Raw genomic sequence first — 56282 nt, 5'->3', positions numbered from 1 at the left:
CAGCACCAGCCCTACTGCCAGGGTCAGGATCGGCCCGCGCAGGCGCCAGAACTCGCGCTTGGGCATGCGCCAGCCATCGGAAAACAACAGCGGCGGCAAGAACAGGAAGAGAAACAGCTCCGGGTCCAGGGCCACGTGCAACCCTAGGGTCGGCCAGGCCAGCAAGGCGCCGGCGGCAATCTGCACCAGGGGCAGCGGCAGTGGAATCACCCGTCCGACAAGACGCGAGAGGCTCACCAGCATCAGCAGGATGAGGACGGTATAGGCGGTTTGCATAAAGCGGGCTTCCCGATCTGAAACTTCAAAGCAGACACACAACGGCGGCAGGAATTCACCGCAGAAGTGCCATATTAGCCGCTTAAGCTGCGTTTACGCCGCTGCACAAAAGTCGCAACGGCGCCCGGGCGTGGAAACACAATGCGACAAAGCCCCGCAGCAGCCGACGCCGAATCGGCGCGGTCGTGGCATAATCCGTGACCTTTCATCTCCAGCATCTCCAAAGGGGGCAATTCCTTGACCGCTTCAAGCAAAACGTTGCACCTTTTCGGCATCAAAGCCTGTGACACCATGAAAAAGGCGCGCACCTGGCTCGATGAACACGCTGTCAGCTATGACTTCCATGATTACAAAACCTCCGGCATTGACCGTGAGCACCTGAATCAGTGGTGCGACGAGCACGGCTGGCAGGTGGTGTTGAACCGCGCGGGCACGACCTTTCGCAAACTCGATGACGAAAGCAAAGCCGATCTCGACCAGGCGAAAGCCGTTGAACTGATGCTCGCGCAACCTTCGATGATCAAGCGCCCGGTGCTCGATCTCGGAGACAAGACCCTGATTGGCTTCAAGCCAGACCTTTACGCAGCGGCGCTCAAGTAAGCCTGCTCAATCAATTTCGCAAGAGGTAACTGCATGTCCACTACCCTGTTCAGCCTGGCATTCGGTGTCGGCACCCAGAACCGTCAAGGCGCTTGGCTGGAAGTGTTTTACGCATCGCCCCTGCTCCAGCCCGCGGCTGAAATCGTCGCTGCCGTAGCGCCGATCCTCGGCTACAGCGAAGGCAACCAGGCCATCACGTTCACCACCGCCCAGGCCGCGCAAATGGCCGACGCACTGAAAAGCATCGACGCCACCCAGGCCGCCCTGCTGACCCGCCTGGCCGAAAGCCACAAACCGCTGGTAGCGACCCTGCTGGCCGAAGATGCCCAGCTGACCTCCACTCCAGAGGCCTACCTGAAGCTGCACCTGCTGTCCCACCGCCTGGTCAAGCCGCACGGCCTGAGCCTGGCCGGCGTGTTCCCGCTGCTGCCGAACGTGGCCTGGACCAGCCAGGGCGCCATCGACCTCGGCGAGCTGGCCGAGCGTCAACTGGAAGCCCGCCTGCGCGGCGAGCTGCTGGAAGTGTTCTCGGTGGACAAATTCCCGAAAATGACCGACTACGTGGTGCCGAGCGGCGTGCGTATCGCTGACAGTGCGCGGATCCGCCTAGGCGCCTACATCGGCGAAGGCACCACCGTGATGCACGAAGGTTTCGTCAACTTCAACGCCGGCACCGAAGGCCCGGGCATGATCGAAGGCCGGGTTTCCGCAGGCGTGTTCGTCGGCAAGGGGTCGGACCTGGGCGGCGGCTGCTCCACCATGGGCACCCTGTCGGGTGGCGGCAACATCGTGATCAAGGTCGGCGAAGGTTGCCTGATCGGCGCCAACGCCGGTATCGGCATCCCGCTGGGCGACCGCAATACCGTGGAGTCGGGCCTGTACGTGACCGCCGGCACCAAGGTGGCGCTGCTGGACGAGAACAACCAACTGGTCAAAGTGCTCAAGGCCCGGGAACTGGCCGGCCAGCCGGACCTGCTGTTCCGTCGCAACTCGGAGACCGGCGCCGTGGAGTGCAAGACCCACAAGTCGGCCATCGAGCTGAACGAAGCGCTGCACGCTCACAACTAAGCAGCGATTCGGTTTCACTGGAACCGGCCAGGCGCTTATCATCGGCGCCCGGCCTGTTCAAACGAGTTCTGCCACCATGCTTGTAGCCTCCCCCTGGCGCGCCGACTTCCCGGCCATCGCCGCCCTGCATCGCCAGGACCAGACGTACCTGGACAACGCCGCCACCACGCAAAAACCCCAAGCAATGCTGGACGCCCTGGCGCACTACTATGCCAACGGCGCCGCCAACGTTCATCGTGCGCAACACCTGCCCGGCGCCCACGCCACCCAAGCGTTCGAAGACAGCCGCAGTAAGGTCGGCCAATGGCTGAATGCCGGTGACAGTGGGCAGATCGTCTTCACCCACGGCGCGACCTCCGCGCTGAATCTTCTGGCCTACGGCCTGGAGCACCAATTTTCCCCGGGCGATGAAATCGTCATCAGCGCCCTGGAGCACCACGCCAACCTGCTGCCCTGGCAGCAACTGGCCCAACGCCGCGGTCTCAAGCTGCTGGTCCTGCCCCTGGACCCGGACGGCCTGATCGACGTCGACGCGGCAAGCCGCTTGATCGGCCCGCGCACCCGTTTGCTGGCGGTGAGCCAGCTGTCCAACGTGCTTGGCGCCTGGCAACCCTTGACCCCACTGCTGGCCATGGCCAGGGCCCAGGGCGCACTGACGGTGATCGACGGCGCCCAGGGCGTGGTTCATGGCCGCCACGATGTGCAGGCCCTGGGCTGCGACTTCTATGTGTTCTCCAGCCATAAGCTGTACGGCCCGGATGGGGTCGGCGTGCTGTTTGGCCGTCATGCAGCACTCAAGGGCCTGCGCCACTGGCAGTTCGGCGGTGAAATGGTCCAGGACGCCGATTACCAGCACGCCAGCTTCCGCCCCGCCCCCCTGGGGTTCGAGGCCGGTACGCCGCCGATTGCCGGGGTCATCGGCCTGGGTGCCACCCTGGATTATCTCGCCGGCCTGGATCAGCAAGCACTGGCCGACCATGAAGCAGCGCTGCACGCCTACCTGCTGCACGGCTTGCAGGCGCGCAATGGCATCCGCCTGCTGGGCTCGCCGCAAGTGGCCCTGGTCAGTTTTGTCGTGGATGGGGTGCACAACGCCGACCTGGCGCACCTGCTGACCGAACAAGGCATTGCCGTACGCGCCGGGCATCACTGCGCCATGCCGCTGATGAAGAGCCTGGGGTTGGCCGGAGCGATTCGCGTGTCATTGGCGCTGTACAACGATTCCGAGGACCTGGAGCGTTTCTTCGAAGCCCTGGATCAGGCCCTGGAGCTGCTGCGATGAGCCTGCCGGCGGATGCCGTCGCCGCCCTGGAGATTTTCCAGGGGGCTGCCGGCTGGGAACAGCGGGCGCGCCTGCTGATGCAATGGGGCGAGCGCCTGCCGCCCCTGAGCGAGGCCGACCGGGTCGAGGTCAACCGGGTGCACGGCTGTGAAAGCCAGGTCTGGCTGGTGGCGGCCCTGGAAAACGGTCATTGGCAGTTTGCCGCGGCCAGCGACGCGCGGCTGATTCGCGGGCTGGTGGCCCTGCTCCTGGCGCGGGTCAATGGCCTGACGGCACAGCAGTTGCGGGAAGTGGACCTGGCCGACTGGTTCAACCAGTTGGGCCTGTCGCGCCAACTCTCGCCTTCACGCAGCAATGGCCTGAACGCCGTCTTGCAACGCATGAGCGAACTGGCCAGCGCCCCGTAGCTCCGTAGGAGCCAGCTTGCTGGCGAACAGGCTCATAAGCCTTGCACCCTCCTCGCGGCCCTCTTCGCTGGCAAGCCAGCTCCTACGGGGCGGCGGGTTTGCTGCGTTCCGACGGGCGGCGCACGCCGGCGACAATCTTGTCCACCGCCTTGGTCGCCGCCACCATGCCGAAGGTCGCGGTCACCATCATCACCGCGCCAAAGCCGCCGGCACAGTCGAGCTTGACGCCATCGCCGACAAAACTCTTCTGCAGGCAGATGCTGCCGTCCGGCTTCGGATAACGCAGCTGTTCGGTGGAAAACACGCAAGGCACGCTGTAGTGCCGGGTTACGGTGCGCGAGAAACCGTAGTCGCGGCGCAGGGTGGAACGCACCTTGGAGGCCAACGGGTCATTGAAGGTACGGTTCAGGTCGCAGACCTGGATCAGCGTCGGGTCGATCTGCCCCCCCGCGCCGCCGGTGGTGATGATCTGGATCTTGCGTCGCTTGCACCAGGCAATCAGCGCCGCCTTGGCATTGACGCTGTCGATGCAGTCGATCACGCAATCGATGTCTGGGGTGATGTACTCGGCCATGGTCTCGCGGGTGACGAAGTCCGCCACCGCGTGCACCTTGCAGCCCGGATTGATGCCCCGCAGGCGTTCGGCCATGACCTCGACCTTAGGCTTGCCCACAGTGCTGTCCAGCGCGTGCAACTGGCGGTTGCTGTTGCTGACGCAGACGTCATCGAGGTCGAACAGCGAGATCTCGCCCACCCCGCAACGGGCGATGGCTTCCGCCGCCCAGGAACCGACCCCGCCGACTCCGACGATCGCCACGTGGGCCGCCCGCAGCCGCTCCAGGCCTTCAATGCCATACAAACGGGCGACGCCGGCAAACCGTGGATCTTCTGTACTCATGACCATCACCTAAAAAACCGGCGCGCATTATAGGGCCTCAACGCGACAAGTTTTAACCTTGAAGCTACAAGTAAAGAACTTAAACCCGAATACAGTGCCCAAGGTCTGGCTTTCCTCTGTGCGCTGTACGCTCAGTTGAGGGCCGGTGTAGGATGCCCGCCGTTTGGCGCCTGCCAACCCTTCCCTCGTTCCACACCTTTTGGAACCCGAAATAGCTATGTCATCGCGTAAATTTGGACTCAACCTGGTGATAGTGCTGGCCATTGCCGCGCTGTTCACCGGTTTCTGGGCGCTGATCAATCGCCCGGTCTCGGCCCCCGACTGGCCGGAACAGATCTCCGGTTTTTCCTACTCGCCTTTCCAGCAGGGCCAGTTCCCGCAGAAAGACCAGTACCCGTCCGACGATGAAATGCGTCGCGACCTGGAGATCATGAGCAAGCTGACCGACAACATCCGTACCTATTCGGTGGACGGCAGCCTGGAAGATATCCCGAGGCTCGCGGAAGAGTTCGGCCTGCGCGTGACCCTGGGGATCTGGATCAGCCCGGACCTGGAGCGCAACGAGCGGGAAATCATGCGCGCCATCGAACTGGCCAATACCTCCCGCAGCGTCGTGCGGGTGGTGGTGGGTAACGAGGCGATCTTCCGCAAGGAAATCACCGCCGACCAACTGTCGGTGATTCTCGACCGGGTGCGGGCCGCGGTAAAAGTTCCGGTCACCACCTCGGAGCAATGGCACGTCTGGGAGGAAAACCCGGGGCTGGCCAAGCACGTCGACCTGATCGCCGCGCACATCCTGCCCTACTGGGAGTTCATCCCGGTGGACAAGGCCGAGCAGTTCGTCCTCGACCGCGCCCGGGACCTGAAGAAGATGTTCCCGAAAAAACCGCTGCTGCTGTCCGAGGTCGGCTGGCCGAGCAACGGCCGCATGCGCGGTGGCGCCGACGCCAGCCCGGCGGACCAGGCGATCTACCTGCGTACCCTGGTCAACAAGCTCAACCGCCAGGGCTACAACTACTTTGTCATCGAAGCCTTCGACCAGCCGTGGAAGGCCAGCGACGAAGGTTCGGTGGGCGCCTACTGGGGCGTGTTCAACGCCGCGCGCCAGCAGAAATTCAACTTCGAAGGCCCAGTGGTGGCCATCCCGCAATGGCGCGTGCTGGCCATCGGCTCGGTGGTGCTGGCGCTGCTGTCGCTGACCCTGCTGATGATCGACGGCTCGGCCCTGCGCCAGCGCGGCCGGACCTTCCTGACCTTTATCGCGTTCCTCTGCGGTTCGGTGCTGGTGTGGATCGGCTACGACTACAGCCAGCAATACAGCACCTGGTTCAGCCTGACGGTGGGCTTCCTCCTGGCCCTCGGCGCGCTGGGGGTGTTCATCGTGCTGCTGACCGAGGCCCATGAACTGGCCGAAGCCGTGTGGATCCACAAGCGCCGGCGCGAATTCCTGCCGGTGGAGGGCGACTCCAACTACCGGCCGAAAGTCTCGATCCACGTGCCCTGCTACAACGAGCCGCCGGAGATGGTCAAACAGACCCTCAATGCCCTGGCCAACCTCGATTACCCGGACTTCGAAGTCCTGATCATCGACAACAACACCAAGGACCCGGCGGTCTGGGAACCGGTGCAGGCCTATTGCGAGACCCTCGGCCCGCGCTTCAAGTTCTTCCACGTCGCGCCCCTGGCCGGCTTCAAGGGCGGTGCGCTGAACTATCTGTTGCCGCACACCGCCAAGGATGCCGAAGTGATCGCGGTGATCGACTCCGACTACTGCGTCGACCGCAACTGGCTCAAGCACATGGTGCCGCACTTCGCCGATCCGAAGATCGCCATCGTGCAGTCGCCCCAGGACTATCGCGACCAGAACGAAAGCACCTTCAAGAAGCTCTGCTACGCGGAATACAAAGGCTTCTTCCATATCGGCATGGTCACCCGCAACGACCGTGACGCGATCATCCAGCACGGCACCATGACCATGACCCGGCGCACAGTGCTCGAAGAGCTGGGCTGGGCAGACTGGTGCATCTGCGAAGACGCCGAGCTGGGCCTGCGGGTGTTCGAGAAAGGCCTGTCGGCGGCGTACCACCACGAAAGCTACGGCAAGGGCCTGATGCCCGACACCTTCATCGACTTCAAGAAGCAGCGTTTCCGCTGGGCCTATGGCGCGATCCAGATCATCAAGCGCCACACCGCCAGCCTGCTGCGCGGCAAGAACACCGAGCTGACCCGTGGCCAGCGCTACCACTTCCTCGCGGGCTGGCTGCCGTGGGTAGCGGACGGCATGAACATCTTCTTCACCGTCGGCGCCCTGCTGTGGTCGGCGGCGATGATCATCGTGCCGCAACGGGTCGACCCGCCGCTGCTGATCTTCGCCATCCCGCCGTTGGCGCTGTTCGTGTTCAAGGTGGGCAAGATCATCTTCCTCTACCGCCGTGCGGTGGGGGTCAACCTCAAGGACGCGTTCTGCGCGGCCCTGGCGGGCCTGGCCTTGTCCCACACCATCGCCAAGGCGGTGCTGTACGGCTTCTTCACCAGCAGCATTCCGTTCTTCCGCACCCCGAAGAACGCCGACAATCACGGCTTCTGGGTGGCGATCTCGGAAGCCCGGGAAGAGCTGTTCATCATGCTGCTGTTGTGGGGCGCGGCGCTGGGGATCTTCCTGGTGCAGGGCCTGCCGAGCAACGACATGCGCTTCTGGGTGACCATGCTCCTGGTGCAGTCTTTGCCTTACGTGGCAGCGCTGGTCATGGCCTTCCTTTCGTCGCTGCCAAAACCGGCGGAAGAAAGCCAGCCGGCTCCAACAGCCTAAATCGATCCAAAGCACTAAACGGCGGCCTCTGGCCGCCGTTTTGCTTTAAGATATCCGCCATTTTGCGCGCCTCGCCCAACCCTGCAGGAGCTGGCTTGCCAGCGAACCAAGCAACGCGGTGTATCGATTAAACCGCCCTCGCCGCCCCGCCGGCTCCTGCACAATGCCTTGCACCGGAGTTACCCATGACGGCCCATGCCGAGCTTTCGCCGACCCTGCAACTTGCCTGTGATCTGATCCGTCGCCCCTCGGTGACGCCGATCGACGCCGACTGCCAGAAGCTGATGATGCAGCGCCTGGGGGATGCCGGCTTCAAGCTGGAACCGATGCGCATCGAGGACGTGGACAACTTCTGGGCCAGCCATGGCCAGCATGAAGGCCCGGTGCTGTGTTTTGCCGGCCACACCGACGTGGTGCCTACCGGCCCGGTCCAGGCCTGGCAGAACGACCCGTTCGACGCTCTGATCGACGAGCACGGCATGCTCTGCGGCCGTGGCGCAGCGGACATGAAGGGCAGCCTGGCGGCCATGCTGGTGGCCGCTGAGCGTTTCGTCACCGACTACCCGGACCACAAGGGCTCGGTAGCCTTCCTCATCACCAGCGACGAAGAAGGCCCAGCGCACCATGGCACCAAGGCCGTGGTGGAGCGCCTGGCGGCACGCAAGGAGCGCCTGGACTGGTGCATCGTCGGTGAGCCTTCGAGCACCAGCCTGGTGGGCGACGTGGTCAAGAACGGCCGCCGCGGCTCCCTCGGCGCCAAGCTCACCGTGCGCGGGGTGCAGGGCCACGTGGCCTATCCGCACCTGGCGAAGAACCCGATCCACCTGGCGGCCGCGGCCCTGGCGGAGCTGGCGGCGGAGCACTGGGACGACGGCAACGCCTTCTTCCCACCCACCAGTTTCCAGATCTCCAACCTCAATTCCGGGACCGGCGCCACCAACGTGATTCCCGGTGAACTGACCGCGCTGTTCAACTTCCGCTTCTCCACCGAATCCACGGTGGAAGGCCTGCAGCAGCGGGTCGCGGCCATCCTCGACAAGCACGGCCTGGACTGGCATGTGGAGTGGGCCCTGTCCGGCCTGCCGTTCCTCACCGAACCCGGCGCCCTGCTGGACGCGGTATCGGCCAGCATCAAGCAGGTCACCGGGCGCGACACCAAGGCCTCCACCAGTGGCGGCACCTCCGACGGGCGCTTCATCGCCACCCTGGGCACCCAGGTAGTGGAGCTGGGCCCGGTCAACGCCACCATCCATCAGGTCAACGAGCGGGTACTGGCCAGCGACCTCGATGTGCTGACCGAAATCTACTACCAGACCCTGATCAAGTTGCTAGCCTGATGCTTGCCTGTCCTCTCTGCAGTGCCCCGCTGAACGCCGTGGACAACGGCGTGGTCTGCCCGGCCGGGCATCGTTTCGACCGGGCACGCCAGGGCTACCTGAACCTGCTGCCGGTGCAGCACAAGAACAGCCGTGACCCGGGCGACAACCAGGCCATGGTCGAGGCCCGCCGCGACTTTCTCAACGCCGGGCACTACGCCCCGGTGGCCCGGCGCCTGGCGGAGCTGGCGGCAGAACGCGCGCCCCAGCGCTGGGTCGACATCGGCTGTGGCGAGGGTTACTACACCGCGCAACTGGCCCAGGCCCTGCCCGCTGCCGATGGCTACGCCCTGGATATTTCCCGGGAGGCGGTGAAGCGCGCCTGCCGTCGTGCCCCGCAACTGACCTGGATGGTCGCCAGCATGGCGCGCATCCCCCTGGCGGACGCTAGCTGCCAGTTCCTGGCCAGCGTCTTCAGCCCCCTCGACTGGCGGGAGGCCAAGCGCCTGCTCAGCCCCGGCGGCGGCCTGATGAAGGTAGGTCCCACCAGCGGCCACCTGATGGAACTGCGCGAACGCCTGTACGACGAAGTGCGCGAATACACCGACGACAAGCACCTGGCCCTGGTACCCGAAGGCATGGCCCTGGCCCACAGCGAAACCCTGGAGTTCAAGCTGCACCTGGAACGCCCGCAAGACCGCGCCAACCTGCTGGCCATGACGCCACATGGCTGGCGCGCCAGCGCCGAGCGCCGTGCCGCGGTGATCGAGCAGGCCGAGCCTTTCGAGGTCAGCGTATCGATGCGCTACGATTACTTCGTGCTGCAATAACCCACTAAAACCCAAGGCCCCGAGCCTGTGCTCGCGGCCGAAGAAATCCGCGAATGGATTTTTCAGACCGGCAATGAGGACATCCATGCGCCAGCCCGATATCGAGATTTACCTGAAAGACGCCGACGTCGACTACAAGGCCATCGCCGCCTGGCTGGGCGCCGTGCTTGGCCCGTGCAGCGACTGGGTACAAAAAGGCCAGACCTACAAATGCACCGCAGGCCAGGTGCCCGTGACCTGGCTGCCCAAGGCCGTGGGCAAGTGGAACAGCCTGTACCTGGAAAGCGACCAGACCCCGTGGGATGACGACATCGCCTGCGCCCGCGCCGCCTTTGCCGCGCTGAATGTGGAGGTGCGCTGCGCACCGGGCAGCTGGGTCGAGGAAGAGGGTGAAGAGTCCGCCGATCGCTGGATTCGCATCAGCGCCGACGGTGAAGAAGAGATTACCTGGCGCACTGCCTGAACAGTGCATACCCGTAGGAGCCGGCTTGCCGGCGAAGAGGCCTTCAAGACTTGCGTTCGATAGACGGGCGCCTTCGCTGGCAAGCCAGCTCCTACAGGGTGGGTTACAGGCCGACGACGTCTTCGGCTTGCAGACCTTTCTGGCCTTCGACCACAGCGTATTCCACCTGCTGGCCTTCGGTCAGGGAGCGGTGGCCTTCGCCACGGATTGCCCGGTAGTGGACAAATACGTCCGCCCCGCCTTCACGCTGGATAAAACCGTAGCCCTTGGCGTCGTTGAACCACTTAACGTTGCCTGTCTCACGAGTAGTCATGAATCCATACCTCATTTTTTTATTATTGGATTGGCGCACTGCAACCAAACCCTGAGAACTTTCCCCCAGCCAGCCTCTCTATGAGTGGAAGCGATACGACCGCGGGAGAGTCGGCCGAGTATATGACAGGCGTAAAAACTCTCAACTCAATCTTGTTTCGGCGCTTTTTTGCCGATTTTCGGCGAATCCGGCACACTACCGGCCCCGAGCAGTTGCTCGGTTTTCTACTCACTCACGCAGAAGCCGTATGACCCGCTCCCCGATCCGCCGTCTTGTGTTTGGCACCTTGCGCCGACTGCTGTACCTCTGGGTCCGCTCGGAAACCATCAACCAGTCGTCCTTCACCCTCGACCTCGACCGCAGCCGACCGGTGTTCTACGTCCTGCAAAACCCGTCCCTGACCGATCTCGCCGTGGTCGATACCGAATGCACCAAGGCCGGGCTGCCACGTCCGGTACTGCCGGTGTCGGTGGGCAACCTGCTGGAACCGGCGGCCTTCTTCTACCTGACCCCGGAGCCCGACTGGCTTGGCCGCCAGGACAAGCGCGGCGCGCCACCGACCCTGACCCGGCTGGTCAGCGCCCTGACCCAGAATGCCGCCGAAGATGCACAGATCATTCCGGTCAGCGTGTTCTGGGGCCAGTCGCCGGACAGCGAATCGAGCCCGTGGAAGCTGCTGTTCGCCGACAGCTGGGCGGTCACCGGGCGCCTGCGCCGGCTGCTGAGCATCATGATCCTGGGACGCAAGACCCGGGTGCAGTTCTCCGCACCGATCAACCTGCGCGAGCTGATCGAGCACAACAAGGGCCACGAGCGCACCGTGCGCATGGCCCAGCGCATCCTGCGGGTGCACTTTCGCAACCTCAAGGCTGCGGTCATCGGCCCGGACATTTCCCACCGGCGCAACCTGGTCAAGGGCCTGCTCAACCAGCCCCTGGTGAAACAGGCGATCCTCGACGAGGCCGAGCGCGAAAAGATTTCCCCGGAAAAAGCCAAGGCCCAGGCCCTGCGCTACGGCAACGAGATCGCCTCGGACTACACCTACACCGCGATCCGCTTCCTGGAAGTGGTGCTGAGCTGGTTCTGGAACAAGATCTACGACGGGATCAAGGTCAACCACCTCGAAGGCGTGCAGAAGATCGCCCAGGGCCACGAAGTGATCTACGTGCCCTGCCACCGCAGCCATATCGACTACCTGCTGCTGTCCTACCTGCTGTTTCGCAACGGCCTGACCCCGCCGCACATCGCCGCCGGGATCAACCTCAACATGCCGGTGATCGGCGGCCTGCTGCGTCGCGGCGGGGCCTTCTTCATGCGCCGCACCTTCAAGGGCAACCCGCTCTACACCTCGGTGTTCAACGAATACCTGCACACCTTGTTCACCAAGGGTTTCCCGGTGGAGTACTTCGTCGAGGGCGGCCGTTCGCGCACCGGGCGCATGCTGCAACCCAAGACCGGGATGCTGGCAATCACCCTGCGCAGCTTCCTGCGCTCCTCGCGCATGCCCATCGTCTTCGTGCCGGTGTACATCGGCTATGAAAGGGTGCTGGAAGGCCGGACCTACCTGGGCGAGCTGCGCGGCGCGAGCAAGAAGAAAGAGTCGATCTTCGACATCTTCAAGGTCATCGGCGCCCTCAAGCAGCGCTTCGGCCAGGTGGCAGTGAACTTCGGCGAACCGATCAAGCTGGCGGAGTTCCTCGACCAGGAACAGCCGGACTGGCGGACCCAGGAGCTGGGCCCGCAGTACCGCCCGGCCTGGCTCAATGAAACCACCAACCGTCTCGGCGAGCGGGTGGCCCAGCACCTCAACGAAGCCGCGGCGATCAACCCGGTGAACCTGGTGGCCCTGGCCCTGCTTTCCACCACCCGCCTGGCCCTGGACGACCGCGCCATGGCGCGGGTCCTGGACCTGTACCTGGCACTGCTGCGTCGCGTTCCCTACTCGCCCCACACCACCTTGCCCGAAGGCGACGGCCGGGCTCTGATCCAGCACGTCAAGGACATGGACCTGCTGGCCGAACAGAGCGACGCCCTGGGCAAGATCCTCTACCTGGACGAGCAGAACGCCGTCCTGATGACCTACTACCGCAACAACGTGCTGCACATCTTCGCCCTGCCGGCGTTGCTGGCGAGCTTCTTCCAGAGCTCGTCGCGCATGAGCCGCGAACAGATCCTGCGCTATACCCGCGCGCTCTATCCCTACCTGCAATCGGAGCTGTTCATCCGCTGGCCGCTGGATGAGCTGGACGCGGTGGTGGACCAGTGGCTGGAGGCCTTTGTCGAACAGGGCCTGCTGCGCTTCGAGAAGGACCTGTACCAGCGTCCGGCCCCGAGCTCGCGGCATTTCGTCCTGCTGACCCTGCTGTCCAAGAGCATTGCCCAGACCCTGCAACGCTTCTACATGGCCATTTCCTTGTTGCTCAACAGCGGCCAGAACAGCATCAGCGCCGAGGAGCTGGAAGACCTGTGCACGGTCATGGCCCAGCGCCTGTCGATCCTGCATGGCCTCAATGCCCCGGAGTTCTTCGACAAGAGCCTGTTCCGCCACTTTATCCAGACCCTGCTGGACCAGGGTGTGCTGCGCCGCGACGAAGCCGGCAAGCTGAGCTACCACGAAGCGCTGGGGGAGCTGGCCGAAGGTGCCGCCAAGCGCGTGCTGCCGGCAGAAATTCGCCTGTCGATCCGCCAGGTCGCCCTGCACCGCAGCGAAGACGCCGCCGACCAGCTCGCGGCACCTGCGCAAAACGACTAGATTCTTACGAGCGCCGGAGCAGCTGCGGCGCCCTCGATACGGAGATCCGCGATGAAAAAGCTCAGCCTGCTGGCCGCCACCGCGCTGCTCGGCGCTTGCCAGTCCATGAATCCCGCTGCCAAGGCCAGCCTCGACGGCGAAGTCTTCTACTTGCAGCGCATCGCCCTGCCTCCGGCCGCCACCCTGAGCGTGAGCCTGCAGGACGTGTCACTGGCCGATGCCCCTGCCGTGGTCCTGGCCGAGCAGAGCGGTCCGGTCAAGGGCCAGGTGCCGCTGCCCTTTCACCTCAGCTACGACCCGGCCCAGGTCAAGCCCGGCCACCGCTATTCGGTCAGCGCGCGGATTGAAGTGGCTGGCCAGCTAGTCTTCATCACCACCGAAAACAACGCCGTTAAACTCGACGGCAGCGACCCGCAGCCCTTGAAGCTGCGGGTCGACGCTGTTCGTTAATTCTTATTGCACAAGGAAGCCGCCATGCTCCGTACTTCGCTTCGTTTCACCAGCCTGTGCGCTGGCCTGTTGATCTCCGCCAGCGCCCTGGCCCTGTCCCTGAGCGACCTGTCCCAGGGTGACGCCAGCGGTGGCCTGAAAGATGCCCTGACCCAGGGTGCGCAGATCGCTGTCAAACAGCTGGGCACCCCAGGTGGTTTCAGCAACAACCCCGAGGTGCGCATCGAGCTGCCGGGCAATCTGGGCAAGGTCGCGAAAAAAATGAAACAGTTCGGCATGGGCGACCAGGTCGATCAGCTTGAAACCAGCATGAACAAGGCTGCCGAGGCCGCTGTCCCGCAAGCCCAGGCCCTGTTGGTGGATGCCGTGAAGAAGATGACCGTGGCTGACGCCAAGGGCATTCTTGCCGGCGGCAAGGACTCCGCCACCCAATACCTGGACAAGAGCAGCCGCGAGCAGATCCGCGCCAAGTTCCTGCCGATCGTCAAGCAGGCCACTGACCAGGTCGGCCTGGCCAAGCAGTACAACTCCTTCGCCGGCCAGGCTGCGACGCTCGGCGTGCTGGATGCCAAGAGCGCCAACATCGAGAGTTACGTGACCGAACAAGCCCTCAATGGCCTGTTCGAAATGATCGGCAAGCAGGAAGAAACCATTCGCCAGAACCCGGCGGCAGCCGCCACCAGCCTGGCCAAGAAAGTCTTCGGCACCCTGTAAGCCTCCCCGCTACCTGTAGGAGCCAGCTTGCTGGCGAAGACGTCGCCAGGACAAGCGCCTGCCCCAAGGGCCTCTTCGCCGGCAAGCCGGCTCCTACAGGATGTATTCCCGCATACCGGTTCCTAGGTTTTCTTGACCCTGAACCAGGCCGCATACAGCGCCGGCAGGAACAACAGGGTCAGCGCCGTCGCCACGATCAGCCCACCCATGATGGCCACTGCCATCGGCCCGAAGAACACACTGCGCGACAGAGGGATCATCGCCAGCACCGCCGCCAGGGCGGTCAGCACGATGGGCCGGAAACGCCGCACCGTGGCTTCGATGATCGCATCCCAGGGCTTGTGCCCCGCCTTGATGTCCTGCTCGATCTGGTCCACCAGGATCACCGAGTTGCGCATGATCATCCCCGACAGGGCAATGGTGCCGAGCATGGCCACGAAGCCGAAGGGCTGGCGGAACACCAGCAGGAACAAGGTGACCCCGATCAATCCCAGGGGCGCCGTGAGGAACACCATGGCCGTGCGCGAGAAACTGCGCAGCTGGATCATCAGCAAGGTCAGCACCACCACGATGAACAGCGGCACGCCGGCCTTCACCGAGTTCTGGCCCCGGGTCGAGTCCTCGACCGTGCCCCCCACTTCCAGCAGGTAGCCATCGGGCAGCTCGGCGCGAACCGGCTCCAGGGTCGGCAGGATCTGCTGCACCAGGGTCGCCGGCTGCTCCTTGCCGTAGATATCGGCGCGCACGGTGACGTTGGGCAGGCGGTTGCGGTGCCAGATCACCCCTTCCTCGAAGCCGTACTCCAGGGTCGCCACCTGGGACAGGGACACGCTCTGGCCATTCTCGGTAGGCACCGCCAGGCTCGGCAGCAACGACAGCTCGGTGCGTTCCTCGCGGGTGCCCCGCAGCAGGATCTCGATCAGCTCGTTGTCTTCCCGGTACTGGCTGACGGTGGAACCGATCAGCGAACTCTGGAGGAATTTCGACAGGTTGGCGGTGCTCACTCCCAAGGCCCGGGCCCGGTCCTGGTCGATGTTCAGGTAGACCACCTTGCTGGGCTCTTCCCAATCCAGGTGCACGTTGACCACATGGGGGTTCTCTCGCACCTTGGCCGCTACCTTGCGCGCCAGGGCGCGGACTTCCTCGATGTGCTCGCCGGTGACCCGGAACTGCACCGGGTAGCCCACGGGCGGCCCATTCTCCAGGCGCGTGACCCGCGAGCGCAGCGCCGGGAACTGCTCGTTGAGGGTTTCGATCAACCAGCCGCGCAGCTCTTCACGCTCCTCGATGCTCTTGGCCAGCACCACGAACTGGGCAAAGCTGGTGGCCGGCAGTTGCTGGTCCAGCGGCAGGTAGAACCGCGGCGAACCGGTGCCCACGTAGGCCACGTAGTTGTCGATGCCCGCATGCTCCTTGAGCAGGGCTTCCAGGCGCTTGACCTCATCGGCGGTGTTGCTCAGGGACGCGCCTTCCGCCAGCTTCAGGTCGACCATCAGCTCCAGGCGACCCGAGGCCGGGAAGAACTGCTGGGGAACGAAACGGAACAGCATCACCGAGCCGACGAACAGCAGGATGGTCAGGACGATCACCGTCTTGCGCCGCTCCACGCACCAGCCCACTACCCGCCGGACCCGCTGGTAGAAGGGTGTACCGTGGGGATTGGATTCGGCGCCGTGCTTGGCGGCGTGGATCTTCGCCAGGTCCGGCAGCAGTTTTTCCCCCAGGTACGGCACGAACACCACAGCTGCAATCCACGAGGCCACCAGGGCAATGGTCACCACCTGGAAGATCGAACGGGTGTATTCGCCCGTGCCGGACTGGGCCGTGGCGATCGGCAGGAAGCCCGCCGCAGTGATCAGGGTGCCGGTGAGCATGGGGAAGGCTGTGCTGGTCCAGGCGAAGCTAGCGGCCTTGATCCGGTCGAAGCCCTGCTCCATCTTGATCGCCATCATCTCTACCGCAATGATCGCGTCGTCCACCAGCAAGCCCAGGGCCAGCACCAGCGCCCCCAGGGAAATCTTGTGCAGGCCGATCCCCAGGTAGTACATGGTGGCGAAGGTCATCGCCAGCACCAGGGGAATCGCCAGGGCCACCACCATCCCGGTCCGCACTCCCAGGGAGAAGAAACTCACCAGCAGCACGATGATCAGGGCCTCGGCCAGCACCCGGACGAACTCGCCCACCCCAGTCTTCACCGCCGCCGGCTGGTCGGATACCTTGCGCAGTTCCATCCCCGCCGGCAGGCTTTTCTGCAGGCGCGAGAACTCGCCTTCCAGGGCCTTGCCCAGCACCAGGATGTCACCCCCCTCCTTCATCGCCACTGCCAGGCCGATGGCGTCTTCACCCATGAAGCGCATGCGCGGCGCGGGCGGATCGTTGAAACCACGACGCACGTCCGCCACATCACCGATGCGAAAGGTACGACCGGCGACGCGGATCGGGAAATTGCGGATCTGCTCAACGGTCTGGAAATTGCCCGACACCCGCAGTTGCACCCGCTCGCTCGGGGTCTCGAAGAACCCAGCGGTGGACACTGCGTTCTGTTCTTCCAGGGCCTGTTGCACCGCCGCCAGGGGCAGGCCCAGGGTCGCCAGCTTGACGTTGGACAGCTCGATCCAGATTTTCTCGTCCTGCAGGCCCAGCAGGTCGACCTTGCCCACGTCCTTGACCCGTTGCAGCTGGATCTGGATGCGGTCGGCGTAGTCCTTGAGTACCGCGTAGTCGAAGCCCTGCCCGGTCAACGCATAGATATTGCCGAAGGTGGTGCCGAACTCATCGTTGAAGAACGGCCCCTGGATACCGGGCGGCAGGGTCTGCCGGATATCGCTGATCTTCTTGCGTACCTGGTACCACAGCTCGGGAACCTCGTTGGAGTGCATCGAGTCCCGGGCGATGAAGGTCACCTGGGACTCCCCCGGCCGCGAGAAGGACACGATGCGGTCGTACTCGCCAGTCTCCATCAGCTTCTTTTCAATGCGCTCGGTGACCTGGCGCGAGACTTCCTGGGCCGTGGCCCCGGGCCAGTTGGTGCGGATCACCATGGCCTTGAAGGTGAAAGGCGGATCCTCGCTCTGCCCCAGCTTGGTGTAGGACAGCGCACCGACAATGGCCAGCAGCAGCATCAGGAACAGAACGATCTGGCGATTGCGCAACGCCCAGGCGGAAAGGTTGAAACCCATCGGGGATTACTCCTTGGCCGCCAGATTGACCACGCGGTTGGAGCGATCCACCGGGCGCACCTGCAAACCTTCATGGAGCACATGCACCCCCGCGGCCACCACCCAATCGCTGGCGCTCAGCCCTTCCAGCACCGGCACGCTCTTCTCGCCGAAGGCGCCGACCCGCACCGGGGTCTTGTGCAGGGTATTGTTGGCATCCACCCGCCAGACATAAGTCGCCCCGCCTTCCGCGGACAACGCCGACAGCGGCACCGACAGCGGCACCGTATCGCCGCTCTGGATGAACACCCGGGCACTCTGGCCCAGCTCGGCGGGAACCTTGCCAGCAGTGAAGGCAATACGCGCGGCGAAGGTCCGGGACTTGGGATCGGCAGCAGGCGACAGCTCGCGGATGCGCCCGTCGAAACGCTGGCCCGGCTGGGTCCAGAGCTCCACCGATACCGGCTGGCCGACCTTGAAGCGGCCGTAGTTCTGCTCGGGGAAGCTGATCAGCACCTCACGCTCGCCATCGGTGGCCAGGGTGAAGACCGTCTGCCCGGCCGCCACCACCTGCCCCACTTCCACCGCACGCTTGGCCACCACGCCGTCCTGCGGCGCGCGCAGCACCGCGTAGCCGGCCTGGTTGTTGGCCACATCGAACTCGGCCTTGATCTGCTTCAGGCGCGCTTCGCCGGAACGGTAGAGGTTCTCGGCGTTGTCGTATTGGGAATGGCTGACCATCTGCCGCTCCAGCAGGGTCTTGTAGCGATCACGCTCGGCGCGCACCAGGTTGAGGTTGGCGCTGGCTGCAGTGACCTGGGCCCGGGTGGCTTCAAGTTGCAGGCGCACGTCCTGCGGGTCGAGCTCCGCCAGGGGCTGGTTGGCCTTGACCCGCTCGCCCTCCTCCACCAGCCGTCGGCTGACCTTGCCGCCGATACGGAATGCCAGGTCCGGCTCATAGCGGGCGCGCACCTCGCCCGGGTAGCTGTCCGAAGCTCTTGCCGAAGGCTCTGGCTGGACCACCATGGCCGGCCGGATGCCAATTTGAACGGGCTCTTCGTGCCCACAAGCAGACAGAAAAAAAGCCAGGCTGACTGGCAAGGCATAGCGGAACATGGCGGCGACCTTTCGCTAATGGTGCTTGGAATATTTATACTGGCCGGTATGTTATTAATAGCAAACTCACCAGTCCAGTATTAACAGCGAAAAAATGTCCGACAATATTTCCGCAAACGTTGGGCCAGGCAGGCCCAAGGATCTGGCCAAGCGCCAGGCCATTCTCGAAGCAGCCAAAGTCCTGTTCTTGAGCAATGGCTACGCCAGTACCAGCATGGATGCGGTCGCCGCTGAGGCCGGGGTTTCAAAGCTCACGGTCTACAGCCATTTCAATGACAAGGAGACCTTGTTCACCGCCGCTGTGGTGGCCAAGTGCGAAGAACAGCTGCCCACGCTGATCTACGAACTGACCCCCGACACGCCGGTTGAGAATGTTCTGCTGAACATCGCCCGGGGCTTTCACCATCTGATCAACAGCGACGAGTCGGTGAACCTGCACCGCCTGATCATGACGCTGGGCAGCCAGGACCCCAAGCTCTCGCAGATCTTCATCGAGGCCGGTCCCGAACGGGTGCTGCAGGGCATGGAGCGGCTGCTGGCAAAGATCAATCAACTGGGCACCCTGCGCATCGACAAGCCGCGCAACGCCGCCGAGCACTTTTTCTGCATGCTCAAGGGCGGGGCGAATTTCCGCCTGCTCTACGGCTGCGGCGAACCCTTGAGGGGCGCCGCCGCAGAGGAGCATGTGCAGGAAGTGGTGGCGCTGTTCATCCGCGCCTACCGGCCGTAGAAACCGGCAGGTGCAAGCGCTGGCTGATGTAGGAGCGGGCTTGCCAGCGAAGCGGACTGAAGACCGCCTTCTCCGGCAAGCTGGCTGCTACAGGGGGCTCAGGCCTTGAGGGCCTTCTTCGGGTAGATGTCGTAGCGGCTGGATTTGCCCTCCAGTCCATGGCTGGGCTTGGGCCCTTCGATGCACGGCGCCTTGCGCGGACGCTTGACCACCACCCGGTGGCTGGCCAGGGCCAGGGCCGCGGCGAGCAGGGCCGGGGCGTCGTTGTCATCGCCCACCAGTGGCCGGAACAAGCGCATTTCCTTCTTCACCAGGGCACTTTTCTCCCGATGGGGAAACATAGGGTCGAGGTAGATCACCTGGGGCGGTTCACCCTGCCAGTTGCGCATCAGCTCGATGGAATTGCCCTTGAGCAGGTGCATGCGGGCCACGATAGGCCCTACCTCGGCGTCCAGCGCAGCGCGGGCCAGGCCGTCTTCCAATAGCGCACCAATCAATGGCTGGCGCTCGATCAGGCTCATCTCGCAACCCAGGGTCGCCAGCACGAAGCCGTCCTTGCCCAGACCGGCCGTGGCATCCAGCACCCGTGGTCGCACGCCCTGGGCCACGCCCACCGCCTTGGCGATCATCTGCCCGCTGCCGCCGCCGTACAGCCGCCGATGGGCTGCACCACCCTCGACGAAATCCACCCGTACCGGCCCGGGCGCGTCCGGCCCCAATTGCTGCAACTGCAGGCCCTGTTCACCCACTTGCAAGGCGAACTCGGCCTCATCGACCTGCAGCGCCAGCCCCAGGCGCTCGGCCCATTGCTCGGCCGCTGGGGCGAATCCGGCGCCCAGGGCCTCGACTTTGATGCGGCAGGCTGCGGGTTGCTCATTCATCTGAAAACACACTCAAAAAATTAATGATCGGCAAAAACTGCCGATAACAGGACTATCGGCCATTTTGCCAGAGCTCAAGCGTCGACCGAGAGCAATGTCAGACATTCAACGCACATCGATAGGTTACATCTCGCCCCACGGCGACTATGGCCTGCGCAACTCCCAGGCACTGAGCGGCGTCAGCCATCTGTGGCAGGACTTCTTTGCCCAGGCCCTGGCCGAGCAACGGGGTGAAGGTGCAAGCGTTGAAGCGGTACCGGCGGTGGCCATCGATGGCCCGGTTGAACCGGCTGGCGGCAGCGATGTGCTGGCGCAGATCGTCAATCAGCGTCATTGCGACGTGCAAGACACCGAGGTCCGCCCGCCGGAGCCGCTGTTCCTGCCTATCGCCGAGTTTGAAATGGACCTGCTGGATAAACCCGCCCCGCCCTTCCCGCCAGAAGAGATCGTGGCCCAACAGCGCCAGCAGGATTTCGAAAGTGGCTGGGTACGCCCGATCGTGCTCAACGCCGGCCAGCCGATTCCTGCTCCAGGCCCTGCGCCGGAGCCCCGCCCACTGCACCTGCCGATCGCCGAATTCGAACTGGACCTGCTGGACAAACCCGCCGAGCCGTTCCCGCCTCAGGCACTCATCGAGCAACAGCGGGCGATGGACTTCGATATCGGCTGGGCCCGCCCGCTGATCCTGCAGAACCTGCGCATCGCCGCCTGAGCCCAGCCTCAGCGACACACCCACCAAGGCCCTACATCCAGATGAAAGTGGTTGCGATGGGCATCGTTGTAGTCCGGCCCCAGCACCACGTTGAACGCATCACAGGCGCCATCCCGGGCCAGGCGCAGAAACCGGCCTTCATTGCTGTCCTTGGGCCAATCCCGGAGCACGCTGATGCTGCGCCCATCCCCCAGGCGAAAGCCGGCGATGTCCAGGGCGTTGGCACTGGCATGCTGGCTGCGGGCACCGCTCTCGCGGCTGTACATGTTGCGGCAGGCGAAACTGCCCAGGTGATCGACTCGCGCCACCCGCTGGCCGTACACCGCCTGCGCGGCCGACTGCAGGCCGTGGCGCTCATACAGGGCAAAGGCCACCGCCAGCGGGCAACTGGCAAGAAAGCTGCTGCTCAGGGCCACGTCGCCACCCTGTACGCGCAAGGTATTGCTCAATGGGCAAGCGACGTCCGTGCGGCTGTCGGGCTGGCGGCTGGTACGCAAACCCGAGCCCGCCAGCACCTGGTCGCACAGTTGCGGATCATCCCGCAGCCGCGCTAGCTTGAAACGGGTCAACAGGTTGGGCTTGGCCCGCACGTCCAGCGGCGCCCAGGGATTCCAACTGTCCGCGACGGGCAACCAGCCCAGGCGGACACCGATCAACAACAGGGCGCCCAGCAACAACAAGACGCCCAGGACTTTCACTACCCGCACAGACACTCCCGTTTCACGGCTGCTTGAACATTTGATTGATCTGCCCGAACGGCATCGCCCGGTCGGCAAAATCGAAACGCCCGTGGCTATGGATATCTAACGCAGCCCGGTAGAAGGCTCCGTAGGCGGCCCGCGCCAGCGCCGAACCAACACTGATGCGCTTGACGCCCAGCTCCGCCAGTTGCGCCACGCTGAGGTTGAGGCCTCCCGACATCAGCACGTTCACCGGCTTGGGCGCCACCGCCCGCACCACCTGCTGGATATCCTCGGCACTGCCCAGGGCCGGGGCATAGAGCACATCGGCACCGGCCTCGGCAAAGGCCTGCAAGCGGCGAATGGTGTCTGCCAGATCATCACGCCCGTGCAGCAGGTTTTCCGCCCGGGCGGTCAGGGTAAAGGGAAAGGGCAGACTGCGAACGGCCGCCACGCAGGCCTCAATGCGTTCCACCGCCAGCTGGAAATCGTAGATCGGCTGCTCGGCATGGCCCGTGGCGTCCTCGATCGAAGCACCGACCACACCGCTGGCCGCCGCAAGAAGCAGCGCCTGGGCACAGCCTTCGGGGCTGTCGGAAAACCCGTTTTCCAGGTCCGCCGCCACCGGCAGGCTGCTGGCGCCGACGATGCTGCGCACGTTGTCCAGCGTGTCCTCCAGGCTAAGTGCACCTTCGGCATCCGGGCGCCCCAGGGAAAAGGCATAGCCGGCGCTGGTGGTGGCCAGGGCCTCGAAGCCGAGGCTGGCGAGCATCTTCGCCGAACCGGCATCCCAGGGGTTGGGAATGACGAAGGCTCCGGCACGTTCATGCAGGGCCCTGAAAGTAGTGGCTCGAAGGGTTTGCGCGTCCATTGGCTCGCTCCTGAAGAAGGCCGTGAAGGCGCTTCAGAGCAAGCCGAGTTGCTCCGCAGCGGGCTCTCTGTATAACTCAGGCAATGCGGGCAAGCCAGGCAAACGTTGCATCAGCCGGGCGTGAAAACGCCGCGCCAGTTCGGCCGCCAGACGGTTGTCCGAAGTGTGCAGGAACACGTAGGGCGTACGCCCTTCTTCGATCCAGCCGGCGACCTTGTCGATCCAGGGTTCAAGGAAAGGATCGTTGGCCTCAAGCTCCGGATGACCTATGAAGCGCACCTGGGGAAACTGGGTGAAGGCTGCGGGGCGCGGTGGCACCTTGGGCTTTTTCGACTGCGCATGCAGCACCGCAGGAGCGGTCGACGTGCAACTGAACAGGGCCCGCGGGTCGAGGCAGATGCGTTCCACGCCACGCTCGCGCAGCAGCCGGTTGAGCATGCGCTCGGCATCGCCCTTGGTGAAGAACTCCGGGTGCCGCACTTCCACCGCCAGTGGCCGCTCCAGGCCATCGATGAACCCGGCCAGTTCCGCCAGACGCTGGGGTGCGAAGCTGGCCGGCAACTGCAGCCACAGCGGCGACACCCGCTCACCCAGGGGGCTGAGCAGCTGGATAAAGGACTCAGCGGCGCTCAACTGCTCGCGCAGGTCGCCGCCGTGACTGATGTCACCGGGGAACTTGGCGGTAAAGCGAAAGTGCTCGGGCATGATCTCGGCCCAGCGCTGCACGGTTCCGGGCGCCGGCCGTGCATAGAAGGTGGTATTGCCTTCGACGGCGTTGAAGACCTGGCAATACAGGCCGAGGAAATCATTGGGCCGGGCGTCTTCCGGGTACAGGTACTCACGCCAGGCGTTTTCGCTCCAGGAAGGACAACCGAGGAAATAAGGCAGCATCAGATATGCAGGTCGAGACCCACCACTTCCATATCCCAATCGACAAAGCCGGCGGTGGTCAGGTAGCTGGCCAGGGCGTTGGCCACGCTCTTTTTCATCGCCCGCTGGAAGATCATGTCCTGGGGGCGGGCGGGAAGATTGCCGGTACGTGGGGAAGAAGCCTGGGAACGGCTCTGGGTCGAAGGCTCGGGCTGCACTTCAATGGCGTCGGCATCGTCCACGGACTCGTCTACCAGCGCACGGCCTTTGCGAGGCTTGCGCTTGATGGGGTAGGACTGAGAGGAGATGCCGTCTATACGCATACAGAAAAGCCCGGGGTCGATGATGGCAATTTAGCGGCACCGCTTCGACTTAGCAAATGCCCAAGTGATAACTAGAACACAGAAAAGCCAAAAGGTTTAAAACCGGGCAGGTTCAGGCTGAAAAAACGGACGATTGGCGGGCGTATGCGGGAGTTATCCGCATAACCGCGCACATTTGTTCTGGGTTCAACGGGCCTTGGGAGTAGCGACCTTGTCCCGCAGATAGACAGGTTGGGCCTGATCGGCAACGATCGCCTCGCCGCGCTCCCAGGCAAACTGCGCCAAGGTCAGCAGGTCGACCGCATGCGGCAGCATGCCGGCGTCCTGGCCGCTGAGTTCGACGGCAATGCGCTCGCCATACCCCCAACCGGTACCCGCGCCGAACCAGTCGCCGCTGGAGCCTTCGGGCAGGGCCGCGACTTCCGGCGGCAATACCGCTTCCGCGCCCACCAGGCGCATCTCGCCGGCAACTTCCTGGTAGCAGCCCCAATAGACTTCATCCATGCGCGCATCGATGGCCGAAGCCACCTGGGCCGCGCCATGCTCGCGCAGAGCGCGCTGGGCCAGCACCGCCAGGTTGGATACCGGCAGCACCGGGCGCTCCAGGGCAAAGGCCAGGCCCTGCACCACGCCGATGGCGATGCGCACCCCGGTGAAGGCGCCCGGACCACGGCCAAAGGCAATGGCCTCGACCTGTTGCAAGGTCACCCCGGCATTGGCCAGCAGTTCCTGGATCATCGGCAACAGCTTCTGCGCATGCAGGCGCGGGATCACCTCGTAATGGCTCGTGACCTTGCCGTCATGCAGCAAAGCAACGGAGCAAGCTTCAGTCGCGGTGTCCAGGGCCAGCAAGGTGCTCATTCGGGGTTCCATAGGCATTGAAAAAAGTGACGCATTATAAACAGCAACGGCCCGCAAGCGGGCCGTTCAACGATCAAACGCTCAGGCAACTCAGCTCAGGGCTTCGAGTACCTTGCCGGTGATCACTTCCACCGAACCGACGCCAGGGATATGGCTGTACTTAGGCTTGCCCTGGGTGGCAGCCAGTTGCTGGTAGAACTCCACCAGCGGCTTGGTCTGCGAGTGGTAGACCGACAGGCGATGACGCACGGTTTCCTCGGTGTCGTCCTTGCGCTGCACCAGGTCTTCACCGGTGATGTCATCCTTGCCGGCGATCTTCGGCGGGTTGTAGACGGTGTGGTAGACCCGGCCCGAAGCTTCGTGCACACGGCGACCGGCGATGCGCTGGACGATCTCTTCGTCGTCAACGGCGATTTCCACCACGTTGTCCAGCTCGACACCGGCCTTCACCAGCGCTTCGGCCTGGGGAATGGTGCGCGGGAAGCCGTCGAACAGGAAGCCATTGGCGCAGTCGGCCTGGCTGATGCGTTCCTTGACCAGGTTGATGATCAGGTCATCGGACACCAGGCCACCGCTGTCCATCACGCTCTTGGCCTTCAGGCCCAGCTCGGTGCCGGCCTTGACCGCAGCACGCAGCATGTCACCGGTGGAGATCTGTGGAATACCGAACTTTTCGGTGATGAACTTTGCCTGAGTACCTTTACCGGCCCCGGGAGCTCCCAGCAGAATTACGCGCATCGATGTGCTCCTCAATTTTTTATTTAGAAACGCTCGGATTCGCCTCGTGGGGCCAATCTCAAAAATGGGGGTGTGGCCGCCCAAACGGCCAAAGGCTGATCAAGATACACAGCCGACACAGCGCACACAAGCAGTCGAAAGTCGGAGGAACCCGGCCCTTTTGTGCCCCATTGGCCGGGTAGAACAAGTCGCAACCCGACAACAAAGTGTCGCCAGATGAACCAGAACGACACCTCGCAATTGCCTTGATTGGGGCTACCGCGCAGCTGGCCGGCAGCCCTCTCGCACCTCAGCCGGTATTGCGCAAGCCAGCGGCGATACCGGCCACGGAGACCAGCAACGCCTGTTCCACGGGGCTTCCTTGCGGCGCCTGCTGCTTGCGCGAGCGCGCCAGCAGCTCGGCCTGCAACAGATGCAGCGGGTCGAGGTAGGTGTTGCGCAGGCGGATGAACTCCAGGGTATCGGGGCTGTGCGCCAGCAGTTGCGACTGCCCGGTCAGGCCCAGGACCACCGCGCAAGCCTGCGACAATAGGTCGCGTAAATGCTCGCCCAACGGCAACAGTTCGGTCTCCACCAGGCGCTCGTCATAGGAGCGGGCAATATCCGCGTCGGCCTTGGCCAGCACCATCTCCAGCATGTCGATGCGGGTGCGGAAGAATGGCCATTGCTCACGCATCTGCCCCAGCAGGTCACCCTCGCCACGGGCCAGGGCCTTGCTCAAGGCCGCTTCCCAGCCGAGCCAGGCGGGCAACATCAGGCGGGTCTGGGTCCAGCCGAAGATCCAGGGGATCGCCCGCAGGCTCTCGATGCCCCCGGCACGGCGCTTGGCCGGGCGGCTGCCCAGCGGCAGGCGGCCCAGTTCCTGTTCTGGAGTGGACTGGCGGAAGTACTCGACGAACTGCGGATTGTCCCGCACCACCTCGCGGTAGGCCCGGACGCCATCGCTGGCCAGCTCGTCCATCAGGTGACGCCAGGCCGGCTGCGGTGGCGGCGGCGGCAACAGGGTCGCCTCCAGTACCGCGGCCAGATAGAGGTTGAGGTTCTGCTCGGCGATGTCCGGCAGGCCGAATTTGAAGCGGATCATTTCCCCTTGCTCGGTGGTGCGGAAACGCCCCGCCACCGAACCCGGCGGCTGCGACAGAATGGCCGCGTGGGCCGGGCCGCCGCCACGCCCCACGGTGCCACCGCGGCCGTGGAACAGCAGCAGTTCCACCTGTTGCTCGCGGCAGATGTCCACCAGCCGCTCCTGGGCCCGGTACTGGGCCCAGGCCGCAGCCGTGGTGCCGGCATCCTTGGCCGAGTCGGAGTAGCCGATCATCACTTCCTGCGGCCCTTGCAGGCGCGAACGATAGCCCGGCATGTGCAGCAGTTTTTCCATCACCGGGCCGGCGTTGTCCAGGTCCGCCAGGGTCTCGAACAGAGGCACCACGCGCATCGGCCGCAGCACACCGGATTCCTTGAGCAGCAACTGCACCGCCAGCACATCGGAGGCCGCGCCGGCCATGGAAATCACATAGGAACCCAGGGACGCCGCTGGCGCACCAGCGATTTCGCGGCAGGTGGCGAGCACTTCGGCGGTGTCCGCCGAGGGCTTGAAATAGCCTGGCAACAACGGCCGACGGCTGCTCAGTTCGCGCATCAGGAAGGTGATGCGATCCTCCTCGCTCCAGTCCTCGTAACGCCCCAGGCCCAGGTAATCGGTGATTTCGGTCATGGCCGAGGTATGCCGGCTGGAATCCTGGCGTACATCCAGGCGCACCAGGAACAGACCGAAGGTCACTGCCCGGCGCAGACAGTCGAGCAGCGGCCCGTCGGCAATCACTCCCATGCCGCACTCGTGCAACGACTGGTAGCACAACTGCAACGGCTCCAGCAGGTCACGGTTGTTGTGCAACACCTCGGCGCCGGCCGGCACCGCCGCGCTGAGCGCCGCGTGGGCCCAGTTGCGGGTGGCCCGCAGGCGTTCGCGCAATTGCTTGAGCAGCGCCCGATAAGGCTCGGCGCTATCTCCGGCCCTGGCCAGGAGCGCCGGGCTGGCCTGCTGCATGGACAGCTCGGCCGCCAGGTGGTCGATGTCCCGCAGGTACAGGTCGGCGGCCATCCAGCGCGCCAGCAGCAGCACTTCGCGGGTTACCGCAGCGGTGACATTGGGGTTGCCATCACGGTCGCCGCCCATCCACGACGCAAAGCGGATCGGCGCCGACTCCAGCGGCAGGTGCAGCCCGGTGGCCTCGAACAAGGCCTTGTCGGCCTTGCGCAGGTAATTGGGGATCGCCTGCCACAGCGAATGCTCGATCACCGCAAAGCCCCACTTGGCTTCATCCACCGGAGTGGGTCGGGTCCGCCGGATTTCCTCGGTGTGCCAGGCCTCGGCGATCAAGCGTTGCAGGCGCTCCTGGATCTGCCCGCGCTCGGCGCTGGTGAGGTCACGGTGGTCCTGGGCCGCCAGTTGCCCGGCAATCGCATCGTATTTCTGGATCAGGGTGCGGCGCGCCACTTCGGTGGGGTGAGCGGTCAGCACCAGCTCGATTTCCAGGCGCCCCAGTTGCCGGGCCAGAGCATCGGCGCTGTGCCCTTCGGCCCGCAGGCGAGCCAGCAGCTCCGGCAGCACCCGAGCCTCGAAGGGTGCCGGCTGCGACTCGTCGCGGCGGTGGATCAACTGATACTGCTCGGCGATGTTCGCCAGGTTGAGGAACTGGTTGAAGGCCCTGGCCACCGGCAGCAGTTCGTCCTCGCTCAACTGGTCGAGGCTGGCGCTCAGCTCGGCCCCCGGCGAGCCCCGGCGATCGGCCTTGGCGCCTTTGCGAATCTGCTCGATCTTGTCGAGGAAAGCCTCCCCGTACTGGTCGCGGATGGTATTGCCCAGCAGTTCCCCCAAGAGGTGAACGTCTTCGCGCAAGCGCGCATCAATATCGGTCATCGAGGTGTTCTCCAGCGGACTCAAGGCGGCACGGAAGGCTCAAGAGTGCCGCCTGCACACCTCGCTTAGCAAGCGTGGGGCAAAGCGCACCAAACCTTCGGCGATGCAGCTAGTCTCAAGCATAGGCCGCACGAGGGCCGCCTACCGGCCCCGGCCGGTCCACTCAACCCAGCCTGCCACGAGCAGGTGTTCATTGAGGTCATCATGAAAATCCGTGAACTTGCACAACACTGGGAAGAAAACGCCAAGGGTCGCCTGACCCGGACCGGCTACCGGATTCACCTGGATGTGGAAGCCGCCGCGCGCCTGGCCGCCCTTTCCGAGATGTACCCCAAACGCCAGACCGAAGAACTGCTCGGCGAACTGATCGGCGCCGCCTTGGAAGAGCTGGAGGCGAGCTTCCCCTACATCCAGGGCCAGCACGTCGTGGCCACCGATGAAGAGGGCGATCCACTGTACGAGGATGTGGGTCCCACCCCTCGTTTCCTGGCATTGTCGCGCCAGCATCTGCACCTGCTGGCGAGCCAGTCCGACAAGCCCAAGCACTGAACTTCCACACTCCCGCGGTCACCTGACAATCATCCTTCCCGGCCCTGCAAAGGGTCGGGGATACCCCTGCGCACGGCAAAAGTTCCCGGTCTAAAGCCCTGTCCGATGCGTCAGATTTTTTCCGGCCAATCGCCATCTTTCTCTGAACTATTCAAAAAAGCCTCGGGTCACACCCATTAGCCATCACTGGAACGGCCGTTTCAAATTTTGCCATCAGCGCTCGTCGTCACTGAAGCGTCACGGCGCCAGAACCAGGATGGATTTTGATGTTTTCCAGGAGTTACCCAATGGAGTTGAAGACCATGAAGATCAGCACTGCCAAATCCTCGTTCACCTCTCTGCGCGGGCTGAAGCTGGCCGCGCTGGCCCTCGGTAGCAGCATGGTTCTGGCCGGTTGTGCCGGGAACCCGCCCACCGAGCAGTACGCGGTCACGCAATCTGCGGTCAATAGCGCAGTGAGCGCAGGCGGTACCGAATTTGCTGCCGTGGAAATGAAGTCGGCGCAGGACAAGCTCAAGCAAGCCGAGATTGCCATGCACGACAAGAAGTACGACGAAGCCCGCCGCCTGGCTGAACAAGCCGAGTGGGACGCCCGCGTAGCAGAGCGCAAGGCCCAGGCCGCCAAGGCCGAGCAAGCGCTGAAAGACTCGCAGAAAGGCGTTCAGGAACTGCGTCAGGAAGGCATGCGTAGCGTGCAATAAGAAGCCGCCGCCGATTCCCACGTACTCGTATTTGATTGAAAGGACGAACCATTATGCGCAAACAATTGATGATCCCAGCCCTGTTGGCCATGAGCGTAGCCCTGGCGGCCTGCTCCACCCCGCCTAACGCCAACCTGGAAAATGCCCGCACCAACTTCTCCGCCCTGCAGGCCAACCCGCAGGCCAGCAAGGTCGCCGCCCTGGAAACCAAGGACGCCGCCGACTGGATGGACAAGGCCGACAAGGCCTACCTGAACAAGGACGACGAGAAGAAGGTCGACCAACTGGCCTACCTGACCAACCAGCGGGTTGAAGTGGCCAAGGAAACCATTGCCCTGCGCACCGCCGAAGCCAAGCTCAAGGACGCCGGCGACCAGCGCGCCCGCGCCATCCTCGATGCCCGCGACGCGCAGATCAAGCAGTTGCAGGACAGCCTCAACGCCAAGCAGACCGACCGCGGCACCCTGGTGACCTTCGGTGACGTGCTGTTCGCCACCAACAAGTCCGACCTGAAATCCAGCGGCCTGGTGAACATCAACAAGCTGGCGCAATTCCTCCAGCAGAACCCCGATCGCAAGGTGATCGTCGAAGGCTACACCGACAGCACCGGCAGCGATTCCTACAACCAGTCGCTGTCCGAGCGCCGTGCTGGCTCGGTGCAGATGGCTCTGATCCGCATGGGTATCGACCCGGCGCGCATCGTCAGCCAGGGCTATGGCAAGGAATATCCGGTGGCCGATAACGGCAGTGTTTCCGGCCGCGCCATGAACCGTCGCGTGGAAGTCACCATCTCCAACGACAACCAGCCGGTCGCACCACGTTCGTCGGTCAGCCGCAACTGATCGGGCACCCTGCCTATATAGGCAGGTAAGACAAAACGCCGCCAACCTCTTCAGGTCGGCGGCGTTTTTTTATGCCGTTATCCATGTAGGAGCCGGCTTGCCGGCGAACAGATCACTGCTCCAGTTGCGGGGTTTCCTGCCCCATGCAACGCACGGCCTGCTTCTTCTTGTTCACCAGCACCCCGGTCAGGCCTTTCTGCTGGGTGTCGAACAGCACCAGTACACCGTCGATGCACTGGGCCACTTCATCGGCCGGTTGCAGGGAGATCTTGTAGTCCTCGCCGGGCACGGTCTTGAGCATGGTGAAGTCGCTGAGCAGCAATGCATCCTCCGGTTTGGCGAAGTGCAGGTAGCCGTAGTACCACAGGCTGCCCACGGTGACGATGATGCTGCAGATACCGGTGATGATCATGGGAATGGCGTTGCGTTCTTCACTCATTGCGGACTCTCTGGAGGTTCAACTGCTGAATTCGGGGGCGTCGGGTAATTGGGGATCTCCCCCAGGCGGCGCAACCCGTCGAAATGCTGCGGATCATCGAGGTAGCGCAGCATCACGCGGCGCCAGGTCGGATCGGCAAAGGTTTGCACATGGCCGCCGCGGGTCAGCTGCAGGACCCTGGGCGGGGGCGCAGCTTGATACACACGGATGCCATTGGAAAGGGGCACGATGGGATCGTCGATGCTGTGGTAGATCAGTTTCGGCACCCCGGTCAGGCGCGGCATCGAGTGAATCGCGCTGTCGGTGTCCGGCACCAGCCACGACAACGGCACCTGCAACGGCCAGGTCAGCCAGGAAGTGCTCAGGGCATAGCGCCCGACATCGCGATAACTGGCCGGTACGCCATCGAGGACGATGGCCTTGAGCTGGGCCTGACGCTCGGGGTGCTGTACCAGGTAGTGGATGGCCAGGGCGCCGCCCAGGCTTTGCCCCAGCACGATCAATGGCTTGCCCTGCACTTCGGGGGCCTGGTCCAGCCACTTGAACGCGGCATCCAGATCCTGATAGATCGCCGGCAGGCTCGGTGCACCTTCGGACAGGCCATAACCGCGATAGTCCACCAGCAGCACCTGATAGCCCTGCTCCGGCAGCCACCAACTGCCCCCCAGGTGCCAGGCCAGATTGCCGCCGTTGCCATGCAGGTGCAGCACCGTGCCCTTGACCGCCACTCCGGGTTTGGCCGGCAGCCACCAGCCGTGCAGCTTGAGGCCATCGGCGGTGGTCAGGGTCACGTCACGGTATTCGAGCCTGGCCCGCTCAGGGGTGAAAGGCAGCCCGGGTTCGGGATAGAACAGCAACGAACTGCAGCCCTGCAGGCCCAGCAGCAGGGCAAATACCGCGCAACACTTCAGCAGCCGGCTCATCCGCAGCCCCCTGGCCTGTACCCGGATGGGCGCTGAAGGCCCTGCGGGCCTTGTCGCAGCCTGTGCCAGTGGCTACAGCTCTCTGTGGATACGTCCATGTGCGCCCCCCGGCAGAAGTCAAAGAATGTTGGAGTAGTCCGCCTCGATCCGGTCCAGGCTCAGATGGTTGAGGAAGTTGGAGAAACACATCCAGGCCGACAGCGCGTTCATGTCGCGAAACTGTTCGGGCAGGTACTTGGGCGCCACCACCAGCCCTTCGTCCACCAGCTGGCGCAGGGTGCGCATGTCCTCGAGGGTGGTCTTGCCGCAGAACAGCAGCGGCACCTGCTCCAGCTTGCCCTTGCGCACAGCCAGCTGAATGTAGTTGTAAACCATGATGAAGCCCTTGAGGTAGGACAAGTCTTTGGTAAACGGCAGCCCCGTGGGCACCGACCCGCGGAACACCCGGCTGGCATTGCCGTAGCTCTCGGCCATCTCGAAGCCCTGCTCGCGGAAGAACTCGAACACCTGCAGGAAGTCCGCGCCCTCCTCCACCATATGGATGGCCCGGGTGCGGTTGGTCAGCTTGCGCAAACGGCTGGGGTAAGAGGCAAAGGTGATGATCTCCATCAGGATCGCCAGCCCCTCCTGGGTCACCGTGGACGAGGGCGGGCCCTTGGCCAGGAAGGTGCAGATCGGCTGGTTGAGGCCGTTCAGGGTGGTGCCCACGTGCACCAGCCCCTCATGGACTTCCAGGGCTCGCACGTCACGGTTGTTGAACATCGCATCGCTGCGGATCTTGATGTAGTCGGCGCCCGCCGCGGCGTCGGCGACGATCCCGTCGGACTCGAACACCCGGATGGTTTCCTCTGCCTCGCCGAACACCTTGTTCAGGCGGCTCTGCAGCAGGCTCACGGCATCCTTGGCACTCAGGGTCTTGGGTTCGTCCTTGAGATCGCCCCGACCGTCGATGTTGTTCAGGTAATCGGACATCATCAGCCCCAGGTCCGCCAGGGTCGGGTCGCCGGCATGGAAGGCATCGGATGCGGCGCCGTACAGCTCCTGCGAGATCAGGCCGAAGTCGCCGGTACCCCGTGCTTCGAGCATGCGTACCACCATGCGGTATTCCTTGCACATGCGGCGCATGATCTGCCCCACCGGGTTGAACTGGCCCAGTTGGCGGGTGATGTCGCGCTCGATGTTCTGGAATTCCAGCTTCACCGCGCCAGAATCGAAAGACAGTGGCCGCCCCTCGTAATAGGCGCGGTCCACCGCCGGCATTTCCTTGCCCTTGGCCTTGAGAAAGCCTTTGCGGACGTTCTCGTCCCACTTCACCGCATCCAGCACGCGGATCGGTGTCTGGGCCAGCACTATGCGATCGGACAACGTGCGTATCGTCTGCTGGTAATCGTCCACCAAAAGCTCCTATTGAATGGGTCTGTAGCGCGGGGTCACTTGCCCACGCGCTTGAAGCGCGCCGCCTCGACGAACAAGTCGGAATTGGCGGGGTCGTCAAGGTAGGCGAAGACCTCGGGCAAGGGGCTGCTGATCAGCACGCCATCGCCTTCGGCCGTGGCCATGGGCTCACCGCTCAAGGCCTTTTGACCCAGGGCCTGGCGAATCTGTTCCAGGTCCAGGGTGTAAAGCACCAGTTCGTGCCTTGCCGTCAACTCGAAGCCGGCAATGCTGTAGTGCCCGCCAAAGGCCTGGGGCACCGCCGCTGACAGGTACCAGCGGTTGCCATGCCGGGAGACGGTGAAATCATAGGTGTCCCGCGGGCGCGCCGTGCCGCCTGGGTAACTCGAGGCACGGTAGCGGTTGGCGCCAATCTGGCTGAGCTGGATGTTCAGCGGCTCGCCCCAGGCATTCTTGCTGGCCCACTTGCCCAGCAATTGGGCAGGCGCCGCCTGCGCAGCCGGCAGCGGCTCCTTGAAGGTCACCAGGCAACCGCTGAGCAGCAGGAACGACAGGGCAATCAGGACGCGCCAGGCTTGCATGCAACTCTCCCATGAACACCAGAATCACTGTAGCCGCTGGCGCGGGCCACGACCGCCAGGCCGCAGCCGGCAAGCCAGGCCGGGCGGCTCAGACCGAAGCCAGAACCAGATGCATGTAGCGCGTGAGGATGCCGAGCATCTCTTCTTCCACCAGCGGCTCGGCGCCGTTGAGCAGGCCCTGATATTCCATCCGGCCGATTATCGACGTCAATACCTTGGCATCCTGCTGCGGCTCCCGCGAGCCCAGGACCTGGAAAAACTGGCAAGTGCCGTGCAGCAGGATCTGCTGGTGCGAGCGCACCAGCTGCGCCAGGCGCGGGTTGAGCAAGGCTTCCTGGCGGAAGGCCTGTTCGGCCATCAGGTGTTCACGACGGGTACTCAACTGGCGCCGTACGTAATCGGCGGTCATACGCGCGATATCGTCGGCCAGTTGCGAGCGCGAGGCGGCGCTGCCGTCGCCATAGGCGACCATTTCCCGCAGCAGCCCTTCGTTGCTGGCCCACAGCTTGGCCATGAACGCCGCGCTGCGCTCCACGTACTGGGCGAAGGTATCGGTGAGCAGGTCATCGATATCCTTGAAGTAATAGGTGGTGGCCGACAAGGGCACACCGGCTTCGGCGGCCACCGCACGATGGCGCACGGCCCGCACGCCGTCACGCACGACAATGCGCATGGCGGCATCGAGAATATCCTGTCTACGCTGCTCACTGCCTTGGCGGCTGGCCTTGCGGCCCTGGTACTGAACACTTTCAGCCACCGCAGTGGCGATGCCAGCTGCACCTTCTTGAGCAATTGCGCGGTTCACGACAGGTATTCCCTCTTAAAAATCACACAGAATTAGAAGCGGTACGTCAGTTCCAACCAGACAATAAAAAGCCGCCTGATAAAGGCGGCTGATTATTCAGAGCACTTAAGCTTGCGGCCGCATGTGCGGGAACAGGATCACGTCGCGAATCGACGGCGAGTTGGTCAGCAACATCACCAGGCGGTCGATACCGATGCCCTCGCCGGCGGTGGGCGGCATGCCGTATTCCAGGGCACGGACGAAGTCGGCGTCGTAGTGCATGGCTTCGTCATCACCGGCGTCCTTGTCCGCCACCTGGGCCATGAAGCGCTCTGCCTGGTCTTCCGCGTCGTTCAACTCGGAGTAGGCGTTGGCGATTTCGCGACCACCAATGAACAGCTCGAAACGGTCGGTGACGTTGGGGTTATCGTCGTTGCGACGGGCCAGCGGCGACACTTCGAACGGGTACTGGGTAATGAAGTGCGGCTGCTCCAGCTTGTGCTCCACCAGTTCCTCGAAAATCATCACCTGCAACTTGCCCAGGCCTTCGAAGCCCAGCACCTTGGCACCGGCCTTCTTGGCGATGGCGCGAGCCTTGTCGATGTCGTTCAGGTCATCAGCGGTCAGTTCGGGGTTGTACTTGAGGATCGAGTCGAACACCGACAGGCGCGCGAACGGCTCGCCGAAGTGGAACACCTTGTCGCCGTACGGCACGTCGGTAGATCCCAACACAAGCTGCGCCAGTTCGCGGAACAGTTCTTCGGTCAGGTCCATGTTGTCTTCGTAGTCGGCGTAAGCCTGGTAGAACTCCAACATGGTGAATTCAGGGTTGTGACGGGTCGAAACGCCTTCGTTACGGAAGTTGCGGTTGATCTCGAACACTTTCTCGAAACCGCCAACCACCAGGCGCTTCAGATACAGCTCAGGGGCGATACGCAGGAACATTTCCATGTCCAGCGCGTTGTGGTGGGTTTCGAACGGCTTGGCCGCCGCGCCGCCAGGGATGGTCTGCAGCATCGGCGTTTCGACTTCGAGGAAGTCGCGCTTCATCAGGAAGCTGCGGATGTGGGCGATCACTTGCGAACGCACGCGGAAAGTCTGGCGTACTTCTTCGTTGACGATCAGGTCGACGTAGCGCTGACGGTAGCGCTGCTCGGTGTCGGTCAGGCCGTGGTGCTTGTCCGGCAGCGGGCGCAGCGACTTGGTCAGCAGGCGCACATTGGTCATTTCAACGTACAGGTCACCCTTGCCGGAACGGGCCAGAGTGCCTTCGGCAGCGATGATGTCGCCCATGTCCCAGGTCTTGACGCAGGCCAGGGTTTCTTCGGACAGGGTTTTACGGTTGACGTAGACCTGAATGCGACCGGTCATGTCCTGGATCACCATGAACGAGCCACGGTTGAGCATGATGCGACCGGCAACCTTGACCGGGATTGCAGCCTCTGCGAGCTCTTCCTTGGTCTTGTCCGCGTATTTCTTCTGCAGATCTTCGCAGTAGTTTTCGCGGCGGAAGTCGTTCGGGAAGGCATTGCCCTTGGCGCGCTCGGCAGCAAGCTTTTCCTTGCGCAGGGCGATCAGGGAGTTTTCTTCCTGTTGCAGGGCTTGCGGGTCGAGTTGTTGGTCGCTCATGTCTTTTGAAATTCCATCACAGGTTCATTGCCCCCAGGCCTTCGGCCTGGAGATCGCCGGCAAGCCGGCTCTTACGGGATCGCACCGTGTCAGCCGATCCCGTATTGCAGTATTACAAGCCCGACTTCAGGCTGGCTTCCAGGTATTCGTCGATGTCGCCGTCGAGTACCTTGTCGCAGTCGCTGCGTTCGATGTTGGTGCGCAGATCCTTGATCCGCGACGCATCGAGCACGTAGGAGCGGATCTGGTGACCCCAGCCGATGTCCGACTTGGTGTCTTCCAGCGCTTGCGACGCGGCGTTGCGCTTCTGCATTTCCTGCTCGTACAACTTGGCCCGCAGCATTTTCATGGCGGTGTCCTTGTTGGCGTGCTGGGAACGTTCGTTCTGGCAGCTGACCACGGTGTTGGTCGGTACGTGGGTGATACGTACGGCCGAGTCGGTGGTGTTTACGTGCTGACCGCCGGCACCGGAGGAACGATAGGTGTCGATCCGCAGGTCTGCCGGGTTGATTTCGATTTCCACCTTGTCGTCAATCTCGGGCGAGACGAAAACGGCGGAAAACGAGGTGTGGCGACGATTGCCGGAGTCGAACGGGCTCTTGCGCACCAGACGGTGCACGCCGATCTCAGTGCGCAGCCAGCCAAAGGCGTATTCGCCCTTGATGTGCACGGTCGCACCTTTGATACCGGCGACTTCACCGGCCGACAGTTCCATGATGGTCGCGTCGAAACCGCGTTTGTCGGCCCAGCGCAGGTACATGCGCAGCAGGATGTTGGCCCAGTCCTGGGCCTCGGTGCCGCCGGAGCCGGCCTGGATGTCCAGGTAGGCGTTGTTCGGGTCCATTTCGTGGCTGAACATGCGGCGGAATTCGAGCTTGGCGAGGTTTTCCTCGAGACGGGCCAGCTCGGCGACGACATCGCCTACCGCGCCTTCGTCCTCTTCCTCGACCGCCATGTCCAGCAGATCGCGGCAATCGGCCAGGCCGCCGTTCAGTTCGTCCAGGGTCTCGACGATCTGTGCCAGCGCTGCGCGCTCGCGGCCCAGTTCCTGGGCGTATTCGGGTTTGTTCCAGACACTCGGATCTTCAAGCTCGCGATTGACCTCGGTCAGACGCTCATGCTTTTGATCGTAGTCAAAGATACCCCCGAATAGTTTCGGAGCGCTCGGACAGGTCCTTGATGGTGTTCAGGATCGGGTTGATTTCCATGGGGGGCGGCACTCGTTGGCGAACTTTTGAAAGCCGGAGATTATAACGGAATCACTGATTCACGGCAGCCCGCTTAGCGGCTTTAAGCGCAATTAGACCCGCTAATTTAAGCGCCAGGACCTATACAATCCGAGCGTGAATGCCACTTCTCGCACTCGCTTGCCAGCAGAACCAGGAAACGGCCCGCCATGGAGAGAACCCTCAGCGACTCGCAAATCCGCTACATAAAGGCCCGCGAGCGTCGCAATCTCAGGGGAGCACAGGCATTCATATGCCTGTTCCTGAGCCTGTTCGTGCTGGTCCTGCTGCAAGGGGTCTGGCTGTTGATCTCCCCACGGCTGGCCTGCGCCCTGCTGGTACCGTGGGCGATCTTCCTGTGGTGGTGGGTCTTGCATCGTCTGAAAGGCCAGCAAAGCGAGGTGGCAGCCCGGACCCAGTGGCTGCAAGGCCAATTCAGCGCCACCTGGGTCTCCAGCCACAGAAATGGCCACTTCAGCTACAGCTTCGGTGACTACCCCATCGCCGCCTGCTGCCGGCTGAACAACCTCTTCAACGAGAAAAGGCTCGACCTGCACACCCGATACAGGGTCGAAGCCGCCCTTCTCACCTGCTCGCAAACCGCAAGCCACAGCTACTACCTGTTCGGCGACACCCTGGTGCCCGTCACTCGGGCCCCGGAGACCGACGAGCAGCCTGGAAGCTGAGGCGGTTACTCGATCCCGACCTGGTTGCGACCGTTGTTCTTGGCCAGGTACAGCCCCTTGTCCGCCGCCGAAATCAACTGCCGGCAATGGCTGTTGGGCTGCGGCGTTACGGTGGAAAGACCGATGCTGATGGTCAGGCTCGCGCCCTCCACCGGCGCGATATGGGGGATTTTCAAGGCTTCCACGGTCTGGCGCAGCTTCTCGGCCACCAGTCGCGCCCCGCCCGGCGAGGTATTGGGCAGCACCAGCACGAACTCTTCGCCGCCGTAGCGGGCCGGCAGGTCGGAAGGCCGGCTGCTGGCCTCGCGAATCGCCGTGGCCACCTTGCGCAGGGCTTCGTCGCCCTCCAGGTGGCCGAAGGTGTCGTTGTAGGTCTTGAAGTAGTCGACGTCGATCATCAACAGCGACAGCTGGCTCTGTTCACGCATCGCCCGCCGCCACTCCAGCTCCAGGTACTCATCGAAATGCCGGCGGTTGGACAGCCCGGTCAGGCCGTCGGAGTTCATCAGACGTTGCAGCACCAGGTTGGTGTCCAGCAGTTGCTGCTGGCTGACCCGCAGGGCGCGGTAGGCCGCGTCACGCTGCAACAGGGTCATGTAGGAACGGGAGTGATAGCGAATGCGCGCCACCAGCTCGATGTTGTCCGGCAGCTTGACCAGGTAGTCGTTGGCCCCGGCGGCAAAGGCCGCGCTCTTGATCAGCGGGTCTTCCTTGGTGGAGAGAACGATGATCGGGATGTTCTGGGTCGCCGGGTGGTTGCGGTACTCGCGCACCAGGGTCAGGCCGTCCAGGCCCGGCATCACCAGGTCCTGGAGAATCACCGTGGGCTTGATGCGGATCGCCTGGGCAATGGCCTGGTGCGGATCGGCGCAGAAGTGGAAATCGATGTTTTCCTCGTTCGCCAACCCACGCCGCACCGCTTCGCCGATCATGGCCTGGTCGTCCACCAGCAACACCATGGCGGCATTTTCGTCGGTCTTGAATTCGTCGAGCTGTAAATCATTCATGGGTTGTCACCTGAATTGCTACCTGGCCAGGACAGCTGCGTTTATCAGTCATTTGGCAAATATCTCCAGCAAACGTGGAGCGATCTTGTCCAGCGGGCGAATCTCTGAGGCGGCGCCGATGGCAGCGGCCGCCTTGGGCATGCCATACACCGCACTGCTGTTCTGGTCCTGGGCGATGGTCAGATAACCCTGATCACGCATCAGCTTCAAGCCCTGGGCGCCGTCACGGCCCATGCCGGTCAGCAGCACCCCCACCGCATCGCCATTCCAGAAACTGGCAACGCTCTCGAAAAACACATCGATGGAGGGCCGGTAGATCTCGTTCACCGGCTCGGCGGTATAGGCCAGGGTGCCGTTCTTCAACAGACGGATATGATGGTTGGTGCCCGCCAGCAGGACCTTGCCGCTTTGCGGCGGCTCGCCTTCCCGGGCCAGGCGCACCTCCAGGCCGGAGGCACTGCTGAGCCATTCGGCCATGCCTGCGGCAAACACCTGATCAACGTGCTGGACCAGCACGATGGCGGCGGCAAAGTCCTTTGGCAAGCCCTTGAGCAACACTTCCAGAGCCGCCGGCCCACCCGCGGAGGAGCCAATGGCCACCAGGCTCTGGCGTGGCGCACCGCTGCGCAGTGGCTGGGGCGCGGAACGCACCCGGCTGCCGCGCTGGCCGATCAGCCAACCGATATTGAGGATCTTGCGCAACAGTGGCGCCGCCGCTTCCTGGGCATTGCCCGCGCCCAGGGCCGGGGTGTCCACCACATCCAGCGCGCCGTGGCCCATGGCTTCGAACACCCGGTGCACATTCTGCTGGCGATCGACGGTGACGATCACGATGGCGCACGGCGACTCGGCCATGATCCGCCGCGTGGCCTCGACGCCATCCATCACCGGCATGATCAGGTCCATGAGAATCAGGTCCGGGGTCAGTTCGGCACAGTACTTCACCGCTTCCGCACCATTGGTGGCGACCCACACCACCTCGTGGCTGGGGTCGAAGGCCAGGGCACGGCGCAGGGCCTCCACGGCCATGGGCATGTCATTGACTATCGCTATCTTCATGCCCGCGCTCCTCCAATCAGTTCCACCACTGCATCCAGCAGGGCGTCGTCATGGAAACTGGCTTTGGCTAGATAATAGTCGGCACCGGCATCCAGTCCACGGCGCCGGTCTTCCTCACGGTCCTTGTAGGACACCACCATCACCGGCAGGGACTGCAGGCGATTGTCACGACGCAAGAGTGTGACCAATTCAATTCCATCCATTCGCGGCATGTCGATGTCGGTGATCAACAGGTCGAAGCTTTCCGAACGCAAGGCATTCCAGCCATCCATGCCATCCACTGCCACCGCCACGTCGTAACCGCGGTTGATCAGCAGCTTGCGTTGCAATTCACGCACCGTCAGCGAATCGTCCACCACCAGAATACGCTTGCGCGCGGCCTGTGCGTGCTGCTGATGGTTGCGCGCAATGCGCTCCAGACGCCCGGTATTGAGCAGTTTGTCCACCGAGCGCAGCATGTCCTCGACATCCACGATCAGCGCCACCCGGCCGTCATCGAGCAGGGCTCCGGCGGAGATGTCCTGAATCTTGCCCAGGCGGTCGTCCAGCGGCAGCACTACCAGGGTGCGCTCGCCGATGAAACGCTCCACGGCGATCCCGTACACCGCATCGCGCTCGCGGATCACCACCACTTTCAGAGTTGGCGCGCTTTCCTGGGTTGCCGGCCGCTGCAGCAACTGGCTGGCGGCGACCAGGCCGACATGCCGGCCTTCGTGCCAGAAATGCTGGCGCCCTTCCACCTGGACGATGGCCTCGGGCTCCAGGTCGCACATGCGTTCGATATGGGCCAGCGGGAAGGCGTAGGCCTCGTCGCCGACCTCCACCACCAGGCTGCGTACCACCGACAGGGTCAGCGGCACCTCCAGGTGGAAACGGCTGCCCTGGCCAGTGTCCTGTTCCAGCACCACCGCCCCGCGCAGCTGACGCACCATGTGCTGCACCGCATCCAGGCCGACGCCGCGACCGGAGACCTCGGTGACCTTGTCCCGCAGGCTGAAGCCCGGCAGGAACAGGAAGGTCAGCAACTCTTCCTCACTGAGCTGGGCCGCGGTCTGCGCCGGCGACAACTGGCGCTCGACAATGCTCTGGCGCAAACGCTCCAGATCGACCCCATTGCCGTCGTCACTGAGTTCCAGCACCAGCAGACCAGCCTGGTGGGATGCCCGCAGGCGAATCACCCCTTCCGCCGGCTTGCCCGCCAGCAGGCGCTGCTCCGGCAGTTCGATGCCGTGATCGACGGCGTTGCGCAGCAAGTGGGTCAACGGCGCTTCGAGTTTCTCCAGCACATCGCGGTCGACCTGGGTCTTCTCCCCCTCGATCTCCAGGCGTACCTGCTTGCCCAGGCTGCGCCCCAGGTCGCGAACCATGCGCACCTGGCCGGTGAGTACGTCGGCAAAGGGCCGCATGCGGCAGGCCAGCGCGGTGTCGTAGAGCACCTGGGCGCGCTGGCTGGCCTGCCAGCCGAATTCGTCGAGCTCGGCGGTTTTCTCCGCCAGCAACTGCTGGGATTCGGCCAGCAGGCGCCGCGCATCCGCCAGGGCCTCCTGAGCCTCCAGGCTCAAGGCATGTTCCTTGAGGTGCAGGTTGAGGTTTTCCAGGGCGGTCAGGCTGTTGCTCTGGATCCGCCGCAGGCGCTGCAAGGTGGCCAGGTAGGGCTTGAGTCGCTGGGTTTCCACCAGGGATTTGCTCGACAGGTCCAGCAGGCTGTTGAGACGCTCGGCCGTGACCCGCAGCACCCGCTCGCCGCCTTCGGTCATGCGCTTGCCCGGGCGAGCGGGCTCATGGACGGGTTCGCTGGCAGCCAGCAGCACGGGTTCGGCCTCGGGCTCGCCCAGGAGCGCTCCATGGGCTTGCACCGGGGCTTGCGGTTGTGCGATTGGCAGCTCCGGCACTGGCGGTTCCGGCATTTGCGCCGCCGGCATCGCGGCCCCTGGGGTCAACAGGCGCTCCATCAGGGCCACGTACAACGGGATGTCCGCGGCGACCAGCTCCGCACCGCCCGGGGTGGCGATGCGCATCAGCAGGTCGGTGCCCTGCAGCAGGGCATCGATATGCTCGGGCTGCAGGTACAGCCGTCCTTCCTGGGCGCTCACCAGGCAGTCTTCCATCACGTGGGCAACGCTGACCCCGGCATCGACCCCGACAATCCGCGCCGCGCCCTTGAGGGAATGGGCTGCGCGCATGCAGGCTTCCAGCTGGTCGGCCTGGGTCGGGTTGCGCTCCAGGGCCAGCAGCCCGGTGCTGAGCACCTGGGTCTGGGCTTCGGCTTCCAGGCTGAACAGCTCCAGCAGCGAGGCGTCGCGCATCTGATCGGGGGTCATGTCAGGCTCCGGGTCACGGCCGCGAGCAATTGCTCTTCGTCCAGCAGGCGCAGGCTGCGCCCCTGCCATTGCAACACGCCACGGGTGTACTTGGCATTGGCCTGCTCGCCGGAGGCCGAGGCGCCGTTGAGGATGCGCTCGTCGATGGCGTGGATGCCGTGCACTTCGTCCACCGGCACCACCACCGGGCCTCCGGCGGCGCCGATGATCAGCATGCGCGGCATCACCCGTCCTCCTGCCGGCGCGGCCGGGGAAGGATCCAGCCCCAGAAGCTCGGTCAGCGACAGGCAGGCCACCAGCGCCCCGCGGACATTGGCCACCCCCAGCAGGGCGCGCGAACGCTGGTGCGGCAAGGAATGAATCGCCTGCTGCGGTGCCACTTCCAGCAGGCAGCGGGTCGGCAGGCCCAGCCACTCTTCGCCGAGGCGGAACATCAGCAGCGAGCGAGTGACCACATCGCTGTCGGCCTCCAGCACCACCGAATGCTCGCGGTCCTCCTGGCGCAACGAATAGCGGTCCAGCAGGCGGGTGGCGGCGGCCGAATACACCGAGCAGTTGCGGCAATGAATGTGCTCGGCCAGCAACGGGCAGGACTTGTCGCCATGGATACCGATGCGGTTCCAGCAATCATCGATGGCCTGCGCATCTTCACGGGTGACGTCCAATGAATAGGGATGGCTCATCGTTTCAACTCACTGTCGGCAGAGCGAACGCTGCGGGCCGCGCGCTCCTGCAATCGTTGGGCCCCGGCCACATCACCCTGGGAAGCCAGCAGCGCGCCCAAGTGCGCCAGGGCTTCGGGGTGCTGGGGCGCCAGGTACAGGGCCTTGCGGTAGTAACCCTGGGCTTCCATGGCGTTGCCGGCCACATCACTGAGCAGGCCCAGCCAGTAGAACACCTGGGCCACCGGCTCGTGCTGCTGCAAATAACGCTCGCAGGCGGCACGGGCCTCGGCGCTCTTGCCCTCGTTGGCCAGGGCGGCAATGGTGGCCAGCAGGCTGGCGGCATCGCTTTCCATCCGCGCGCCGTCGCTCAACGGCGCCGCTACCGGGCGCCTGGCGAACGGCCGTGGGCGCGGCGCCGGGGGCACCACGCTGCGCACGGGAACCGGCAGCGGCAAGGGTTGCGGCAGCGCCACCGGGGCCGGCTCGGGCTCATGGTGGCGGCTGAAGGCGAAGGACTGCGGGATGCCGATGGAGCGCATGCCCAGGCGGCCCAGGAGGCTGCCTTCGGCGGGGCCGATGAACAGCACGCCCTCTTCATGGGTCAGGCGCTTGAGCACCTCGAACACCTGGCGCTGGGTCGGCTGGTCAAAATAGATCAGCAGGTTGCGGCAGAACACGAAATCGAAGGCTGGTTCACTGGCCAGCAAGCCCGGATCCAGGACATTGCCCACCTGCAACCGCACCTGCTCACGAACCCGCTCGCTCAGGCGATAGCGCTCGCCTTCTTCAGGGTTGAAATACCGCTCGCGAAACTCGATGGGCTGGCCACGAAAGGAATTCTTGCCGTACAGCGCAGCCTTGGCCCGCTCCACCGACAATGGGCTGACGTCCAGGCCGTCGACCTTGAACTGATGCGGCGCCAGGCCGCCATCGAGCAGGGCCATGGCGATGGAATAGGGCTCCTCGCCGGTGGAGCACGGCAGGCTCAACAGGCGCAGGGCTCGCATGCCCTTGATCTGCGCCAGCCGCGCCTTGGCCAGCTTGACCAGGGTAGCGAAGGATTCCGGATAGCGGAAAAACCAGGTTTCCGGAACGATCACCGCTTCGATCAGGGCCTGCTGCTCATCCCGCGAGCCTTGCAGTTTCTGCCAGTACTCATCGCTGCTGCGGGCATACAGGGCATTGCAGCGCTGGCGTACCGCGCGCTCGATGATCGCCGGCCCCACGGAGGCGACATCCAGGCCGATACGTTCCTTGAGGAAATCGAAAAATCGTTGCTCCTCGCTCATCGAGGCTCCTCAAGCGATGCCGGATCCAGGGGCACGGCGGGAAACAGCAGCTCACGCACCTTGAGAGGCAGCAGGTCGTCGACCCGCACCCATTGCAGCAGGCCCTGGGCGTCTTCGCGCACCGGCCCCAGGTATGGCGCCTGGCGGTTGTCCAGGCCATAGGGCTGGAACTGCGCCGGGTCGCAGCGCAGGGTGTCGTTGGCCCGTTCCAGCAACAGCCCGAGAATCCGCGCCGGCTGCCCGGCATCGCCACGGTAGTGCACCAGCACCAGCCGGGTACTGGTGCGCAACTGCGCCGGGCGGCCGAAGGTCAGCTCGCACAGGTCGATGACTGGCACCACCACGCCGCGATAGGCAAACACCCCGGCCACCCACGACGGCGCCTGGGCAATGGGCTTGAGCTGCAGGCGCGGCAACACCTCCACCACATCCACGGCCTGCAGCGCATAGCGCTCCTGGCCGATGCGGAACACCAGGAACAGAGCATTCTTGGCGTCAATTGCGCCGTTGCGCTTGTGCGCGAGCTCATCCATCAGACTTTGAAACGCGAAACGCCGCTGCGCAGCCCCACCGCCACCTGGCTCAGCTCATCAATGGCAAAGCTGGCCTGGCGCAGGGACTCGACGGTCTGGCTGCTGGCATCCCCCAGTTGCACCAGGGCATGGTTGATCTGCTCGGCACCTGTGGCCTGGGCCTGCATGCCCTCATTGACCATCAGCACCCGCGGAGCCAGGGCCTGGACCTGATGGATGATCTGCGACAGCTGTTCACCCACCTGCTGCACCTCGGCCATGCCGCGGCGCACTTCCTCGGAAAACTTGTCCATGCCCATGACCCCCGCCGACACCGCCGACTGGATCTCACGGACCATCTGCTCGATGTCATAGGTAGCCACTGCGGTCTGATCCGCCAGGCGCCGCACCTCAGTGGCGACCACGGCAAAACCGCGGCCGTACTCGCCGGCCTTCTCGGCCTCGATGGCGGCGTTGAGCGACAGCAGGTTGGTCTGGTCGGCGACCTTGACGATGGTCACCACCACCTGGTTGATGTTGCCGGCCTTCTCGTTGAGGATCGCCAGCTTGGCGTTCACCAGGTCTGCCGCGCCCATCACCGAGTGCATGGTGTCTTCCATGCGCGCCAGGCCCTGCTGGCCGGAGCCGGCAAGCACCGAGGCCTGGTCGGCGGCGCTGGACACTTCGGTCATGGTGCGCACAAGGTCCCGGGAGGTCGCGGCGATCTCCCGCGAAGTGGCGCCGATTTCCGTGGTGGTGGCGGCCGTCTCGGTGGCGGTGGCCTGTTGCTGCTTGGAGGTGGCGGCGATCTCGGTCACCGAGGTGGTGACCTGCACCGAGGAGCGCTGGGCCTGGGACACCAGGGCGGTGAGCTCGGTCATCATGTCGTTGAAGCCGGTTTCCACGGCGCCGAACTCGTCCTTGCGGTCCAGGTTCAAGCGGCCGCTCAGGTCACCGGTGCGCATGATTTCCAGAATGCTCACGATGCGGTTCATCGGCGCCATGATTGCGCGCATCAGCAGCAGGCCGCAGAGCCCGGCAGCCAGCACCGCCAGCAGCAACGACACGCCCATGCTGACCTTGGCCGCGGCCACCGCATCGTCGATGGCGGCGGTGGCGGAGTCGGCCACGGCCTTGTTTTCACTGATGATGTCGTTGAGTTTCATCCGCCCCGCGGTCCAGGCCGGGGTCAGTTGCTCATTGAACAGGCGGATTGCCTCGGCTTCCTGGCGACGCTGGTGCAGATCGAGCACGGCGGCCTGGATGCGGTTGAAATCTTGAAGATCCTTCTCGAAGGCATCGAACTCGCTCTGGTCCTCGCGGCTGTTGATGGTCTGCTTGTAATTGGTCATCTGGGTCTGCAGGCGTTCTTCGAAGGCCTTGAAGTCCGCCTTGTCCTCGGCGCTGATGTCCTCATTCTGCTTGAGGCCGATGATTTCCTGGGTCTGCAGGTAGCTGTCGACCCAGGCGCTGCGGATCATCGAACTGAAATAGACCCCGGGCACCGCGTCATTGCGCATGCGCTCCTCACCGGATTCGATCTTCAACAGCCGCGAGTACGAGACGACGACCATCAACAGCATGATGGCGATAATCACCGCAAAGCTCGCCAAAATGCGTTGGCGCAACGTCCAGTTCTTCACAGTCAGTCCTCGAGGCCATTCAAAAATGTGGGGAGTATAGCCGAGGACGATGCAGGTTTTATGGGTGGTTTAGCACCACGGTTGGCACTTTCGATAAATTTGTGCACCCGCTCTGGATGGCGGCTGAGCGGCGTTTTTCATCACCCCGGCCAAGGCAATTCGGCAAATCCACCCGGCAGAACCGCCATCCCTGGCGAACGGCACTCCCAACGCCGCTTCAGAGGGCGTTCTGGCGCACCTGGTTCTCCAGTTCGGCCTTGAGCCCCGGCGCCAGTTGCAACTGGCGCGCCAGCTCGTCCAGGTAGGCTTTTTCCATGAAGTGCTCTTCATCCACCAGCATCACGCTGGCCAGGTACATTTCCGCGGCCATTTCCGGCGTGCTCGCGGCCCGCGCGACATCCGCCGGGTCCAGGGGCTTGTTCAGTTCACTGTGCAGCCACTGCTGCAATTGCGGGTCGTTGTCCAGCTTGCGGAACTCGCCCTCGATCAGCGCCCGCTCGCGCTCGTCCACATGGCCGTCGGCCTTGGCCGCCGCCACCAGGGCCTTGAGGATCGCCTGGCTGTGCAACTCCACCTGCTGCGCCGGCAGGCGGTCCAGGGTCTGGGGTTCGTTGCGCGGGGCGGCGCCCTGCTGCGCCTGCCAGTTGCCGTAGGCTTTGTAGGCCAGCACGCCGAGGGCCGCGAGACCGCCGTAGGTCAGGGCCTTGCCGCCGTACTTGCGGGCCTTCTTGTTGCCCAGCAGCAGGCCCATGGCCCCGGCTACCAAGGCACCGCCACCGGCACCGGAAAGCAGCCCACCGAGGCCGCCGGACTGGCCACCGAGCAAGCCGCCGAGGCCGCCCTGCGAGCCCTTGCCGTGCTCCGCCGGCGCTGCGCCTGCCTTGTTCTGCAGCATTTCCTGGCCGGACCTGAGTAATTGATCGAGCAATCCACGGGTGTTCATCTGCTGCCTCCGGAAAATAGGTGTCATGTCGACACATAAGGCTGTAAGCCTAGAGAGAAGTGCCCGGGTCGATGCGGCGATAGTGCTTCTGAATGTTGCTTTGCCCGGCCTGGAACACCGGCGTCACCCCACTGGATTGGCGCCCCGAGTTACGGCACTATCCGCCTCCTGAAAAGCACCGGCACCACTGCCCGGGCTCACCCCATACCTTCCGGCAGCAAGGATGCGCCCATGCCCCGTGACAACCCCGCCACCGTCTGCGAGTGCCGCCCATGAGCCTGGACGCTGCCAGCCGTTATCAGGTGACGCGAATCCTCACCGGCCTGGTGCCCCATTGCCTGCCACCGCTGCTGTTCTACTACGCCCATGTCTGGGGCATACCGGTGTACCGCAGCCACTTCGGCGCTCTCGCCAAGGGCTTCGGTCTGGGGATGATGGTGGAACTGCTGCTGCAACTGCTGATCGTCGTCAGCTTCCTGCAGGTCCTGGTGCCCCAGCTCAAGGTCAAGCTGGTCCTGATCGGCATCCTGGCGCTGTTCACCGCCTGGGCAATGTTTCCCGACCATCCGATACGCGGCTACGTCTATTGCTTCCTGATGACCGTGCCGCCATTGCTGGCGATCTGGCTGGCGCAGGGTCTGTGCCGGCTGTGCCTGCCCAGGGAGCAGTTGCATGCCCAGTAGAAACACCCCAATTGCGCGCCTCTGGCTGGCGCTTGTGCTGCTGATCATGGGCCGCCCCTGCCTGGCCATGAGCCTGGAGCAGCAGTTCGCCGGGCTTGCCGACTGCTCCATGGAAAACGTCTACCTGGACGCCAGCGACCACCAGCCCCGGGGCGCGTACTTCAGCGAACGCCAACTGCAGCCCTGCGAGCTGGACGAAGCCGCCCGCTATTGCGTCGACGACCAGTACCACGGCCTGGCAGTCAGCGCGGTGATGATTCCCTATCGCGGGCCGTTCTCGGTCCACGCCCTGTACCTCAAGGACAGCGTCGACAGCGTGCGCCAGCGCCTGGGAACCGCCTTCTTCGGTGATGGCCGGGAACGCCCGCTGCTCACCGAAGACCGCCATACTCCCGGCAGCTCGGTGCTGTATTGCGACCCGCAAAGCCAATGAGCCTGCTTGCCCACATGCCTGTTCTGTATCGCCCCCGGATGACCCTGCCGATGCCCACCCCCCGTCGCCGTTTGCACCTGATCGCCCTGAGCCTGCTGCTCGGTGCCGCCGCCCAGGCCGCCGCCGCACCTGCCTGCCCGTCCAGCGACCTGAAGGTCTTTGCCCAGGCCTTTGCCAGCAGCCCGGAACTGCAGCAGGCATTCACTGCCGTGCCACTGGTCGAGCAACGGCCGATCACTGACGAGCGCGGCCGGGAAGTCACCGCGCGCTACAAGCTCACGGGCGACACCCACCACCTGCTGACCCTGCTCGCCCCCAAGGCCCAGGCCGAAGCTGGCCTGCAGACCTTCTGGGAGGGCAATACCCTGGTGGTCAACGATCCCCTGGGCGACGTGGTGCAAGCCTTCGTCTTTGAACAGGGTGCCTGCTGGCAACTGGTGCGCGTCGAGCAATGGTCCATGGACGAATTGCTCACACACAACGCCCCCGCAGGCGAAAGCGCCCTGCAGCGACAGATGCGCAAGGCTGACCTGTTCCTGGGCTACGGCGGACGCGAGCAGTACCCGCTGACCGCGTACTTCTTCGAGCTCGGGCAACGCATCCTGCTCGATGCCGCCCGCCACGGCTCACCCAAGGCCGCGGTGCAGGCGGTCAGCCTCGGCTACTCGGGCATGGCCCCGGCGCTCAAGCCGGGGGAGCCGGAAGAACTGCTGCTGCCCTACGCCAAGACCGATGCCGAGGCGGCGCTGATGCTGTCCATGTACTACTGCGACCCAGTCGGCGATGGCTCGATCACCCAGTGCCAGCAGCCGCGCAAGTCCGAAGAGCTGGTGCTGCGCACCGCCAGGGAACTGGATTCAGGCAGCGCCTTCTACTACCTGGGCAGTGGCTATGCCGATGGCCAGTGGGGCGTCACCGACAGACCCAGGGCCCTGGCCTGTCACCAGGAAGCACTCAAGCGCGGTGACCTGCATAGCCTCTGGCCGCTGACCTGGTGGAGCAAAAAGAATGAGATGCCGGCCAGCGGCGCCCAGTGCCTGGAACCTTCAGCGCCCGCCCAGGCGGGAAGCTGAGCCCGCATCTTGACGCTTTTTAACAAAATCCCCATAGCTGCGCCCCGGCCTGATCGGGTTAATTGAGCCTCTGGCTCGATCAACCCCGGAGGTCCGTTCCATGCGCTGTACCCCGCTTTCACCACCGCTGTTGCCGGTACCCCGCAGATGACGGCCTCCGGAGCGACGCAAGCAGCGCGCCTGGAGCAGGTGGACGCCCTGCGCGGTTTCGCCCTGCTGGGCATCCTGGCGGTGAATATCTGGTCCTTCGCCGATCCGTACTACGCCTCGTCGGTGAGCAACCCGGGCTACGCCAGTAGCCTTGACCACCTGGTTCGCTGGCTGGTGTCGGTGTTCTTCGAGACCAAGTTCTACCTGCTGTTCTCGTTCCTGTTCGGCTATAGCTTCACCTTGCAGATGACCTCCGCCGAACGCTCGGGGGAGCGCTTCGTGCCGCGCATGTTGCGCCGGCAACTGGCCTTGCTGGTGATCGGCCTGATCCACGGCGCCCTGCTGTTCTATGGCGAAATTCTCTCGCTGTACGCCGTGCTGGGGCTGGTCCTGCTGATGCTGCGCGGCTTGTCGGTCCGCTGGGCGGCGGCCCTGGCCGCACTGTTGATCAGCGGCACGGCGGCGCTGTTCCTGCTGTTCGGCATCACCCTGCTGGAGGCCGGCCTCTACACCGGCGCCGCCGATGGCGGGCCGGTACTCAAGGACCTGGCCCTGAGCGGCAGCGCCCTGCAAACCCTGGCCTACAACGCCTCGCACCTGCTGGAAACCGCCTCCGCGCTGTGGCTGCTGCAGGGCCCCTGCACCCTGGCAATGTTCCTGCTGGGCTATGTGGCGGGGCGCAACAAGCTGCTGGTGGCGCCCTACGCCTTCGAACCGCACCTGGCACGGCTGCTGAGGATCAGCCTGCCGCTGGGCCTGGGTGGCGCCCTGCTCTACGGCTACTGGGCGGCCTATGCGCCCGGCGGCGGCCTGGAAGTGCTCGGCTACGGCATCAGCCAACTGACCGCACCACTGCTCTCGGCCAGCTACGCCATGCTGCTGCTCAAGGCCTTCGGCTCGGCCCCGGGCCAACGCCTGTGCCGACGGCTGGCGCCACTGGGGCGCATGTCCCTGAGCAACTACCTGCTGCAATCGCTGATTCTGGGGCTGCTGTTCACCGGCTACGGGCTGGGGCTGGTCAACCACTTGCCGCCGCTGTGGATTGTGCTGCTGGTGGTTGCCATCTACCTGCTGCAGATGCAGCTCAGCACCCTGTGGTTGCGCAGCCACCAGTACGGCCCCTGCGAGTGGCTGCTGCGGGCCGTGACCATCGCGGCCTGGCCAAGCTGGCGCAAGCGCCTGGCGGCCTAGGCCAGGCGCAGGTACAGGTGGATGTCCTCGGGCTCGATGCGCAGCAGTTCCGGGTCGGGCGCGGCCAGCAGTTCGCAGCCCAGGCTCCTGTAGAAATCCACCGTATGCCGCGACGGCGTGGCCGACACATACAAGCCCTGCCCCCCCAGGACCAGGGCCTGCTCCCGGGCCAGCGCAAACAACTGCCGGCCCAGGCCAAGGCCGCGATAGGCCTGGCTCACATGGAGGAACTTCAATTGCCGCAGATCCAGCCCGGCACAGGCGATCGGCAGGCAATCCACCACCACCGCGGCCACCAGCGCCGGGCCGTCGAACACCCCGTACAGCCAACCGCCACGCCGGTAACACTGCTGCAAGATCAGCGCATCATGCTCGGCCTCGCCCTCCGGCCAGCCCTGCACCACTTCATGCTGGGCGTAGCAGCTCAATTGCCCATTGCACAGGCGGTAGAACTCATCGATGACCTCGGCGCGGTCGATCCATTTGAGCAAGGGGATATCGTCTTCGCCGAGCAAGCGCGGGTGCAGCATGGGAGCAGTTCCTGAAGGGGATCGGGCGGTTACCAATGGACACAAGCTAATCATTTTTCTGCCCCTGGCGAACCGTTTATTCTATCCGGCGTCTGTTTATAGTCCGTTGCGTTTGGCCGATGGCATGACCGAACCACCCCTCGCGATCCCCCCACGCAGCCAGGAACGGCTTGGGATCTTTCTCTGATCAAGGTTCAACCATGCACCGCAGGAATCTCCTCAAAGCCTCCATGGCCCTGGCGGCCTATACCGGCCTCTCGGCCAGCGGCCTGCTGGCCGCCCGCGCCTGGGCCGGCGCAGCTGATGGCCAGGCCCAGGCGTTCGATTTCGAGCAGCTCAAGGCCCAGGCCAAGCAACTTGCCGCCAGCCAGTACGTGGACACCAAGCAGGTGTTGCCGCCCACCCTGGCGAAGATGACCCCGCAGAACTTCAACGCCATCCAGTACGACAGCAAGCACTCGCTGTGGAACGAGTTGAACGGGCAACTGGACGTGCAGTTCTTCCACGTCGGCATGGGCTTCAAGCAGCCGGTGCGCATGCACAGTGTCGACCCCAAGACCCGCCAGGCGCGGGAGGTGCACTTCCGCCCGCCACTGTTCAACTACCAGAACACCAGCGTCGACACCGCCCAGCTCAAGGGCGACCTGGGCTTTGCCGGGTTCAAGCTGTTCAAGGCCCCGGAACTGGACAAGCACGACGTGGTGTCCTTCCTTGGTGCCAGCTACTTCCGCGCAGTGGACGCCACCGGCCAGTACGGCCTCTCGGCCCGTGGCCTGGCCATCGACACCTACGCCAAGCGCCGCGAGGAATTCCCCGACTTCACCCAGTTCTGGTTCGAGACCCCGGACAAGGACAGCACCCGCTTCGTGGTCTACGCCCTGCTGGACTCGCCGAGCGCCACCGGTGCCTACCGTTTCGACATCGACTGCCAGGCCGAACGCGTGGTGATGGACGTCGACGCCCACATCAATGCCCGCACCGCCATCGAGCAACTGGGCATTGCACCCATGACCAGCATGTTCAGCTGCGGCACCCATGAACGGCGCATGTGCGACACCATCCACCCGCAGATCCACGACTCCGACCGCCTGGCCATGTGGCGCGGCAACGGCGAGTGGATCTGCCGCCCGCTGAACAACCCGGCGAACCTGCAATTCAACGCTTTCGCCGACAAGGACCCGAAAGGCTTCGGCCTGGTGCAGACCGACCACGAGTTCGCCAGCTACCAGGACACCGTGGACTGGTACAGCCGCCGCCCGAGCCTGTGGGTCGAGCCCACCACTGCCTGGGGCGAAGGCAGCATCGACCTGCTGGAAATCCCCACCACCGGCGAAACCCTGGACAACATCGTGGCCTTCTGGACCCCGAAAAAACCGGTGGCCGCCGGGGACTCGCTGAACTACGGCTACAAACTCTACTGGAGCGCCCTGCCGCCCGTGGGCACGCCCCTGGCGCGAGTACACGCCACCCGCTCCGGCATGGGCGGTTTCGTCGAAGGCTGGGCCCCGGGCGAGCATTACCCGGAAGTCTGGGCGCGGCGCTTTGCCGTGGACTTCACCGGCGGCGGCCTGGATCGCCTGCCAGCGGGGACCGGCATCGAGCCGGTGGTCACCGCGTCTAACGGCGAGATCAAGGACTTCAACGTACTGGTGCTGGACGAGATCAAGGGCTACCGCATCACCTTCGACTGGTTCCCCACCAACGACAGCGTCGAACCGGTGGAGCTGCGGCTGTTCATCCGCACCAACGACCGTACCCTGAGCGAGACCTGGCTGTACCAGTACTTCCCGCCGGCGCCGGACAAACGCAAATACCCGTGACCCGCTGCCAGCCCCGGCCCGCCCTACGGGCCTCTTCGCCGGCAAGCCGGCTCCTACAGACCGCACCGCCCCCGTAGGAGCTGGCTTGCCAGCGAAGGCAGCCTGAAGCCAGGCACAAAAAAACCGGCCCCCACGGGCCGGTTTTTTTTACAACGGCAGTACATTAATCGCGCAAATCCGACTCATGAATCGGCTGGTCCCTGTGGGTCGCCCGCTGGTACTGCGCCGGCCAGATCGCCTTGCGCCCGCCCAGGTCGTCATCGGCATGCAGCGGCCAGTAAGGATCACGCAACAGCTCACGGGCGAGAAAGATGATGTCCGCCTGACAGGTACGCAAAATATGCTCCGCCTGGGCCGGTTCGGTGATCATCCCCACGGTCCCGGTGGCAATCCCCGACTCCTTGCGCACCCGCTCGGCAAAGCGCGTCTGATAACCCGGCCCGGTGGGAATCTCGGCATTGGCCGCGGTGCCTCCGGACGACACATCGATCAAATCCACCCCCAGGTCCTTGAGGCGCCGCGCCAGCTCCACGGTCTCGTCCGGGTTCCAGCCGTCTTCCACCCAATCGGTGGCCGACACCCGCACGAACAGCGGCAGCTCCTCGGGCCACACCGCGCGTACCGCCTCGGTCACCTGCAGCACCAGGCGAATGCGGTTTTCGAACGAACCGCCGTATTGGTCCTGGCGCTGATTGCTCAGGGGCGAGAGGAACTGATGCAGCAGGTAGCCATGGGCAGCATGCACTTCCACCACCTTGAAACCGGCCTCCAGCGCGCGTTTGGCGGCCGCGACGAAGGCCTGGATGACTTCGCCGATCTGCCCTTCATCGAGCTGGGTCGGCGGCGTGTGCTGCGGGTCGAAGGCAATCCGCGAGGGCCCCACCGGCACCCAGCCGCCGTCCTCGGGCTTGACGCTGCCGGACTTGCCGAGCCAGGGCCGGTGAGTACTGGCCTTGCGCCCGGCATGGGCCAGCTGGATACCCGCCACCGCGCCCTGGGCGGTGATGAAACGGGTGATGCGCTGCAAGGGTTCGATCTGCGCGTCGTTCCACAGGCCCAGGTCCTGGGCGGTGATCCGGCCTTCGGCGGTGACCGCCGTGGCCTCGGTGAAGATCAACCCGGCGCCGCCGACGGCGCGGCTGCCCAGGTGCACCAGGTGCCAGTCGTTGGCCAACCCGTCCACCGACGAGTACTGGCACATGGGCGACACGGCGATGCGGTTGAGAAGGGTCAGTTGACGCAGGGTATAGGGTTCAAGCAGCAGACTCATGGGGCACCTCTCGGTCAATGGTCAGGCTCCAGGGTTCTGTTTGAACGGTCGACGAGTGACTGCGAAGTGAAGCGCCCGCCCCCGCGGGTAGAAGAATGACAAAAGGTCACAAGGCCAATCAGACAGTGCTTAGAGACTAGTCGACAACACTGTCGCCGGCAGGGTTCCTGATGCGTGCCCGGGCAAAAAAGGCGCTGCTCCCCTTGTAGCCGCTGCCGCAGGCTGCGATCGGCTGCGTAGCAGACGTGGGGCTTCAAAGGCCCTCAGAGGTCGGCGCAAGATTGCCGGCAAGGCCCTGCGGGCCTTTTCGCAGCCTCGCCACAGGCTCGGCAGCGGCTACAGGGGTTGCCAGCAGAGGCGGGGGAGGTGGTGAGGACGCACAAGGCAAGGCCCGGCGCCCCTTCGCAGGTCAGCGCGGTTCGATGTGGGCGATCATCAACTGCACGGTTTCCTGGCCACGGAACTCGTTGAGGTCGAGTTTGTAGGCCAGCTCCACCCAGCGGATGGTCGGGTTGGGCCAGACTTCGCGGTCGATGCCGAAGGCAATGCCGTCCAGCTTCAGCGAGCCGCATTCGCTGCGCAGCACCACTTTCAGGTGGCGTTCGCCAACGATGCGCTGCTCCACCAGTTCGAACACGCCATGGAACATCGGCTCGGGGAAATGCTGGCCCCAGGGGCCGGCGTGGCGCAGGGCGCGGGCCAGTTCCAGGTGGAACTCTTCCACCGCCAGGGTGCCGTCCGACAGCAGGCGCCCGGTGAGGTCTTCTTCGCGCAGCTGGCGCCGCACTTCTTCGTCGAAGGCCTCGGCAAAGGCCGGGAAGTTCTGCTCCGGCAACGACAGGCCGGCGGCCATGGCGTGGCCGCCGAACTTGCTGATCAGTTGCGGATGGCGCGCGGCCACGGCGTCCAGGGCGTCGCGGATATGAAAGCCCGGCACCGAACGCGCCGAACCCTTGAGCATGCCGTCGCCGGCATCGGCAAAGGCGATGGTCGGCCGGTGGTAACGCTCTTTCAGGCGCGAGGCGAGAATCCCGATCACCCCCTGGTGCCAGTCGGCGTCGAACAGGCACAGGCCAAACGGCATCGACTCCACCGGCAGTTCCTTGAGCTGGGCCAACGCTTCGCGCTGCATGCCCTGCTCGATGGATTTGCGGTCCTGGTTCAGTTCGTCCAGCTGGGCGGCCATGGCCCGAGCGGCGGAAACGTCGTCGCTGAGCAGGCACTCGATACCCAGGCTCATGTCGTCCAGGCGCCCGGCGGCGTTGAGCCGCGGGCCGAGGATAAAGCCCAGGTCGGTGGAGGTGATGCGCGAATGATCACGCTTGGCCACTTCGAGAATCGCCTTGAGCCCCGGCCGCGCGCGACCGGCGCGAATCCGCTCCAGGCCCTGGTGCACCAGGATGCGGTTGTTGGCGTCCAGGGGCACCACGTCCGCCACGCTGCCCAGGGCCACCAGGTCCAGCAGCTCGCCAATGTTCGGCTGCGGCCGGGTTTCATAGCGACCCAAGCTACGCAGGCGTGCGCGCAGGGCCATCAGCACATAGAAGATCACCCCGACCCCGGCCAGGGCCTTGCTCGGAAACTCGCAGCCCGGCTGGTTGGGGTTGACGATGGCGTCCGCCGCGGGCAGTTCATGGCCGGGCAAGTGGTGGTCGGTGACCAGCACTTGCAAGCCTGCTGCCTTGGCCGCCGCCACGCCCTCGACACTGGAGATGCCGTTGTCCACGGTGATCAGCAGCTGCGGTTCGCGCTGCAGGGCCACGGCGACGATTTCCGGGGTCAGGCCGTAGCCGTATTCAAAGCGGTTGGGTACCAGGTAATCGACATGGGCCGCGCCCAGCAGGCGCAGGCCCAACAGGCCCACGGTGCTGGCGGTGGCGCCGTCGGCGTCGAAGTCGCC

53 protein-coding genes (2 of these 53 running past the window's edge) are annotated in these 56282 nt (G+C 64.2%); 22 read left to right on the top strand and 31 right to left on the bottom strand.

Going from position 1 to position 56282, the window contains the following annotated elements:
* Positions 1–276, bottom strand: partial view of a Na+/H+ antiporter gene (locus AC1RL5_RS07860; RefSeq protein ID WP_015634329.1) — the start only. It extends 1371 nt beyond the left edge of the window; the window shows 276 of its 1647 coding nt (coding positions 1–276); the start codon lies at positions 274–276; its stop codon lies off the left edge, out of view.
* 237 nt (positions 277–513) lie between these two features.
* On the opposite strand from AC1RL5_RS07860, the gene AC1RL5_RS07855 reads away from it, so the two are divergent.
* The 4 genes from AC1RL5_RS07855 (at position 514) to AC1RL5_RS07840 (ending at position 3633) form a co-directional block, all read left to right on the top strand.
* Positions 514–876: an ArsC family reductase gene (locus AC1RL5_RS07855; RefSeq protein ID WP_011059519.1), complete on the top strand. Its 363-nt coding sequence runs from the start codon at positions 514–516 to the stop codon at positions 874–876.
* A 33-nt stretch (positions 877–909) separates the two neighbouring features.
* Positions 910–1944, top strand: a complete 1035-nt coding sequence (gene dapD, locus AC1RL5_RS07850; RefSeq protein ID WP_011059518.1) for a 2,3,4,5-tetrahydropyridine-2,6-dicarboxylate N-succinyltransferase — start codon at positions 910–912, stop codon at positions 1942–1944.
* A 76-nt stretch (positions 1945–2020) separates the two neighbouring features.
* A complete protein-coding gene (locus AC1RL5_RS07845; protein WP_072451172.1) occupies positions 2021–3226 on the top strand; it encodes an aminotransferase class V-fold PLP-dependent enzyme in 1206 nt (401 codons plus the stop codon).
* Entirely contained in the window at positions 3223–3633 is a 411-nt protein-coding gene (locus AC1RL5_RS07840; protein ID WP_169892715.1) for a SufE family protein, read from the top strand. The genes AC1RL5_RS07845 and AC1RL5_RS07840 overlap by 4 nt, the downstream gene beginning before the upstream one ends.
* A gap of 82 nt (positions 3634–3715) precedes the next feature.
* On the opposite strand, the gene tcdA is transcribed toward AC1RL5_RS07840, so the two are convergent.
* Positions 3716–4537, bottom strand: a complete 822-nt coding sequence (gene tcdA / locus AC1RL5_RS07835) for a tRNA cyclic N6-threonylcarbamoyladenosine(37) synthase TcdA (protein ID WP_123577490.1) — start codon at positions 4535–4537, stop codon at positions 3716–3718.
* Positions 4538–4748: 211 nt separating this feature from the next.
* On the opposite strand from tcdA, the gene AC1RL5_RS07830 reads away from it, so the two are divergent.
* The 4 genes from AC1RL5_RS07830 (at position 4749) to AC1RL5_RS07815 (ending at position 9949) form a co-directional block, all read left to right on the top strand.
* Positions 4749–7340 (top strand): glycosyltransferase, encoded by a 2592-nt coding sequence (locus AC1RL5_RS07830; RefSeq protein ID WP_072451175.1) that lies wholly within the window; start codon positions 4749–4751, stop codon positions 7338–7340.
* A 185-nt stretch (positions 7341–7525) separates the two neighbouring features.
* A complete protein-coding gene (gene dapE / locus AC1RL5_RS07825; protein WP_065364553.1) occupies positions 7526–8677 on the top strand; it encodes a succinyl-diaminopimelate desuccinylase in 1152 nt (383 codons plus the stop codon).
* Positions 8677–9486, top strand: a complete 810-nt coding sequence (locus tag AC1RL5_RS07820; RefSeq protein ID WP_072451176.1) for a putative RNA methyltransferase — start codon at positions 8677–8679, stop codon at positions 9484–9486. Before dapE ends, AC1RL5_RS07820 begins: the two co-directional genes overlap by 1 nt.
* Before the next feature lie 85 nt (positions 9487–9571).
* Complete coding sequence (locus tag AC1RL5_RS07815; RefSeq protein WP_011059511.1) at positions 9572–9949, top strand: hypothetical protein; 378 nt, start codon at positions 9572–9574, stop codon at positions 9947–9949.
* A 103-nt stretch (positions 9950–10052) separates the two neighbouring features.
* On the opposite strand, the gene AC1RL5_RS07810 is transcribed toward AC1RL5_RS07815, so the two are convergent.
* Complete coding sequence (locus AC1RL5_RS07810; RefSeq protein WP_011059510.1) at positions 10053–10262, bottom strand: cold-shock protein; 210 nt, start codon at positions 10260–10262, stop codon at positions 10053–10055.
* 247 nt (positions 10263–10509) lie between these two features.
* On the opposite strand from AC1RL5_RS07810, the gene plsB reads away from it, so the two are divergent.
* Genes plsB through AC1RL5_RS07795 form a run of 3 tightly spaced genes read left to right on the top strand, consistent with a single transcriptional unit; the run spans position 10510 to position 14178 of the window.
* Positions 10510–13014 (top strand): glycerol-3-phosphate 1-O-acyltransferase PlsB, encoded by a 2505-nt coding sequence (plsB, locus tag AC1RL5_RS07805; RefSeq protein WP_011059509.1) that lies wholly within the window; start codon positions 10510–10512, stop codon positions 13012–13014.
* A gap of 51 nt (positions 13015–13065) precedes the next feature.
* Entirely contained in the window at positions 13066–13464 is a 399-nt protein-coding gene (locus tag AC1RL5_RS07800; RefSeq protein WP_011059508.1) for a YbaY family lipoprotein, read from the top strand.
* A gap of 24 nt (positions 13465–13488) precedes the next feature.
* Positions 13489–14178, top strand: coding sequence for a DUF4197 domain-containing protein (locus AC1RL5_RS07795; protein ID WP_011059507.1), 690 nt, complete (start codon positions 13489–13491; stop codon positions 14176–14178).
* A gap of 122 nt (positions 14179–14300) precedes the next feature.
* Here AC1RL5_RS07795 and AC1RL5_RS07790 read toward each other — a convergent pair whose 3' ends face one another.
* Both AC1RL5_RS07790 and AC1RL5_RS07785 read right to left on the bottom strand, forming a co-directional pair.
* Entirely contained in the window at positions 14301–17357 is a 3057-nt protein-coding gene (locus AC1RL5_RS07790) for an efflux RND transporter permease subunit (RefSeq protein ID WP_011059506.1), read from the bottom strand.
* A gap of 6 nt (positions 17358–17363) precedes the next feature.
* Positions 17364–18452, bottom strand: coding sequence for an efflux RND transporter periplasmic adaptor subunit (locus tag AC1RL5_RS07785; RefSeq protein WP_072451177.1), 1089 nt, complete (start codon positions 18450–18452; stop codon positions 17364–17366).
* Between the two features lie 94 nt (positions 18453–18546).
* Between AC1RL5_RS07785 and AC1RL5_RS07780 the strand changes: the two genes are divergently transcribed.
* Positions 18547–19182, top strand: coding sequence for a TetR/AcrR family transcriptional regulator (locus AC1RL5_RS07780; protein ID WP_072451178.1), 636 nt, complete (start codon positions 18547–18549; stop codon positions 19180–19182).
* Positions 19183–19280: 98 nt separating this feature from the next.
* On the opposite strand, the gene AC1RL5_RS07775 is transcribed toward AC1RL5_RS07780, so the two are convergent.
* Positions 19281–20063, bottom strand: coding sequence for a class I SAM-dependent methyltransferase (locus tag AC1RL5_RS07775; RefSeq protein ID WP_019093907.1), 783 nt, complete (start codon positions 20061–20063; stop codon positions 19281–19283).
* 94 nt (positions 20064–20157) lie between these two features.
* Here AC1RL5_RS07775 and AC1RL5_RS07770 point away from each other — a divergent pair, with 94 nt between their 5' ends.
* Positions 20158–20775: an energy transducer TonB gene (locus AC1RL5_RS07770; RefSeq protein ID WP_072451179.1), complete on the top strand. Its 618-nt coding sequence runs from the start codon at positions 20158–20160 to the stop codon at positions 20773–20775.
* 8 nt (positions 20776–20783) lie between these two features.
* Here the strand turns inward: AC1RL5_RS07770 and AC1RL5_RS07765 are convergent, their stop codons facing one another.
* The 7 genes from AC1RL5_RS07765 to ppc all read right to left on the bottom strand — a co-directional run bounded on the left by AC1RL5_RS07765 (position 20784) and on the right by ppc (position 28038).
* Entirely contained in the window at positions 20784–21482 is a 699-nt protein-coding gene (locus AC1RL5_RS07765; RefSeq protein WP_072451180.1) for an extensin-like domain-containing protein, read from the bottom strand.
* A 13-nt stretch (positions 21483–21495) separates the two neighbouring features.
* Positions 21496–22326 (bottom strand): isocitrate lyase/PEP mutase family protein, encoded by an 831-nt coding sequence (locus tag AC1RL5_RS07760; protein WP_093404461.1) that lies wholly within the window; start codon positions 22324–22326, stop codon positions 21496–21498.
* A gap of 33 nt (positions 22327–22359) precedes the next feature.
* Entirely contained in the window at positions 22360–23220 is an 861-nt protein-coding gene (locus tag AC1RL5_RS07755) for a DUF72 domain-containing protein (protein WP_026020060.1), read from the bottom strand.
* Entirely contained in the window at positions 23217–23519 is a 303-nt protein-coding gene (locus AC1RL5_RS07750; protein ID WP_492589215.1) for a hypothetical protein, read from the bottom strand. The genes AC1RL5_RS07755 and AC1RL5_RS07750 overlap by 4 nt, the downstream gene beginning before the upstream one ends.
* Positions 23520–23705: 186 nt before the next feature.
* On the bottom strand, positions 23706–24380 hold the full coding sequence (gene tsaB / locus AC1RL5_RS07745; RefSeq protein ID WP_072451181.1) for a tRNA (adenosine(37)-N6)-threonylcarbamoyltransferase complex dimerization subunit type 1 TsaB: 675 nt from the start codon (positions 24378–24380) through the stop codon (positions 23706–23708).
* A gap of 90 nt (positions 24381–24470) precedes the next feature.
* Positions 24471–25118 carry an adenylate kinase gene (gene adk / locus AC1RL5_RS07740; protein WP_015634313.1) on the bottom strand — a complete coding sequence of 216 codons (648 nt, stop codon included), beginning with the start codon at positions 25116–25118 and terminating at the stop codon, positions 24471–24473.
* Positions 25119–25407: 289 nt separating this feature from the next.
* Positions 25408–28038 (bottom strand): phosphoenolpyruvate carboxylase, encoded by a 2631-nt coding sequence (gene ppc, locus AC1RL5_RS07735; protein WP_492589213.1) that lies wholly within the window; start codon positions 28036–28038, stop codon positions 25408–25410.
* A 204-nt stretch (positions 28039–28242) separates the two neighbouring features.
* Between ppc and AC1RL5_RS07730 the strand changes: the two genes are divergently transcribed.
* The 3 genes from AC1RL5_RS07730 to lptF all read left to right on the top strand — a co-directional run bounded on the left by AC1RL5_RS07730 (position 28243) and on the right by lptF (position 30130).
* Positions 28243–28587, top strand: coding sequence for a hypothetical protein (locus AC1RL5_RS07730; protein ID WP_015634311.1), 345 nt, complete (start codon positions 28243–28245; stop codon positions 28585–28587).
* A gap of 287 nt (positions 28588–28874) precedes the next feature.
* Positions 28875–29288: a DUF4398 domain-containing protein gene (locus AC1RL5_RS07725; protein ID WP_011059493.1), complete on the top strand. Its 414-nt coding sequence runs from the start codon at positions 28875–28877 to the stop codon at positions 29286–29288.
* Between the two features lie 53 nt (positions 29289–29341).
* Positions 29342–30130 (top strand): lipotoxin F family OmpA-related lipoprotein LptF, encoded by a 789-nt coding sequence (gene lptF / locus AC1RL5_RS07720; RefSeq protein WP_011059492.1) that lies wholly within the window; start codon positions 29342–29344, stop codon positions 30128–30130.
* A 112-nt stretch (positions 30131–30242) separates the two neighbouring features.
* Here the strand turns inward: lptF and AC1RL5_RS07715 are convergent, their stop codons facing one another.
* From AC1RL5_RS07715 to prfB, 7 genes are all read right to left on the bottom strand, one after another.
* The gene (locus AC1RL5_RS07715) at positions 30243–30569 is read right to left on the bottom strand and encodes a PA3694 family proteiin (protein ID WP_011059491.1); all 327 of its coding nucleotides are present in this window, start codon (positions 30567–30569) and stop codon (positions 30243–30245) included.
* Positions 30566–31492: an alpha/beta hydrolase gene (locus AC1RL5_RS07710; RefSeq protein ID WP_019093912.1), complete on the bottom strand. Its 927-nt coding sequence runs from the start codon at positions 31490–31492 to the stop codon at positions 30566–30568. The genes AC1RL5_RS07715 and AC1RL5_RS07710 overlap by 4 nt, the downstream gene beginning before the upstream one ends.
* A gap of 117 nt (positions 31493–31609) precedes the next feature.
* Entirely contained in the window at positions 31610–32887 is a 1278-nt protein-coding gene (locus AC1RL5_RS07705) for a flavohemoglobin expression-modulating QEGLA motif protein (RefSeq protein ID WP_011059489.1), read from the bottom strand.
* Between the two features lie 35 nt (positions 32888–32922).
* Positions 32923–33468 carry a hypothetical protein gene (locus tag AC1RL5_RS07700; protein WP_492589211.1) on the bottom strand — a complete coding sequence of 182 codons (546 nt, stop codon included), beginning with the start codon at positions 33466–33468 and terminating at the stop codon, positions 32923–32925.
* Between the two features lie 88 nt (positions 33469–33556).
* Positions 33557–34273, bottom strand: a complete 717-nt coding sequence (locus AC1RL5_RS07695) for a TetR/AcrR family transcriptional regulator (protein ID WP_011059487.1) — start codon at positions 34271–34273, stop codon at positions 33557–33559.
* A 105-nt stretch (positions 34274–34378) separates the two neighbouring features.
* Positions 34379–35881: a lysine--tRNA ligase gene (gene lysS, locus AC1RL5_RS07690; RefSeq protein WP_072451182.1), complete on the bottom strand. Its 1503-nt coding sequence runs from the start codon at positions 35879–35881 to the stop codon at positions 34379–34381.
* Positions 35882–35993: 112 nt separating this feature from the next.
* Positions 35994–37089 (bottom strand): peptide chain release factor 2 gene (prfB, locus tag AC1RL5_RS07685; RefSeq protein ID WP_100255254.1). Its coding sequence is split into 2 segments (ribosomal slippage): positions 35994–37016 and positions 37018–37089, totalling 1095 coding nucleotides; the frame shifts between segments, so codons are not numbered across the junction.
* Between the two features lie 188 nt (positions 37090–37277).
* Here prfB and AC1RL5_RS07680 point away from each other — a divergent pair.
* Positions 37278–37793, top strand: coding sequence for a hypothetical protein (locus AC1RL5_RS07680; RefSeq protein ID WP_093404479.1), 516 nt, complete (start codon positions 37278–37280; stop codon positions 37791–37793).
* A gap of 5 nt (positions 37794–37798) precedes the next feature.
* Here AC1RL5_RS07680 and AC1RL5_RS07675 read toward each other — a convergent pair whose 3' ends face one another.
* The 8 genes from AC1RL5_RS07675 to AC1RL5_RS07640 form a co-directional block, all read right to left on the bottom strand.
* Complete coding sequence (locus AC1RL5_RS07675) at positions 37799–38800, bottom strand: response regulator (protein ID WP_011059483.1); 1002 nt, start codon at positions 38798–38800, stop codon at positions 37799–37801.
* Positions 38801–38848: 48 nt separating this feature from the next.
* Positions 38849–39859: a chemotaxis response regulator protein-glutamate methylesterase gene (locus AC1RL5_RS07670; protein WP_011059482.1), complete on the bottom strand. Its 1011-nt coding sequence runs from the start codon at positions 39857–39859 to the stop codon at positions 38849–38851.
* Positions 39856–42180 carry a hybrid sensor histidine kinase/response regulator gene (locus AC1RL5_RS07665; RefSeq protein WP_093404484.1) on the bottom strand — a complete coding sequence of 775 codons (2325 nt, stop codon included), beginning with the start codon at positions 42178–42180 and terminating at the stop codon, positions 39856–39858. Before AC1RL5_RS07665 ends, AC1RL5_RS07670 begins: the two co-directional genes overlap by 4 nt.
* Entirely contained in the window at positions 42177–42863 is a 687-nt protein-coding gene (locus AC1RL5_RS07660; protein WP_015634305.1) for a chemotaxis protein CheW, read from the bottom strand. Before AC1RL5_RS07660 ends, AC1RL5_RS07665 begins: the two co-directional genes overlap by 4 nt.
* Positions 42860–44134 carry a CheR family methyltransferase gene (locus AC1RL5_RS07655; RefSeq protein ID WP_072451185.1) on the bottom strand — a complete coding sequence of 425 codons (1275 nt, stop codon included), beginning with the start codon at positions 44132–44134 and terminating at the stop codon, positions 42860–42862. The genes AC1RL5_RS07660 and AC1RL5_RS07655 overlap by 4 nt, the downstream gene beginning before the upstream one ends.
* On the bottom strand, positions 44131–44667 hold the full coding sequence (locus AC1RL5_RS07650; protein WP_207239836.1) for a chemotaxis protein CheW: 537 nt from the start codon (positions 44665–44667) through the stop codon (positions 44131–44133). Before AC1RL5_RS07650 ends, AC1RL5_RS07655 begins: the two co-directional genes overlap by 4 nt.
* Positions 44667–46289, bottom strand: coding sequence for a methyl-accepting chemotaxis protein (locus AC1RL5_RS07645; RefSeq protein WP_072451187.1), 1623 nt, complete (start codon positions 46287–46289; stop codon positions 44667–44669). The genes AC1RL5_RS07650 and AC1RL5_RS07645 overlap by 1 nt, the downstream gene beginning before the upstream one ends.
* Before the next feature lie 217 nt (positions 46290–46506).
* Positions 46507–47232: a tellurite resistance TerB family protein gene (locus tag AC1RL5_RS07640; RefSeq protein ID WP_492589210.1), complete on the bottom strand. Its 726-nt coding sequence runs from the start codon at positions 47230–47232 to the stop codon at positions 46507–46509.
* Positions 47233–47504: 272 nt separating this feature from the next.
* Between AC1RL5_RS07640 and AC1RL5_RS07635 the strand changes: the two genes are divergently transcribed.
* The 4 genes from AC1RL5_RS07635 to AC1RL5_RS07620 all read left to right on the top strand — a co-directional run bounded on the left by AC1RL5_RS07635 (position 47505) and on the right by AC1RL5_RS07620 (position 50762).
* Positions 47505–47915 (top strand): hypothetical protein, encoded by a 411-nt coding sequence (locus AC1RL5_RS07635; RefSeq protein WP_072451189.1) that lies wholly within the window; start codon positions 47505–47507, stop codon positions 47913–47915.
* A complete protein-coding gene (locus AC1RL5_RS07630) occupies positions 47905–48348 on the top strand; it encodes a hypothetical protein (RefSeq protein ID WP_145712704.1) in 444 nt (147 codons plus the stop codon). Before AC1RL5_RS07635 ends, AC1RL5_RS07630 begins: the two co-directional genes overlap by 11 nt.
* Before the next feature lie 50 nt (positions 48349–48398).
* Complete coding sequence (locus tag AC1RL5_RS07625; RefSeq protein ID WP_258538654.1) at positions 48399–49421, top strand: hypothetical protein; 1023 nt, start codon at positions 48399–48401, stop codon at positions 49419–49421.
* Between the two features lie 147 nt (positions 49422–49568).
* Positions 49569–50762 (top strand): DUF418 domain-containing protein, encoded by a 1194-nt coding sequence (locus AC1RL5_RS07620; RefSeq protein ID WP_015634298.1) that lies wholly within the window; start codon positions 49569–49571, stop codon positions 50760–50762.
* On the opposite strand, the gene AC1RL5_RS07615 is transcribed toward AC1RL5_RS07620, so the two are convergent.
* Positions 50759–51292, bottom strand: coding sequence for a GNAT family N-acetyltransferase (locus AC1RL5_RS07615; protein WP_065364562.1), 534 nt, complete (start codon positions 51290–51292; stop codon positions 50759–50761). The two genes, AC1RL5_RS07620 and AC1RL5_RS07615, sit on opposite strands and share 4 nt — an antisense overlap.
* 200 nt (positions 51293–51492) lie before the next feature.
* On the opposite strand from AC1RL5_RS07615, the gene AC1RL5_RS07610 reads away from it, so the two are divergent.
* Positions 51493–53112: a glucan biosynthesis protein D gene (locus AC1RL5_RS07610; protein ID WP_072451194.1), complete on the top strand. Its 1620-nt coding sequence runs from the start codon at positions 51493–51495 to the stop codon at positions 53110–53112.
* A 163-nt stretch (positions 53113–53275) separates the two neighbouring features.
* Here AC1RL5_RS07610 and AC1RL5_RS07605 read toward each other — a convergent pair whose 3' ends face one another.
* Together AC1RL5_RS07605 and recJ are read right to left on the bottom strand one after the other, a co-directional pair.
* On the bottom strand, positions 53276–54382 hold the full coding sequence (locus tag AC1RL5_RS07605; RefSeq protein WP_011059469.1) for an NADH:flavin oxidoreductase/NADH oxidase: 1107 nt from the start codon (positions 54380–54382) through the stop codon (positions 53276–53278).
* A gap of 409 nt (positions 54383–54791) precedes the next feature.
* Positions 54792–56282, bottom strand: partial view of a single-stranded-DNA-specific exonuclease RecJ gene (gene recJ, locus AC1RL5_RS07600; protein WP_072451195.1) — the 3' portion only. The gene runs 219 nt beyond the window's last position; 1491 of the gene's 1710 nt are visible here — the last part of the coding sequence; its start codon lies beyond the right edge, outside the window — the gene reads right to left on this strand; the stop codon is at positions 54792–54794.

It is taken from the genome of Pseudomonas sp. GW822-FHT06D10, assembly GCF_058799535.1.
This window is presented reverse-complemented; position numbering and strand designations above follow the sequence as displayed.

Bases quoted from the DNA above. Each gene is read 5' to 3' on its own strand.
- dapD (WP_011059518.1), top strand. From the start codon at position 910: ATGTCCACTACCCTGTTCAGCCTGGCATTCGGTGTCGGCACCCAGAAC.
- AC1RL5_RS07845 (WP_072451172.1), top strand. From the start codon at position 2,021: ATGCTTGTAGCCTCCCCCTGGCGCGCCGACTTCCCGGCCATCGCCGCC.
- AC1RL5_RS07840 (WP_169892715.1), top strand. From the start codon at position 3,223: ATGAGCCTGCCGGCGGATGCCGTCGCCGCCCTGGAGATTTTCCAGGGG.
- tcdA (WP_123577490.1), bottom strand. From the start codon at position 4,537: ATGGTCATGAGTACAGAAGATCCACGGTTTGCCGGCGTCGCCCGTTTG.
- AC1RL5_RS07830 (WP_072451175.1), top strand. From the start codon at position 4,749: ATGTCATCGCGTAAATTTGGACTCAACCTGGTGATAGTGCTGGCCATT.
- dapE (WP_065364553.1), top strand. From the start codon at position 7,526: ATGACGGCCCATGCCGAGCTTTCGCCGACCCTGCAACTTGCCTGTGAT.
- AC1RL5_RS07820 (WP_072451176.1), top strand. From the start codon at position 8,677: ATGCTTGCCTGTCCTCTCTGCAGTGCCCCGCTGAACGCCGTGGACAAC.
- AC1RL5_RS07815 (WP_011059511.1), top strand. From the start codon at position 9,572: ATGCGCCAGCCCGATATCGAGATTTACCTGAAAGACGCCGACGTCGAC.
- AC1RL5_RS07810 (WP_011059510.1), bottom strand. From the start codon at position 10,262: ATGACTACTCGTGAGACAGGCAACGTTAAGTGGTTCAACGACGCCAAG.
- plsB (WP_011059509.1), top strand. From the start codon at position 10,510: ATGACCCGCTCCCCGATCCGCCGTCTTGTGTTTGGCACCTTGCGCCGA.
- AC1RL5_RS07800 (WP_011059508.1), top strand. From the start codon at position 13,066: ATGAAAAAGCTCAGCCTGCTGGCCGCCACCGCGCTGCTCGGCGCTTGC.
- AC1RL5_RS07795 (WP_011059507.1), top strand. From the start codon at position 13,489: ATGCTCCGTACTTCGCTTCGTTTCACCAGCCTGTGCGCTGGCCTGTTG.
- AC1RL5_RS07790 (WP_011059506.1), bottom strand. From the start codon at position 17,357: ATGGGTTTCAACCTTTCCGCCTGGGCGTTGCGCAATCGCCAGATCGTT.
- AC1RL5_RS07785 (WP_072451177.1), bottom strand. From the start codon at position 18,452: ATGTTCCGCTATGCCTTGCCAGTCAGCCTGGCTTTTTTTCTGTCTGCT.
- AC1RL5_RS07780 (WP_072451178.1), top strand. From the start codon at position 18,547: ATGTCCGACAATATTTCCGCAAACGTTGGGCCAGGCAGGCCCAAGGAT.
- AC1RL5_RS07775 (WP_019093907.1), bottom strand. From the start codon at position 20,063: ATGAATGAGCAACCCGCAGCCTGCCGCATCAAAGTCGAGGCCCTGGGC.
- AC1RL5_RS07770 (WP_072451179.1), top strand. From the start codon at position 20,158: ATGTCAGACATTCAACGCACATCGATAGGTTACATCTCGCCCCACGGC.
- AC1RL5_RS07760 (WP_093404461.1), bottom strand. From the start codon at position 22,326: ATGGACGCGCAAACCCTTCGAGCCACTACTTTCAGGGCCCTGCATGAA.
- AC1RL5_RS07750 (WP_492589215.1), bottom strand. From the start codon at position 23,519: ATGCGTATAGACGGCATCTCCTCTCAGTCCTACCCCATCAAGCGCAAG.
- tsaB (WP_072451181.1), bottom strand. From the start codon at position 24,380: ATGAGCACCTTGCTGGCCCTGGACACCGCGACTGAAGCTTGCTCCGTT.
- adk (WP_015634313.1), bottom strand. From the start codon at position 25,118: ATGCGCGTAATTCTGCTGGGAGCTCCCGGGGCCGGTAAAGGTACTCAG.
- ppc (WP_492589213.1), bottom strand. From the start codon at position 28,038: ATGACCGATATTGATGCGCGCTTGCGCGAAGACGTTCACCTCTTGGGG.
- AC1RL5_RS07730 (WP_015634311.1), top strand. From the start codon at position 28,243: ATGAAAATCCGTGAACTTGCACAACACTGGGAAGAAAACGCCAAGGGT.
- AC1RL5_RS07725 (WP_011059493.1), top strand. From the start codon at position 28,875: ATGGAGTTGAAGACCATGAAGATCAGCACTGCCAAATCCTCGTTCACC.
- lptF (WP_011059492.1), top strand. From the start codon at position 29,342: ATGCGCAAACAATTGATGATCCCAGCCCTGTTGGCCATGAGCGTAGCC.
- AC1RL5_RS07715 (WP_011059491.1), bottom strand. From the start codon at position 30,569: ATGAGTGAAGAACGCAACGCCATTCCCATGATCATCACCGGTATCTGC.
- AC1RL5_RS07710 (WP_019093912.1), bottom strand. From the start codon at position 31,492: ATGAGCCGGCTGCTGAAGTGTTGCGCGGTATTTGCCCTGCTGCTGGGC.
- AC1RL5_RS07700 (WP_492589211.1), bottom strand. From the start codon at position 33,468: ATGCAAGCCTGGCGCGTCCTGATTGCCCTGTCGTTCCTGCTGCTCAGC.
- lysS (WP_072451182.1), bottom strand. From the start codon at position 35,881: ATGAGCGACCAACAACTCGACCCGCAAGCCCTGCAACAGGAAGAAAAC.
- AC1RL5_RS07680 (WP_093404479.1), top strand. From the start codon at position 37,278: ATGGAGAGAACCCTCAGCGACTCGCAAATCCGCTACATAAAGGCCCGC.
- AC1RL5_RS07675 (WP_011059483.1), bottom strand. From the start codon at position 38,800: ATGAATGATTTACAGCTCGACGAATTCAAGACCGACGAAAATGCCGCC.
- AC1RL5_RS07670 (WP_011059482.1), bottom strand. From the start codon at position 39,859: ATGAAGATAGCGATAGTCAATGACATGCCCATGGCCGTGGAGGCCCTG.
- AC1RL5_RS07665 (WP_093404484.1), bottom strand. From the start codon at position 42,180: ATGACCCCCGATCAGATGCGCGACGCCTCGCTGCTGGAGCTGTTCAGC.
- AC1RL5_RS07660 (WP_015634305.1), bottom strand. From the start codon at position 42,863: ATGAGCCATCCCTATTCATTGGACGTCACCCGTGAAGATGCGCAGGCC.
- AC1RL5_RS07655 (WP_072451185.1), bottom strand. From the start codon at position 44,134: ATGAGCGAGGAGCAACGATTTTTCGATTTCCTCAAGGAACGTATCGGC.
- AC1RL5_RS07650 (WP_207239836.1), bottom strand. From the start codon at position 44,667: ATGGATGAGCTCGCGCACAAGCGCAACGGCGCAATTGACGCCAAGAAT.
- AC1RL5_RS07640 (WP_492589210.1), bottom strand. From the start codon at position 47,232: ATGAACACCCGTGGATTGCTCGATCAATTACTCAGGTCCGGCCAGGAA.
- AC1RL5_RS07635 (WP_072451189.1), top strand. From the start codon at position 47,505: ATGAGCCTGGACGCTGCCAGCCGTTATCAGGTGACGCGAATCCTCACC.
- AC1RL5_RS07630 (WP_145712704.1), top strand. From the start codon at position 47,905: ATGCCCAGTAGAAACACCCCAATTGCGCGCCTCTGGCTGGCGCTTGTG.
- AC1RL5_RS07625 (WP_258538654.1), top strand. From the start codon at position 48,399: ATGCCCACCCCCCGTCGCCGTTTGCACCTGATCGCCCTGAGCCTGCTG.
- AC1RL5_RS07620 (WP_015634298.1), top strand. From the start codon at position 49,569: ATGACGGCCTCCGGAGCGACGCAAGCAGCGCGCCTGGAGCAGGTGGAC.
- AC1RL5_RS07615 (WP_065364562.1), bottom strand. From the start codon at position 51,292: ATGCTGCACCCGCGCTTGCTCGGCGAAGACGATATCCCCTTGCTCAAA.
- AC1RL5_RS07610 (WP_072451194.1), top strand. From the start codon at position 51,493: ATGCACCGCAGGAATCTCCTCAAAGCCTCCATGGCCCTGGCGGCCTAT.
- AC1RL5_RS07605 (WP_011059469.1), bottom strand. From the start codon at position 54,382: ATGAGTCTGCTGCTTGAACCCTATACCCTGCGTCAACTGACCCTTCTC.